This is a genomic window from Paenibacillus sp. FSL H3-0321, assembly GCF_038002865.1.
Taxonomy (GTDB): domain Bacteria; phylum Bacillota; class Bacilli; order Paenibacillales; family Paenibacillaceae; genus Paenibacillus_AQ.
This window is the reverse complement of sequence record NZ_JBBODH010000001.1, coordinates 1095757-1153427: the sequence shown is the minus strand read 5'-3', so window position 1 is coordinate 1153427 and position 57671 is coordinate 1095757. Positions and strand designations below refer to the sequence as shown.

Below are 57671 nucleotides of genomic sequence, written 5' to 3'. Positions count from 1 at the left end.
CAAGGTCTTTATTCCGTAAATCATACTACTCTTGACGATGTTAAAGATGGTACAACGGTGGCGGTTCCCAACGATCCGGTTAACCAGGAGCGTGCACTGCGTATTCTGGAGGAATTGGGCTGGATCAAAATTAAAGAAGGAGCAGGTGTAGCAGACTTCAACATTAACAGCATGGAGCCGGATAAGTATAATATTGATATTAAAATTTTGGACCCGGCGCAAATTCTGGTTTCCCTTCAAGATGTGGATTATGGTGTTGTGAACGGTAATTATATTGCGAATTCACCCGACAGAAAGATTACGGATGCACTCAAGATTGAAAACACGCCAATGCAACACAGAATCATCGTATCGGTTAACAAAAAGGATGAAAATTCGCAGTGGGCCAAGGACTTGAAGGCTGCCTATGAATCCAAAGAGTTTGAAGAATATATCCTTGGAATCGAGAAATATGATGGTTTCATTTTGCCTGAAGCATGGAAAAATAATTAAGTAAGGAGTGAACGAACGTGACCAAGCAAAAGATTCATTTTATTGGCGGAGGACAGATGGCGGAAGCGATCATCCGCGCAAGTATTGCCAATGATACCCTGTCTGCAGAACAAATCAGTGTATCCGATATTAATGAAGCCCGTCTTCAGTTGTTGAATACAAAATACAGCGTAAATACAGATAGTTCGCAGGAGCACGGCCTCTCAACAGCAGAGTTGATTGTAGTTGCAGTTCGTCCACAGGATGATTTGACTGCACTCGGACAAATTGTGCAACAATTCGCTTCACCTGCTGCCGCAGTTGTATCGATTGTGGCGGGGGTAACGATTGCGAAGTTAGGACAATATTTTGGAGCTGAACGCCCAATCATTCGGGTCATTCCCAATACGTTGACCGATACGGGTTACGGCTATAGTGGTGTAGCTTTAAATGCCTACGCCACTCGTGATCAAGTTGAAAAGTTCCTGCTCGGGTTCGGCAAAGTACAATATCTGGAGGAGTCATATATAGATATCTTCACTGGGTTCGGTGTAGCTGGACCTAACTATATCTATTATTTCATTGAATCTCTTGCGGATGCGGGTGTCCTCGCCGGACTGCCACGGGAGCAAGCTTGGAAGGTAGCGCTGGAGAATGTTATGGGAGCGGTTGTGATGCTGCAGCAGACAGGTCTGCACCCAAGACAACTGCTTGATATTAATAATTCGCCTGGCGGTGTTGGCATTCACGGCTTGTACGAGCTGAACAACAGTGATTTCGCGGCCGGACTGCAAAGAAGTGTTCTGGCAGCCGTAAAGCGTACTACTGAGCTGGGAGTGAAGGAATAATGGCAATCCTGAAATGGGATCATTTAGTACACTATGTCAATGATCTGGATAAACCGGTTGAAATCTTCGGCGATCATGGTTTGATTGCTTTCAAGGGAGGTTCTCATAAGGATTGGGGAACCTATAATGCCTTAAGTTACTTTGGGCTAACCTATCTTGAGTTTCTTGGCATCGAGAATCTGGAATTAGCGAAGGCAACAGAGCACAATGTTGTAGTGAGGGATGCGGTTAACCTTCTTCCAGAGAAGGAAGTCTTAAGCAGAGTTGTGATCCGGACGAATGATATTGAAGAAATCGCTGCCTCCTTGAAGGCAGCAGGTCTATCATTATCTCCTATAATCAATGGTAAACGTCTGGATAATAAAGGCAGATTAATAGAGTGGCGGATGATGACCATTGATGGAGACTTTCAAGGGCTGGTCTATCCGTTTATCATTCAATGGAACGGGACGGATGAAGAGCGATTGGAACGGTTAACGGCATCCGGAGTCATTCAATCCCATCCTGCGGGACATGCGGAAATCGTGAAGGCGGTATTCCGTGTCTCAGATCCTGCAGCCGCCGCTGAACATTGGGGAGCGTTATTTGGACTGCCAATTGCACAGTCAGAAGTGAATAACACCTTCACCCTTAAAATTGGAGATAAGTCTTTTGATTTCGTGCAAGGGGATGAGAACCAATTCAAGCAGGTCATTTTTGAAACGGATTCCACTGGATTAAAAGGAAAGACGATTCAAGTTGGTGCTGGTGAGTACGTGTTTGTTTAAAAAATAACTGCATCAACTGATTTCCTTGGTTGAAAATGGGTTGTTATCGCATAGCGCGGTAACAACCCTATCTGCGTTTTGTAGTGAGAATGCGGGTAACCTGCCGACTTTCTCTGCATTAAGGCTCTGTTCTGAATCATTTCTGGCTGTGCTGGAGCAAAAGCCGCTCGGCAGCTTCCAAATTCCGCGCAAAATAGTCAGAGCTATTCCGCTTCCCTGCCGATAAAGCGCATTAGCACTGGCAGCCGCATCCTCGAAATCTCCTCGATCCAGCGCATTTTCAAGATAAGCCAACCAACTTTGAAGCGGTGCATCATGGCATAATTTTAAGCTGCCTTCCTTGAGCGGTCTCGCATATTCATCCGCCGCTTTCCGGTCTCCCATCAGCAAATCCGCCTGATGAATGGCATCCAAATAAGCCGCCATCTGTACTGCCCCTCCAGCATGGATCGGAAAAACTCGTCAAACTGCTAGGGGCGAATAAACAGGAAGCCCAAGCCAGGTGAATAGGCAGGAATACAAGATTAAACTGTCGAAAAATGATGTAATTTTTATTATTGGGGCATTTTGCATCAGATGTTAAAATATATCTTATTCAGAAAGAGGAGGAAGTAATATTTATGAAATGGGTTTGGGGAGTAATAACAGCGGCAGTATCAGTAATTGTGCAATTGCTTATCTTAAGTCTCTTAGGTTTTAACTTTTTTAGCTTTTCTGTGTTATTCATTATTCCGGTAGGGGGGATTATTCTCGGAGGTATAGCCACCTTCGGATATTTTTCTAAAACGGTGAGACAGGGATTAAAGCCGAATAAAAACAACTACTTAATATCGGTTATTTTCATATTACTTTCATTTAGCGGGTTTATGTATGGAGAATATCAAATGGCATATGTCTCATCATCGAATGAAATTAATTATAAGTTTGAGGGGGAGCATATAAGCAATTTTGTGTTTGGAGAATCAGATGAACCTATAACTCTATTGAACTATTATGATTATAAATTTAATAATAGCAGTTTAAGCATATTTTCAAGAGGACATGTAGGCAATGCAATAGATATTGAACCCAACAAGTGGGTAAACATCAGCAAATTCCTCATACAATGTCTTGGCCTATTAATAGGTGGGTTAAGTGCCGGATTGCTGGTGACAAGTGGTAAGACACATTGTTCTTCATGTAACAAAGCGTATTTACAGGAACATAAACTTTTGGACGTAAATGATGAAATGATAGAGCCGGTATTAAGTGAAATCAATCTATACATACAAAATAACAACGGTGAAGGATTAACAAAATATATCACTGAACAAAAGGCGCTTTGTGAGGGTGGAGCTTCAGATACTAATGTTAAATATGGATTTAAGTTTGGTCATTGTCCCAATTGTCAACAGGGCTACCTGATCAAGAGTTGTTATACGCTAGATAAACATGGGAATTTTGAAGAGCAAGAAGATAAAAAGGCAGTAATTCCTATCAGCCAAGAGATTGTAACTAGTGTACAAAAAGCAGAAATAGCATCGTAAGTGAAAATTTGAGAGAAGTGGAGAAACCTGCCACTTCTTTTTCACGTGCTTCCTTAGATGCGCCTGACAAAAGAAAAAGCGCTCCAGGTATGTTTTCCCATACTTTGAGCGCTTATTTAGGCTGTTACTGCGGGATGAGCTGGGTGATCTGGTTCAATAGCTCGTTGACTTGGTTTATAGTCTCGGGAATACCTGTCGATTCGAAGGCGGCTTTTCCTTCTTCCAGGTTGGTTATGGCCTGATCCAGTCCTTGCTGCAGTGTTTCATTGTATCCGACAATAGATTGATGCAGGCCTGCCGCATATTCCGGAACCTGAAGCCCGGCATATTGGACGATCTGTTCCTTGAGGGCAAGCAGCCTATCCTTTAATTCACCCCTGGCCTGCGGGTCTGTGGCAGCATCCGTGGCCCAGGTTCCCATCTCTTGTCCGAACTCCGTCAAAGTTTGCATATAAGAAGCGGTATCGGCGGTGAAATTGACGCTATCTCCTACCTTTTCCGCAATCCCGCAACCCGGTACAACCAGCAAGATGAGTAGCAGCAGACTTAAGCCATATTTCTTCATTTGCTTCACTCCTTTAGAGTATCGTATGTGCCAAGTTTACTGTAGTTCATACGGCCAGAAGGGCGTCAGGTTGCATGAAAGTGATATGCGGCTACGGTTACCGATGAAGACGATTCTGCTCCATACTTCCAGGATTTAAGTGCTCCCAAAAGGTTGTGGGGTTCTGGGGGAACTCGTTATTTATGGGGACTTGTATTTTAGAATTTTCACATGGACTATTAAAAGAGATTTTTTCCCATTTTTGCGGGGATGCTGCCCCAAAACACACCTGTACGCTAATCTCCGTCGTGTCAAAAACCATTGAATGCAAGGTTCCTAAACAATCTTCATAAAATGGGCAACATACGCCCTTTGGCACTTTTTCCTCCAGTATTGTCTTTATTGATTCTACAGAAATAGATCCTTTCTTTTTTGAAAAATAATCTTTTATAGTGTTGTATCGAATAACAGAATGCCTTCTGCGGTTATTATCATAAGGCAACATTTCGTTGCTCTCATAATGATTTGTTGCGACAAGGAAATCTTCACTGTTTCTAAAAGATATTTTTCTATCGTCTCCGAAACTGGCAGTTTCAGCTATTGTGGCATTTCCGTAAGTATCAGCAATCAGCAGGTTTACATTGCTTCGTATAGGCATATTTTTCAAAAGATATATGGCATCCTCAACAGAGGAGCAATTATCCAATAAAGACCTCAGCACAAACGGGAACCAAAGTCCTTCACCAAAAGGGCGTTGTCCAAATTCACAAGATGACATGCTTACTGTTAAGCCATGCTCATTTATTCCGTCAAATCTCCCAAACAATAGCAGTGAAAAACCTATATGTGCAGGTTTTCCGTCTGCCCTTGTTACACACAAACACATCTCATCTTCAGTTGAAAATTCATAACTTCTGCCAATTAAAGTGTGCCCATCAGATGTAATACTTGGCAAAGCTGCGAATTGACTGCATGCTCCAGCTTCTATTACATCATCCGCAAATACAGCCAATTTCCCCAGTGGGATCTTTAAGCTGTCTGAAAGTCCAATGATTTCCTCGTTTACTCCGGGACAAAATTCATCTAAAAGGATTTGTTTCTTTTTTAATAAAAAACTATCCATACAATCACCTTGTATATTGATTCTCATAAGCTCCGGGTTGTTTCGAAGTGTATGAGCCAGCTTAGTGCCAATCTCGTAATGGCTGCCCTCTGAGACGAATTTTGAAAAGCTAACGAACTGGTTTGACATGTTGAGCGCCTTCTTTCAGACTATTTTTCAAATATATCATAAACGGGTGGCTTATACTCACCCCCTCTGCATATTATGATATTGTTTTTCTTTCATATTGTCCTGTCATTACCTGCGCATAGTTGACAGATCGAAGAGGGTAAGTATCAGATCCAGATTATTCAAGAATTAGTTTTTCGGAATTCTGTACATTTCTCGAATACATGATGTTAGGTAACTCTGCCTATAGGATTACCTTTGTTTCTAAATCTGATTTGCAAAAATAAAAGAAATCAGTTATATTCAATGTAATTAGATAATCTAACTATAGGAGTAAGGAGGTATACAAATTGAAAAGAAAGCCTGCCAAGGAATATACGACCGAGCAACAATTACCGAGACTTGGAACATCACCTTATTTGAAGTTGATGGAGCGTACAGCCTCATCCGATACCAATCTAAATTCAGCGCACCTGGGACTAATTATGCTCTGGCTGGGAGATAACACTTTAGACATGGTGGATATTGATTTAGCTGCTTTTGACATCACGGAGAGTAAGCTGGATCTATTACTCCTATTATCCCTTCACGCAGATCAGGAGTTGGTTACACCTTCATCCATAGCAGACCGATTGGGGATTCGTCGATCGTCTGTAACGGCCTTGTTAATATGGCTGGAGAAAAAAAATTTGATTGTTCGTGAACCGTATGCCAAGGATGGTCGCATGACTCACGTTCGTATTAGCGCTGAAGGCAGTACGCTTGTGAATCAAATATTGCCTACGTTCTGGTCTACTTGCGCATCCCTTGTTGATGAATTAGATAAAGAGGAGCAAGCGGTGTTCCAAAAAGTGCTGGTTAAACTAAATGCAAGCTTAGAAAAACGACTTGGATCGGGTAGATAATTTTTTTGGTCATATAGTTAGATAATCTAATTACATGAAATAAGAGATGGATATGATCTGATAACCGTGATGGATATTACAACATGAAGGTATGTGATTCAAAATGAAACAAACTCGGCATTCCGGGGACCAGCAGCAGAGTCGTGAACAGCATTTTATATCGCTGCGCATCATGTTTAAGGAGATGTTCTTGCACACAAGGACGCAATGGGTCTTGCTTATGCTTGGTGCCGTCACAGTGATAGCCATTTCCATTCTTGAATTTATGATCCCTCAGTTAACTAAAGAGATCATAGACCAGATCATCCCTGAAAAAAGGTATTACGCGCTACTAGAAACGGGAGGTCTTATCCTGCTAGCTGCATTGCTACTGGGGATATTTAACTTCAGCAGCAGTTATGTAATGACAATTGTTAGTCAAAAGGCAATTCTCCAGTTGCTGGAGAGATTGTGGAGCTGGGAAATCATGAAAACCTACTCCGCCGAAATGGGCGATACAAGGAACTATACGAGATGCAATTTCCAACAAAATCTAACTTCGAACAAATTTTATAATTGAGGTGTAATATGAACAATCCAATCAATGCAACGGGTACAACTAGAAATTATAAGCTTATGACCATTATCCTTTTCTGGACCGGCCTTGTTGTCATGTCCAGTCTATACGTAACGATTCCGCTAATTACATTGTTTGCACAGCTTTTTGAAATTTCTACGACGAATGCTGCCGCTGCGGGAAGCACCTTTTCGATAGGCTTTGCCATTGGTTGCTTAATCTATGGCGCGCTGTCCGATAAATACGGACGGAAGACTGTTATATTTGCAGGGCTCCTTTTCCTGACATTGATATCATTAATTCTGGGAACCGTTCACAGCTTTGCATGGATTTTAGGATTAAGAGGACTACAGGGAGCAGCAGCAGCAACCTTCTCTCCAGTAGCACTTGCCTATGCGGTTGAGATGTATCCAGCGGAAAAACGGGTAACTACCATTGGTTTTATCAGTACAGGATTTCTGATTGCAGGTATTGTTGGTCAAGTGGTTAGTAGTATACTCAGTGAGCATTATGGCTGGAACGCTGTTTTTTATATTCTTGCCGTTGTTTATGCGGTGACCGCCATATTAGTGTTCTTCTTCCTTCCCAAAGGCGGTATCCAGCAGGCACACACTAATATCTGGGAGCCTATTAAGCAAATTGGCAAAGTGTTTGTTCAAAAACAATTGGTATTATGTTATCTAGTAGCATTCGTTCTGCTTATGTCTTTTGTAAGTATGTATACAGTGCTGGGTAACTATCTAAGTACAGCTCCATATGAGCTAAGCAAGCAAGAAATTCTTTCTGTCCGTATTATCGGCATATTAGGCATGCTCGTTTCTCCATTCGCGGGAAGAATATCCAAGCATGTCGGCGTAGGTAGAACGCTTCGCGGTGGATTGTTGCTAGCGATCATTGGTTTGGCGTCTATGGGGATGATTTCTAATCTGCCACTTCTTATTGTGATGAGCATCCTTTTTGTGGGAGGGATCGCACTAGCCGTTCCTTCACTTGTTTCGCTTGTTGGGCAAGTGGGCGGCAAGATGCGCGGGATAGCTGTATCCGTATATACTTTTATATTGTTTACAGGCACAAGCTTCGGTCCGATTATCTCGCTTCAATTGATGAATAATGCAAGTTATTTAATTACGTTTCTTCTATTGGCATGTATTCTGTGCGTTGGGTTGCTAGCAGCATGTCTTATTCATCATGAGGAGGCAGGGGAGTTAAACAGCCAGTAAATGTGTGATCAATAAACAAAAAACGATGAAATGACATCATAACGATTGTTTATTCAAGGTAACTTCATTTGAAGTTGCCTTTTTTATCCCTTACTGAGATTAACGATTACTAGATCGTGTCTGAAAACTCTTCATTGAGTCAATTTGAAAATGGCAGCTACGTATACAAAAGCCAGGAATGACTTGGCCAACTTGTCGTAACGAGTAGCCACACGGCGAAAGTGTTTGATTTTATTGAAAAAGCACTCCACTAAGTGGCGTTCTTTGTAGCGATACCAATCAACTTTCCATGGGTTTTGACTATTCGTTTTAGGCGGGATGGTGTAGGATGCCTGCTTAGCTGTAATCCAATTCCGAATCGCTTCTGAGCCATAAGCTTTGTCGCCAAGAATATGACTTCCTGTAATATCAAGCTTCTGAAGTAAATCAATCGCTGGAACGGAATCGTAGACTTGACCACCCGTCAGAAGAAAAGCGAGGGGGTTTCCTAATCCATCGACGACGGTATGAAGTTTGGTTGTCTTTCCACCACGACTGACGCCGATGTGCTGATTCACTTCGTGTCCTGGGGCGTTTTTTTAGCACCGGCACTATGTTGATGGGCTTTGACCGATGTAGAATCAATGCTCAAGTTTTCAAAGTCAGGTTCGACCTGAAGAGTTTGGAAGATCGCGACAAGCAGTCCGGTATCTCGCCACTTGCAGAAGCGACTGTAGGTCGTTTTCCATGAACCATAGCGTTCCTCCGGTAGATCGCGCCAGGCAGCACCACTTCGAGCGATCCATAGAAAAGCGTTAAACATGGTTCTTTCACTTAATTTTGACGGACGTCCTGTTTTGTAGGGTGGAAACATGCCCTTAATTTGTTCCCACTGTTCATCGCTTATTTCGTACCGTCTTTGAATCATGCTTGACGCCCCATTCGTTTTCTCAAATCTTACCATGTTTTTTAGTTTTCAGACACATCCTAGTGTATTTTGAAATCATAATATTCTTCCATTTGATAGTATAATTAAAACATGCCTAGATAGGACTGTTACAAACATGATTTGTCTTGAGTTTCGTGAATATAAAGTTAGACGAAATGCACATTTAGTTAATTTGGAGGAGTGTATGAACATATTTACAAAGCAATTGAAACTAGAGGATCTGAGCGATATCCAATATGAAGTACATACTGGCACATCAAGAGTAGTAAATTATCTCGAAATCATGATTTTAAAATTTATCGGGGATTATGGATATGGATCAGCTGGGAACTCGGATGCAACTTATATGAGCGCAATTGGTAAAGCCGTTTTAGAAGCTTGGGAACCTGGGGGACTAATAATTGACTTAAGCGATCTATCATATGAGTGGGGGGATCGAATTGAAAGCATCTTTTTTGTTGGAGAAGAAAAATATTTAGACACACCGTTTCCAGTAGCATTAATTGTAGGGCGCAGATCAGAAGAGGCTATTAGAACTCTAATTGTTGGCTTAGAAAGCAATAAAACAATTGAAGAAATTGGATGGGTGTTTAAAGATCTAAATAGTGCTTGGGAATATATTGAATCCAAATTAAATGAATATGAAATTAAGTAATCCCAATAGAAAACATAATAACGGAGGGTCTTTGCAATGACGACTGATTTATTCTGGGAAATGATAAACAACTCAAAAAAGTATGGTGAAGAACAAATTGAATGGTTAACCAAAGAATTAACAAAGTCCAGTAAAGAAGAGATCCTTCAATTCGAAATAGAATTTAGGAATAAGATGGATCAATCCTATACATCTTCATTATGGGGGGCAGCGTTTGTCGTAATGGGAGGATGTTCAGATGATGGATTTGATTACTTTAGAGGTTGGTTAATCTCCCGCGGAGAAGAAGTTTTCAATCAGGTAATAAAGAATCCTGAATTTCTAGCAGAATATTTATCTGAAGAAAATTTGCAAGAGGATGTTTTTGCACCTCAACTGGAAGAGATGCTGTCAGTTGCTTCAGACGCGTACATTTATCAAAAAACCGGTATGTTCGAGTACAACGATGATATAAACACTGAATTTTATAATGAGCTGGAAGCTCGAGGCTACAATTTTGAAGTAACAGAGATTGAAAATGATTGGGAGGAAGAAGACCTGGAAGAAATGTACCCATTATTATGGGATAGATTTGAAGAGAATCCACTGACGTAAGGAATGTTTTGATGGCGGACAAACCGCCGCGGTCCTCCCGGAATGTAAGGGGTCTTGAAATTCGTGGACTGAGGTAACTGTATGATTTATTAAAAGGTGGTGCTATGGAAAAATTTACGTTAGGTATTGCTGTATTGGTATTTGTGATCCTTGCGGGTTGTTCACAGAAGGAATATCATCCAACAAAAGAATCTATATCCAAAATAGAAGCTTCCGTTGAATCGTCAGAGAAATCAGCAGTAAAGATATTAAGTGATCTGGCTAATCAAGAGTTTTCAATCCAAGCAGATCAGATTAGTGAAGATGATTATACCTTTATGGAGGCCTTCGGAAAAGCATTCATAAATCTTTATACCGGAGCTGTTGCAGAACAGGAAACCGTATCTTTTAAAAACTACATCGCTAATAAAAATCTCCTTCAGTTCACTAATAAAATGTTGGAGTTAGAACAACTGCAGGATTCGAAAGGTGGTAATGGTATAATATTCGGCCTGGACAATGAGTTTAAGAAAGCAGAGCTCAAGAGGCTGGATAACAATCTTTACTATTTAGAGTTACCCTTTTCAAACCAGGGTTCTGGGATGAGCTGCAAGCTGTTAGTTCAATCTGTTAACAAGTCATTAATAATAGTAGATTTGTACTTTGGAAATAAAGATGGTGTAGATACGTTGGCAACAGGTCACCCAGCGGTAAGAAAACTTAATAATCCTAAATTGTGGGATGACCAGGAATGGGTTGACGGTGTAATGGAGAAGCTTGAAAAATATGAAACCGAACTCTTGAGCATGTAATGATCCTATTGATAAATTATTAGAATAGGCGGATTATGATGGAACCCAAATACGGCCTTATTAAGTTTGGTGGTATTACATTGATCCTTTCGGGAATTCTCTTTTTTGTCCAATATCTATTTATGTTGCCTATGCCTAGTCCTCCGCTCTCGGATGTGGTCCTGGTGACGTGGCTGCAGGAATGGCGGTTCAATCTCTCGATGGCAGACGAACTGTTGTTTTTTGCCACATTATTATTAATACCCTCAACCGTCGCATTGTACCGGATATTGGTAAAGGTGGACAAGATCAAAACAATGCTGGGATGCGGTCTGTTGGCTGTTATCATACCGGTTAATATCTTACTGGTCATTATCTTGGGGCGTTTGGTCTATCCCGTCTTTAATATTGAACTCTCACCTGATATCTACAAGCTGGTAATCAGCATATACTATGGAGGCATGCACTCTGTAGCGATTATACTGAGCATGGCAACCATCATATTGTGTCTCGTGATAAGAAAAAGTGTGCTCGGCAAGCCTGCAGCTTATTTTGGATTTGTGGTAGGGATACTGGATCTTATCGGAGCCTATCCGTGGATAGTTGGAACTGCTATGGTATTTGTTTCTCAACTGGCTTTTGCTGCATGGTTTGTTTTTCTCGGCATGAGGATGCTGGGGAGGATGGAGGAAGCAGTGGGATAGGCTACTTAATTACTACTTTCGGATTGTCCTATCAAGCTGACATACTTATTGGTTAACCGATAAACAAGCTCCCGTAGATTGTCACAGGAGCTTGTTTTTGCTGCGTACTATTCTTTTTTGCCGGGATAACGCTTGGGGTTGTCTGTCTGACCCAGAATATAGTCGATGCTTACTTTATGGAAATTGGCCAGAGTAATTAAAACGGCACTCGGGACATCCGAATTTCCATTCTCATAGCGGGAATAAGTGGCTTGTGTGATATGTAATAGCTCAGCCATTTGTTGCTGTGTCAGATCTTTGTCTTCGCGTAAGTCGCGGATTCTTTTGTACAATGTGATCACCTGTGTGTTTAGCGAATAGCTTCCTTTGAGAACTGCGAGACCTACTGATTATTTTAGTTCAACTTTTTGGATAAGAAGCTTTTTGGTTCGTCCTGTTCAGCAAATAGTCAGTGCTCGTCTGATGGAATTCCGCCAGTTTGATTAGAATTGCCGTGGGAATATCTACATCACCACGTTCATAATTGCTATATATCCGCTGGCTGCATTGCAAATATTCGGCCATTTGGGTTTGAGTTAAATCTTTATCTTCACGTAAATCTCGGATACGTTGATACATTTTAAGCACCTCCAAAGCAAGCATATCTTAGCGAATTATTCGCTATTGAAATTTAGCGAAAAATTCGCTAAGATGATTAAAAAGAACATTAGGGAGGGGAGGCAGGTGAGCCTATTGGAGGATTTGTATTACGGAAAAATCTGCCCAAGTGAACGAAGCCATTCTAATGATCCCAAATATGCACTGTACTCCAAGCAAATATCAGAGCTTCTACAAATCCTAAAAGAAAAGCTGACTCCCGATGACTTCACTATGGTTGAAGGAGTCATGGATCTTAATGATATGCTGATTTCTGTCTCTTCCGCTGCTGCGTATATTCTCGGATTTAGAATGGGGGCTGCGATGATAATAGAAGTATTAGGACACAAGGAAGAACTTATACATACGGAGGAAGTGTGCTTTGGAAAAATTAAGTTGGATGGGAGAGAGTCATGAGAGAGCAGGAATCGAGTAGCGGAGAACGGAAAACAAATAAATTCAGTTCCAAACAGCACGTGTTGATTGATGAACTGCTTATGGCAGAAAATTGGGGCGATAATCAAGGGAAGTGGGTACCCGCAATTAAGGAAGCTATCGCTATGGGTGAGATTGAGAAGCTATTGGAACTTAGGGCCAAGTTTCCATATTCTTTTGAGAACTCACTGAAGCATTTAAAGAAGGAGGAGCGAGAGGTTATAAGGCATAAGTGCGAACTTGATTGGAGCAATAACGAGGATTCGGCAAATAGTGGAGGTAATGAATCAAAGTGATAGTTAGAGATGAATACTATTTTTAAAGAGAACCGGGGTGAGATGAATTTGGCTTCGGTTTTTTTGACCAAACCAAGTTTAATGGATTTCAGGAAAGTGCTTGAAATATTAGAGTAAGGTTGTAATAGATGATAGAATTATCCGACTGAGGAGTAGATATATGAACGGCTTGGTCAGTTTAGGGAATTATGGGATGCCGCTGTAACGAGTAGAGTGAAGAATAGGGCAATGAAGAAGTTGGTGGCGTAGATTGTGTATAAGTGGGAATCAGGTGGAGTTGACAGTTTGTTATAAATGAAGATTGCTACGGTGTATCTGTACTTTTGGTGGGAGCTTTTTTGTTCGGAAAGTATAGAATTAGCAATAGCAATATTCTTCCATTTCATTGTATAATTAAAACAGCATCGAAAAAATCTGGTGTCGAAACTTCTACAATGGAAAAAATGCTTTTATCGACTATCTTGGAGTATTCTGCGAAGAGTGGAAAATTTATGTTAGCAGGAGGATTCAGGTTATGGGAGAAAACAAAATTGGAGCAAGCGATTATCTTGCATTAGGTTTATATGCTTTTGCAGGATTCGGTCTTGAAATTGTACTGTCCATGCTATTGCCTTTTATATTCGGTGTTGGAGGTTCTGAATATACCCTCATCCATCATTGTATACACTGGGTGCTTACATGCATTTTGTGGGGGAGTATGGCACTATTTTTGATAAGGCTTTCAAAGAAGAAATATTCCTTTGATATTATGAAGTTAAACGAAGCGCCAGACTCCAAGGGATGGTTACTTGCGGTTGTGATTTCTGTTATAGCAATTACAGTTACCACTATTGCATGGGGTGGCTTTAAGCCAGTTCAAGAATACAATGGTATCGTTAAATTCATTTTTCAAAATATCTATTACTTGTTTGAAGCTGCCTTGATTCTGCTAACGATTGTTTTTGGACAAAAATTCGGTGAAACGCTCATGAAAAGAGGCGGTCTGCCTTATGGAGGGATTTTTCTTGCGCTCACATGGGGACTCATACACATTTTGCTCCAAGGAAGTCTAACAGGTGTTTATGCTTTCTTCATGTCCATTCTATATGGCATTGTATACATATTGTTAAAAAAGAATATCCGATATTCATATATGATGATGGTAATTATATTTATTTTATAAGCAATTTCAGCATACGAAATCACATAAGACTGTGCAATAAAATTGAGGCGCGTATTCAAACTATTGTTACATGACGGAGGAGCGGTACAGACTGAGATCCGCTACCCCTCCCGAATCTTAACCGGGAAAAAATACTCTACCTGCCGGTAGCTCAAGCGTTCGTATGTATGTGGGACAGTAACCTGAAACATCACAGCATGCCAGGGCCGTTCATCAAATGCAAGCCGTCCCCATATCTTATCGAATTTCTCGTGATTATCCCCTTGCTCCAATCCAGAGGTCACCATCCTGCAGGCCGATAATTTAACAAGCCGCACATCCGGTTTTTTTTCAGCTTTTCCGTCACTTCCAGCAACCGGTTCAAGTTGGAAATGCCCTAAAAGTGAAGAAGGTATGTGAGAGGGGAAATCCTCTCTTAGTATACCGGGTGAGGGATGAACGCGCCGGGGATTTGCCTTCATCGTGACATTTTGAGAATCCCCGGAGTTTATCTACTTAGCTTGTGGCGGATACTTGGTGAAAGAAGAGAAGTCAGCAGATAAATTATCGCTGGCCATAAAGATAGTCACTCAGCAGGGAGATTTTGTTCTTCCCTTACGCCCTCCCCCCACCTTATTGGGTAAACTAACCCTAAGCAATACTTTACCTAAACCCAACACGAAACGAGGTGATGCCCCATGACAACTCAAAAAGTACCCAATAGATTAGCCAAGGAGAAGTCGCCGTATCTGCTGCAGCATGCACACAACCCGGTGAACTGGTTCCCTTGGTCGGAAGAGGCTTTTGATAAAGCTAAGCAGGAGAACAAGCCTGTCTTCTTATCTATTGGGTATTCGTAGTGTGGCTTTAACCGACATGTCATTGATGAGATGTTTGTGTGGGTCAATTTCTATAAAAGCTTCAGCTAATAGTATTAGTGGAAGTTATTCATTAGGATACAGGAACAACGTTCGTCATATTCATCCATTTTGTGGTATGATAAGACAGTTAATCTTGTGGCTTATGTTTAGAAAAGAATGCTGTTATTCGGGGTGACCATTACTAAAAATGAGCAATTCATTTTTTATATCCAATACTTCAACTAAATTTAAAATAAGTTTTTCTATTGCTGGCATGATAATATTGTGGGGCTCTATTTTTGCACTAAAAAAGTACACGCCTGATCTGAACCTTCATGAGGAACCCAGAATTCTTTACTATGCGATCCTTGTCACTCTTATTTCGGCTATGGGTTCTTTATTAGGAGTAATAATGATTTTGAGTCATTTAAATTACAAAAATAAAATCAATCAGTTTATATTGTTCTTGTTAATGGGCATCTTAATAGGCGTTAGTGTGTATAACAGCCTTACAAGAATTTTACTTATTACATTAATTGTAGATGCGATTATATTTTTTATAGTAGTTATATTGTTTAAAGTATACTCGACAATTACCACTATGATTGTTACCTCTTTCATATATTTGTTACTTATTCTGGGTAGTAGTGCATTGCTGTTTTTATTTGTCCCCAATTTCACAATTAATCTTAATAGTATACTCTATACTCTGATTACATTATTTCTAATTTTATATCGCTTAGTAGGAGTATGGGTTAATCAGTTTTTTATTTCTGTTGTTATGAGTCAGAAAAAAATTAAACATGAATACACTTCTGAGGTTCTAGTATCACATATCAACTTAATCTATATAGTAATTTTCATATTAATAAATTCTACTGGATTAATTTATAAGCAGGGAGATTACAATTTTTACAATGTACTTAATAATTGCTTTATTACTGCTATTGCGATTAATCAAGTTAATTGGCGAAGTTTTAAATTTTGATTTCATTAACTGTGTACACAGCCACATAACTGGGATGTTCGCGTGAATCAATTGTTAAGAAGCTTCTGCCAAAGGAACTGGCGGAGGCTTTTTGTTTGAAAGTATAAGATTAGTGATCGCCATGTTCTTCCATTTAATAGTATAATAAAAACATGCTTCAAAAAGGCTATTTAAACACGATGATTTCGTTTAATCAATTGTATTCCTTATATTTGAGCATTTTGCATAATTCTTACTTATTTTCAGAGTCATGTTCAGACCACAGCGAAATTCCAGTTTTGTGAGAGCTGAGCTATAAATAGGCAGACGGGCAGAATTTTGGTGAAGCTGAAGTTTTTAAGCGGCGTTGTGAATTTGTTGCTTCGCGATGGCGAGTGCAGAGGCAAGTAACACAATCGCATTCAAATATTGGTGGGTTGTCACTTTTTGAATCCCCCAGACATGGAGATGGTTTGCGGTTAAATAGGTCTTCATTCGAGAATTGCAGCGTTCCACACTGGTTCGTTTATTGTAAAGCTCCTTCCAGCCTCGGCTTTCCCGATGCGGTAACGCATAGCGCCGGAGATCCGTTTGACTGTTGATTTTGATCACCATTCCATAATTGGAGGACGAACAAGCGGCCATGCCTAAAGGACAATCCACTTGACCTGTCGCATGCGGACAACGGAATTTCAAATGTGCCTTTTCTTGTCCCCAATACGTCATGGGACAACCCATCGAACAACAGGGCGTGCCTTTTCGTGTGATCCCTGCTGGCGGTTCCTTTTCATTTCGGGGATTCAGCGGAATAATGGCTTGTGCCTTGGCGCCCTGGGCTGCCTCGTAGTTTTTCATTTGGTCATAGCCCGCATCCAGTATGAAGAATTTCGTTTTGGATTTCGCAGCGATAAGCGCCATAAGCGCATGCCCTTCGTCTCCGTCGTTCACATGGGCAGGGGTCACCTTGAGCGCCATGGGTAGTTCACTCTTGGCATCGACGGCCAGATGCAACTTATAGCCAAACCACTTGACCTTGTTGCTAAAGGTGTCAAACTTTGCACCCCAGTTGGCATTACCGGTGAGTTCGCTTTTTCGCTTGGGTTCTTTTTTCTCGTAAGCGTCAATGGCTGCACTGTCGATGGCGACATGAGTGCCGTCAATAATTCCAGCCTCTTGACACTGAGCCACAAGATCCTCAAACAACCGCTGGGCAAGGCCTTTGTGAGTCAACCCGGCAAAGACTCGGCTTAACGTAGAAATGGAAGGGGCAGGGCGATCCAACCGAAGTCCACATTGGTAACGGAAACGAAGGTCAAACTCCAGTCTGCGCTCTAGGCTGCTAAACGTATTGATGTTCTCTAAGGGAGCCGCGAGTAACGCGCGAAGAATGCCTTGACGACAGTGTCCATCCGCTCCTCGGGGTGAGCGACTTCTCAATTCTCTCGCGTAAGGTCGCAGGTCGAGTGCGCTGAAAAAGATAGGCAGTCGTTCTTTGGATTCGATTTTTTGAAGCTCCTCAAAGGAAAATAGACTTTCTTGGAGAATATACAAAGGGGACTTCCTCCTCTTGAGTGTTTTGGTTTCGTCACCAAAAAACTTCTCCAAGTTGGGGTGAAGTCCTTTTTTATGCCCGAAATTCCTTTGTCTAGCAAGGACTTAGATTAATGCAAAATGCTCACTTACATATTGTCGATTGTTGTATAATGGAAAAGTTACTAGTATTGAAAAAGTGATATTTGTTTTGAATTACTTTAGAAAACGTATTCACCTGATAGGTTTAATAAATAAAATTCAGCTAATCGATATTATTTAATACAAAAATCATTCTTGGAAGTACTATGGAGGGAAAGTATGAAATTTGAAAAAGCGTTTTGTGTAGAGACAAATGATTATATCAATCCATATGAAGCTAGAGATTTATATTTTAGTGAAGATTCCGAATATTATTTGAAAAGACTTACTTTTCAATGTCCTAGTGAAAACTGTAGAGTAACGTTACTTCCAGTTGCGATTTATAGACAAGAAAAAACCAAAACAAAAATTCATTTTAGAACAAAAAGTTCCATAAACCACATTCAGATTCCGAAAAAGTGTAATTATTACTACAATGTCGATTTCGAATCTACTATAGAAGTAAATGCGAAGAAGTCTAATAATAAGAAAAAAAGTATAATTCCTACAGAGTTTTTACTTGTCAAACCGACTCTATCAAAAAATAGTATCCGAAAAACCGATAATAGCAACACTAATGATAGAGATACAGCATTGAATAACACTAGACGGTCCAAAAGTTCTGGATCAAGTACAAATAAGTTTTCAAATGTAAAAACTCATTATTTTGAACAAATAATCGATTGTTATGAAAATAACGATGAACGGACATTGAAAGCAGTATCTCTTACCATTAATGGGAAAAAGAAATCGTATTATTCATTTTTTAAAAAAAGTGAATACTTCCAAGATGGAGAAGGCTATATCTATTGGGGGGGAGTAACCCAATTAAAAAAATATGGTAATAATTACAAGATAAAATTCATAAAGAAAGCTTGGGTAAATGGACAGTCGCTAGAAATGACCATATACCTCAATTCAGATCAGATCAAATCATATAATAAGAAAAATCAACTGCTTGAAGTACTTGAAAAGCTCACAACATTTGAAGGAGAAATCAGATGCTATTTTGTCGGGGTGTATCCTAAAGTTGAAAAAGTGGATGTGAATGGTAAAATATTTGATGCGGTTAGTGTAAAAGTAGAAAATTTGGATCATTTAGTTTTTAGATTTGATATCGAAGAAGAGTAATTGGATGAACACAATGGAGTTACTATCTCAATAAGGTCACACTTCAATGAAGTGAGAAACGCCGCGGTACGGCTAAACTGGAAGAGAAGAATTAGGGCGCTGAAGAAGCTGGTAGAGCGGGTTTGTGTATAACCGGGAAGGGAATCGGGTGGAGTTGACGGTTTATTATAAATGATTTGATTTTGCAAGTCTACTGTGTAGACTTCTGGGAAAAATTCCAGAAGTCTCTTTTTATATGGTACAATATACCTATCATATTTGAGCTTCGACAAAAATCTAATTAATGTATTTATTCGTTTGTCTAATTTTAATTTTCCGGACATATCATTTAAAGTGCTAATTGTGAAAATTCTAGGAAGTTGGGGGATAAAGAAATGATAGAAAAATTTATTGAAATTAAAACATTAAAATCTGACAAGAATAGCTTTTCTTCAGTTTATGAAATAAGAGATGAATCTAATAATAAATCATATGCTCTCAAAATTATTAGAGGTATTAACACACCATTGTATGACGTGATTTTTCAAAGGGAGGTTGGTGCTTTAAATAAACTTAGAATGTGTGAGAATATAGTTAGATTAGAACATTTTGAAATTTATCACGATGAGAAAAATGGAAAATGCGGGAGAATATTCCTCGAGTATATAGAAGGTGAAAATCTAGAACAGTATGATGTAATTGAACTTAGTAATCAGTCAAAGTTTCAACTCATCAGTAGCATGATAAATGCAGTTCAGGTTGCACATGAGAATAATATTATACATAGAGATATAAACCCTAGAAATATAATGATTACATTGGATCAGAATGTTAAACTAATAGATTTTGGTATAAGTAAGATTAAAGATATGGTTAACGTTGATACTTTATATCAATTTGCAACAAATAAATATGCCGCACCAGAAGTTCGTAATCATAGTGAGAATGCGACAGAACAAAGTGATATTTATTCATTGGGAGCTGTAATCTATTATCTCTTTACTGGAGAGGAACCACCATTAGTAGATGAATTTGAGCACACATTAGAAGGTACAGGCGGAATTGACATTGAGTTGAAGCATATTATTGGGAGAATGGTTAGAAAATCTATGAACGAAAGATATGCTAATATTTTTGAGGTGAAAAAATCATTTATAAAGTTATTTAGAAGATTTAACAAATTAGATAGAACATACATATTCTCTCTACACTCTGGCCTAATAGGTCATATGAAAAATTTATCCTTAGTGCCAAGTAATTTAAATGGTAATGATATTTTGAATAATAATTTATATGAAGAATTTATGGAAGCTTATTTTTTTGTTGATAATGAGGAACGAGAAAATGAAATATATAAATTATATGGCACACATTGTTACATGGAGTGTTGTTATGATTTGGATCAAGAACTATTTAAAATAACCAAATTAAATAAGCTGCAACCTTATACCCGTGAAGAAATCAAGAAAAAGGCGATGTTTGTTAATGGAGATATAAGGTTCATTTTTTCAAGTATGAGATCACCTTCAAATAATAATTTTGAATTGACAGTTGATGTAAAAACCCATAAATCATATTATCTATCGTCGGAAAATGTAAATAACGAATACACTAAAAAATTTTACTCGTGGAATAAATTACTTGAAATTATGGAGGGGGAATACAAAAAAAGTGTGTTGAAAGTTAGCTACGAATCATATGAATATAAAGAAGGATCCTATATTTTTACAATAAATGAAGAAGATTATTTTAAATTAGATGAAACGGGAACTGAAATTTCATTTGTATATGAAAATGAAAACAAGAAAATCTTTAAGATTGGGACAAAAGAGAAATTGTTTTATGAAAATAATAAGTATTTTCTAAAAATAGGAAATGAAAACAAGAAAGTAAAAGGAAATTTAACTAAAAGAGGAGTTATTTATGAGGATTTTACACAAAATTTAATTCTTATCAACAGACAGAAAAGAGCATTACACGCCTTTAATTATGAAGATTATATTAGCAGTTCTAATTTAAAAAGTATCTTTTCTGGGATTCAATTAGCGACACACTTTAACTCGTCTCAAAAATTAGATTTTTTCAATACAACATTAGATTCTATTCAAAAAAGAGCAGTAGAAAAAGTTCTGAATTCTCAGGACATTGCTCTTATTCAAGGTCCTCCAGGTACAGGCAAAACAAATGTTATAATAGAGATAATTAGGCAAATATTGAACTTGAATAAATTGGGGAATATTTTTAAACAAAATATCTTGTTAGTCTCACAATCTCATGCAGCAGTTGACAAGATGCTTGAGGATCTAGATAACTCGTCTAATGATAATAGTAAGGTTATAAGAATTGGAAGAGATGAAAATTTAACTGAGATGGTAAAAGAGAAATATGCAGTCGAATATGCCCAATCTAGATGGATAAATAAGATAATTAATAAGAGTAATGATTTTGCAAGAAAACTAATTAAAGATATTGAATTTGATCCAGATAATCTAAATAAATATATCATTGCTAAGAATATAATAAATAATAATGAAAAAAACGAAAATTTATACTCGCAAGAAATGGGAATTATTAATAGATTTGAGTCGAAATACTCCAAGGAACTTATTGATAGTAAAGAATTTAAGTGGTTGTTGATCCAACAGGAGTGGATTAATAGAATTCCTGGGAAAAGTGATATACAACAATACTTTATAAAAAACGCTATTATAGTTTCAGGAACCTGTACTGGTGTTGTATCAAATCGAGCGATAAATGATATGGTATTTGATTATGTAATAATTGATGAAGCTGCAAAAGCAACTTTCCCAGAATTACTCATATCAATCATTAGAGCAAAAAAAATAATAATGGTGGGAGATCATAAACAATTGCCCCCCGTTCTTGATAAAGACTTAATTGATAAAAGTATAGACATTTTCAAAGAAAGCAATCTTGATTCGGGTACCTTATACGACAGTATATTTATGAATCTTTTTGAAAATCTTCCCAATGAAAACAAACAAATTTTAAGTACTCAATATCGTATGCATCCAGTTATTGGCACGATGATAAGTCAAGTTTTCTATGATAATGCCATCTCAAATGGGGTTCCATCATCCTCTAGAACTCACCCTATCGAGTGTTATAGAGATAAAGCTATAATATGGATTGATACATCCAATTGTCCTGAAAGATACGAAGAGTCGGTTTCGACATCATTTAGTAATTTGTTTGAGGCCAATATAGTTAAAGAACAACTTAAAATTATTGACGAAGGGAATAAAGATTCTGATCTAGATGTCGGAGTAATAACAGGATATAGTGCTCAAAAAAATTTGATTCAAAAAGTAATACAGCCAGTGCAATTCAAAAATTTGAGTGAGAAGGTATCAGTAAATACAGTTGATGCTTTTCAAGGGGGACAGAAAGATATTATTATTTATTCTACAGTAAAGAGCAACAAGAAGAAGAAATCTATAGGTCATTTGAAATCAAAAGAAAGATTAAATGTAGCATTTTCAAGGGCTAAAAGACTGTTAATAATAGTTGGAGACTCTAACTTTCTTAATAATATAACAATTCAAGAAAATTTATTTCCTAAAATAATAAAATATGTAAAAGATAATGATCAGTATTGTGAAATAATTGATTATAATAATTTAACTGAAAAACATTGAGGTGAGATAATGTGGGATGTTTCTTATGATGTGAGTAATTATATTCCTCTGGAGAAAAAAGGATATGAATTTATAAAGACTATTGATTTATTCATTCCTCATATTGAAATTGGATTAAATGTGTTAGTAAGAATTGAGCAGCAGATTTCATTTTTTGCAGAGGTAATACTTAAATTAATTGATAGCAAATGCTCTTCGATTGCAAATATTTCTGAAATAACTGGAGTTGAGGAAGAAATTATTAATGATGTAGTAGGTGGAATGTCAAATGCAGACCTAATCTACATTAGAAGTGGAACATTAATTTTAGCGCCACAAGGTAGCGAAGCAATTAAAACTTTGAAAGAAACAAAAATTGAAAAAGACGAAGTGAATAAAATATTTATTAATGCAATAACCGGTGACATTGTGGAGCTTAATAATCCTTTTAAACGCCCAAACTTAGGGAATCCTTGTCTTGATAAAAAAATTAAAATTAATGAAGAATTTTTAAATGAACATTTTATTGCTTTTAACGAATATTATCAAAAGCGGAGGGATGAATTAGAAATTTCTGATTATTCAGGTATAGCAAAAAGTGAAATCTATCAAATTCTATCTGTAGAATACGAAAAATTATGTTACTCATTTAAGAAAGTTTTTATCTACAAAGATCTGAAAGATAATGATTTAATATTTGAATGTGAAAATGATAAAGACAATATTTATGCAAATACCTTAGCGGATCAACTTCATTTTAGTACTGGTGCAAGAAACTTTCTAAAGAATAAATTTGAAATGGAAAAATATAAAAAAAGCTTAACGTCTTTAGATGTTGATAGAAATAAAAACTCTCAACAGTTGATTGATTTTATAAATAGTGAAAATTATAAAAAGGGCATAAGTGCAGAGCCATTTGATAATGTCTATTTCACTAAAAGATACCTGTTTCAAAATGAATTGAATGCTATTCTAAATTCTTTGAAAAATATTAAGCCAATAGAAGTTTGTATATCTTCGTTTAATTGTATGGATATTTTAAATGATACTGTATTAAGTTCTTTGCAGAATGCAATAAATAATATGAATACAAAATTAACTGTCATTATTGAAAAAAATGATAAGCAAAAAAACGGAATGAAAAATAAAGTATTACAGCTCACAAAGAAAGAAAAAATGATTGATTGGATTGAAAGAGATAGTATTAAAAATAATTTAATACTGTTGTTCCCGTATTGTTTAATTGAGATGAATTACATACTGACCAAAATTGGCAATGATTATCTAGTTAAAGAAATATCAAATATTACTTTTGATAAACAAGAAATAGATAAAGCATTCGATTTTGTGAAATCTGAAGCCCTTCTTTCTTAAAATAGATTTTATAGGTTCGGTGGGTTGAGCCTTCCCCCACCAATTTGGGTAAACTAACCCTAAGCAACACTTTACCCAAATCCCACACGAAACGAGGTGATGCCCCATGACAACTCAAAAAGTACCCAATAGATTAGCCAAGGAAAAGTCGCCGTATTTGCTGCAGCATGCACATAATCCTGTGAACTGGTTCCCTTGGTCGGAAGAAGCCTTTGAAATCGCCAAGCGCGACAACAAGCCCGTCTTCTTATCTATTGGGTATAGCTAGTTGTTGATCCACACGTACCTGCCATTGGTGTCACGTAATGGAACGCGAATCCTTCGAAGACGAAGAAGTCGCCCAGCTTCTTAACAACAATTTTGTCGCCATCAAAGTTGACCGCGAGGAGCGGCCGGATATTGATGCGCTGTATATGTCGGTGTGTCAGGCGCTGACCGGGAGCGGGGGGTGGCCGCTGACGGTGCTGCTGACGCCGGAGAAGAAGCCGTTTTATGCGGGGACGTATTTTCCGAAGCGGCAGATGTTCGGGCGTATTGGACTGATGGATGTGCTGGAACAAATTCACCGCAAATGGGAGCAGGATGGTGAAGCGCTGGACAAGCTTGGAGATGAGCTGCTGGCGGACCTTCAGTCGCTGGACCGGAAGAACTCGCAAAGTATCAGCGAAGGCAGCGTAGGAGCAATTCCCGGCGAAGAACTGCTGCACGAAGCCTATGAACTGTACCGCCGCCAATTCGATGAGGAATACGGCGGGTTCGGCAATGCGCCGAAGTTCCCTTCACCGCATAATTTGTCTTTCTTGCTGGCGTACAGTCAGAACTATGATCAGCCGGAAGCGCTACGGATGGTAGAGAAGACACTGGATGCCATGTACCGGGGCGGGATGTACGACCATGTGGGCTTCGGTTTCGCTCGGTATTCTACAGACAGGGAATGGCTGGTGCCGCATTTCGAGAAGATGCTCTACGACAATGCGCTGCTGGCTATTGCCTATCTGGAGGCGTACCAGATCACGAAGAAGCCGCTGTATGCGGAGATTGCGGAGCAGATCTTCACATATGTGCTGCGCGATATGACCTCGCCTGAAGGGGCATTCTACTCAGCGGAAGATGCGGATTCGGAAGGCGTGGAAGGGAAGTTCTATGTCTTCACCCGTGAGCAGATTGAGGAAGCGCTGGGGCTTGAGGATATGCATTCCTATTGCCATGTGTACGGGATCACACCGGAGGGCAATTTCGAAGGGGCCAATATTCCGAATCTGCTGCAGGGCTTGCCGGATGAAATGGCTGAACGGATGGGTATGAATCCGCTTGGACTGCGGACCCGAACGGACGAATGGCGCGAGAAGCTGTTCGAGTATCGGGAGCAGCGTATTCATCCCTCCAAGGATGACAAGGTGCTGACCTCCTGGAACGGGCTGATGATCACGGCGCTGGCGAAAGGAGCGAAGGCGCTGCAGAAGCCGGAGTATGCCAAAGCAGCGGCGGCGGCGGCGGATTTCATCTGGAAGAAGCTGCGGCGTGAAGATGGCAGGCTGCTGGCCCGCTATCGTGACGGGGAGTCGGCAATCCCTGCCTATGTGGATGATTATGCTTTTATGCTCTGGGGGCTGACCGAGCTGTATGAAGCTACGGGCCAAGCTCTCTACCTGGAGCGTGCATTAACGCTCAAGGACGGACTGCTGGAGCTGTTCATTGACGAGGCAGGCGGCGGGTTCTTTTTCACAGGTCATGATGGTGAAGAACTGCCGATCCGCTCCAAGGAATTGTATGACGGAGCAATCCCATCCGGGAATTCCGTGGCGGCGAAGCTGCTGTGGAAGCTGTCAGTGATCTCGCAGGATGTGGAGCTGAAGGCAATCGCTGAGCGGACCGCAGCGGTGCTGTCCTCCGCAGCATCGGAGTACCCGCCGGGTTATGCAATGTATTTGCAGGCCCATCTGGCGATGGCTTCCGGCGGCAGGGAATGGGTGCTCTCCGGCAAGCGGGAGGACCCGGCCCTGCACGGCATGCTCGCCCAGGTGCAGCAGGCTTACTTGCCGGATGCTGCACTGATTGTGAACTGGGAAGGCAGCGGAGAGGATATGCTGCGGAAGCTGCTGCCGCATCTGGCGGACAAGCCGTCGGTCGGTGGGCAGGCGACGGCGTATGAATGCCGGAACTTTGCCTGCCGCCAGCCAGTTAATAACCCTGAGGCCGTCAAGGAGCTGCTGGCTACACGGCAATAGGCAGAATGAAACTTAAACCCGTTATGTAAATCAAGAGGAGCGCAGGAAGAACTGCGTTCCTCTTTTTGTGTTGTAACGGATTGGCCTACTCCATTTTGCGCCAAAGATTTTTTTGCGCGCTGGCAGCGGCTGGACTGAACCTCTACTCGAACTGCTGAACTCTTAATGCGGATTTATTGGATCCCTCTAAACGCCTGACAATCTATATGCGGTACCTTGAAAAAACCGAAGCAGGGGCACCAGATAGACCAAGGTTTATTCCACTGTCTATACCAATGTCTATTTCAATGTCAATTCTAAGGGGTGCACTTCACACCTCTGACTAGACGTTTTTTTGCAACTTTAGACTTTTTAGTGTGGCGATACCAGCGTGATGGTGACTGTGTTACTAACGAGACTAGTCTGACTAACCTAACTTGTGTATCGGCCCTCAGTTCCGGCTCAACTGGCTCAGCTCCGGGGAAGCTTACTGCCGTATCGGGCCCGCAGCTGCTGTAGCTTGTCCAGCTTGCGCAGACTACGCTCCTTGCTCAATAGCCCCACGCCGAGGATCAGATTCTCGATAATGTAGGTCGGGCCAACCATGGAGTGAAACTCCCATACTTCACCGCGTCCCGCGTACAGCACGATATCGGCATCATAGGAACGGGGGAAGACCAGTCTATCGGTAATCAGGATGACCACATACCCCGCTTCGCGCGCGTAATCGAGAATTACCTCCGTTTCCGGCAAAAGCTGGACAAATCCGAACACCAGCACAACATCCTTTTTCCCGGCATGCATCAACGTTTCCAGCAGCTCGTGACCGCTCGGGGCCATCCGTTTGATCGTGATCCCGAAGCGGGCCATCCGGTAGGCCATTAGCTCAGCGAGGCCCGCACAGGGTCCGGGGCTGTAAACATAAATCTGCCTGGCCGCAGACAGGGCTTCTACCGCACGCTGCAGCAGCGCGTCATTCAAATACCGGCTGGTCTCCTCCAGATGATGCGAGCTGATTTCCAGCAGCTTTTGCGGGAGGGAGCCGCTTCCGGTCCGCTGCATCACATCGCGCATTTTCTCGGACGGAGTGGATTCAAAGCGGAAACGGAGGCGGTTTTTGAAGTCCTTGGCATGCTTGAACCCGGCGGCTTTCCAGAACCGGGAGACCGAAGCGATGCTTAAGCCCAGCTCGTTGGCGATCTCCTGCTCGGTCATGTAGAGGACGCGCTGCTCATTTTTGGGGATGAAATCGGCAAGGATCCTTTGATTTGGTGAAAAGGGGCGGCGGTTCCAGTCTTTGTACATAGCGGTAAGGCCTCCTGATTAGAAGATTCTGCTTCCACTATACGGCGCCAGTGTGTTGTAAATATATTTACACCGTTAAAAAAACTGAAAAAAACATTACATTGCATTAACAATCGGGAAAAGCTGTGCTGACACCCACTTTCTATACTTAAGGTAATTTCCTGGAGGGGGCCGAATTGTTCATGAGTACGTTAAAAAACCGTTATACACTGACCCAATCGCAAAAAATGATGATTTTTGTGCTGTCCATGTCCTTGTACGGGTTGTCCAACATGTTCACGGAGCTGATTCCAAGCCTGCAGCTTGGGCCGATTGAGCTGTCTGTCGAGTATTTCGCTTTCATCCCGCTCACGCTCTGCATGCTGTTTCATCCGTTGTATGCCGCCGTGGGTGCTGCTGTCGGAGAAATAATCTTCGGCGAACTGATGCTCGGCCAATTTGGCGGGCTGGGAGAGCTGGAGAAATTCATTACCTTCTCACTGGCGATGTACACGGCTGGCCGCATGGTCTCCGATCCCAAGAACCGCAGGCAGGTTGGGGTGGCGGCGATTAGCGGGGTGGCCATCCACCAGTTCTTCAGCTCGGTCATCGACATCGTCAAGGTATGGGTCGGGGTAGAGGAGCTGGAAGCCGTTAAAGGACTGGCCGAAAGTATTGTAATCATCGAGGGTGTGGGTTTTCTGAATGATGTGCTGTTCTCCGGCATCCTGTTTGCGCTGCTGCCGACGTTATACCTGGTGCCGCGTTTATACGGCAAAATCGAACCCCTGCTTGGAATGAAACCCCGCGAACGGAATATGAAATACGCCAGCGGTGCCTGGCTGTCACCGAAGCTCGTCATTGGCGGAATCATCCTGTCACTACTGGCGCTTGGTGCGGAGCTGCTGTCAGAATCCGGCTGGAGCATCGGTGAGTTCGAGCTGCCTGGGGCCGAATCTCATGAGGGAAGTCTGATCTGGCTGAGCATGCTGGCCGCTGCGGTTGTTGCTGCAGCTGTTATTATTGTGCTGCTGCGCCGCGCTGCCCGCAGGCGTCAGGGGGGAGGCCAATTTGATGCGTAAACCGGTACTTGAACTGAAGGAAGTAACGTTTACGTATCCGGGTGCCGAGCAACCGGTGCTGCGGGAGGTATCGCTCAAGCTTCAGGAAGGTGACTTTATTGCGGTGATGGGCAGCAACGGTTCGGGGAAATCCACGCTCTGCAAATGCTTCAACGGCCTGATCCCGCATTATTACACTGGTGATTTTGAAGGTGAGGTTTTACTGCGCGGAGAATCTGCAACCGGGAAAAGCGTTAGTCAGCTCTCCAGACATATGGGCTATGTTTACCAGGATTTTGAGAATCAGCTGGTCCGTCCGACCGTGCTGGATGATGTATGCTTCACCCCGCTGAATTACGGCCTGGCCGATTACCGGGAGCGGGGAGAACGGGCACTTGCGCTGACCGGACTCAGCGGTATGGGCAGCGAATTCATCTGGCAGCTCAGCGGCGGGCAGAAGCATTTGCTTGCGCTGGCCGGAGCGCTGGCGATGGACCCGGATATTCTCGTTATTGACGAGCCAGTCGCACAGCTTGATCCGCAGCATGCTCGCCAAATCTACGACATTCTGCGCCGCCTGAATGAACAGCACGGCAAAACCATCGTCGTCATCGAGCATCATGCTGAGTTCATTGCGGAATATTGCCATTCGGTTGTGCTGATGGACGGCGGGAGGCTGCGCTGGCACAAGCCGGTGCGCGAAGCGTTGTCTTCGGTGGAGGAACTGCTGGTGCTGGGCATCTATCCGCCCGATGTGACCCGGGCAGCCTGGATGCTGCAGCCCGGACCCCGGAGCGGAACGCTATATCCGCTGAACACCGGAGAGAGCGGCGGCAGCTTCATGCGCCGCTGCGGCAGCGAATGGTCCGCCATTACCGCAGAGCAGCTTCCCGTACCCGTTGAGCGGAAGACGGACGCCATTGTCAAGATGGATAAGGTCCTGCTCTCCTACCGGACCATCCACAAAACGGTCCATCCGGTGCTGAAAGGAATTAACCTGGAGCTGCGCTCCGGGGAATCGGTTGCACTGATCGGCAATAACGGCGCAGGGAAGTCTTCGCTGATGAAGCTGATTGCCGGCATCACCACACCAACCGGAGGAACCGTTCATGTTAAGGGAATGAAGGTGAACGGCTTGCCGCCGGAGCGCCTCTCCGGTATTGCCTCCTATGTGTTCCAGAACCCGGAGGATATGTTCATCGACGACTCCGTACGTGGAGAGATCGCCTATTACTTGAAGGCAAGGCGGCTCGCCAATACGGATGAAACAGTAGAAGCGATGATGGAGGCCTTCCGTCTGCATGAGCTGGCCGAACGTGACGCCCGCCTGCTCAGCGGCGGGCAGCAGCGCCGGGTTTCGCTGGCGATTGGCGCGGCTGTCCGTCCGGCAGTGATGCTGCTGGATGAACCTACCGCCAACCTGGATATTTCAACGAAGCAGGAGATGGTAGAGGTGCTGGAGACGCTGCACAGTCACGTGGAGACTGTGGTTATTGCCACCCATGACATGGCGCTGGTAGCAGAATGGGCCAGCCGGGTGATCGTGATGAACGACGGGATGATTATTGCCGACGGCAGCAAGGATGAAATATTCTCCGACGGAGCGTTGCTGCGCCGCGCCGGGCTGGCTGAAACCCAGCTGATGGAGCTGAGCCGGATGCTGGGGCTGCCCCGCATCTGCTGCAGCCTCGAAGAATTTACCGGGAATGTGGAATGGAGAAAGGAGGCGGTTACGCATGGTGGAAACAGTCAAACGGGCACTTAACCGGATTTCAGTCGAGCAGATCAAGCTGGAGCTGCTTGGCAATGCTTACAACAGCAGCAGTACTTTTCTCGGCAGGCTGGACCCGCGCACGCTGCTGATCTGGTATGTATTCTTCGCTATCGCGCCTTGGTTTGTGTACAACCGGACGATATTGCTTGGTATGTTTGTGCTGATGGTCATCACGACGATCCTGTCCCGGGTGAGTCCCTATATCATATTTATTCTCTGCCTGGGGTTGATCAGCCAGATCGGCTGGATGTTCCTGGTGTCGCTGTTCTTCGGGGGCGGGGCGGAATCGCTGCTGCCCATGTTGACGCTGACGCTCAAGCTCTCTGTTATTTCGCTGGCGAGTATTACCGTCTTCTCCAGTCTGGACCCGGAGCGGTTGAGTGACGGACTGTCCTCTCTAGGGGTACCGGATGCGTTTGCCTTCAGCTTGTCCTACGGTTACCGGATTCTGCCCACACTGCTGGAAGAGTTTCACCAGATCCTGCTCTCGTTCAGATTGAGAGGCCAAAGGCCGCTGAAGCATGGAATTCTGTACTGGCGAACTGCCGCTTATTATTTGCGGATTATCGTGCTGGTCTTCTATCCTCTGATGCTGAATACAGCCAAACGTTCGCGGACAACCGTCGAAGCGCTGGAGACCAGAGGCTATACTTATGCAGTGAAGAATCCGCAGGTGCGAAAGATGAAGCTGTCATATCTGGCTATGAAACGAACCGACTGGGCTTTTATAGCAGGCTCTGCCGTGTATATAGGTTTGCTGTTTCTCGCGGGTTCTGCCTATCCGAATTTGCTCTATTAAACTCACCCTCAAGCACAAAGGAGAGAAATCCATTTATGAATATAGATCTGCACACCCATGGCAAGCTGTCCAAGAAATCAAGCTTCTCCCCGGATTACTTCCGGGAGATGGTCAGGGAAGCTGTAGCAAACGGTTTGGATGCCATCGCCCTGACTGAGCATTTCAACACCTCCAACTTCTTCGCGATGTATGAGACGCTGGACCGTATGTATCCTTACAACGGCCATTATTACGAGGCGGACGGCCTGAAGATTTTTCCGGGAATGGAAGTAGATATTGCCGAGACGGGCCATATTTTGCTGATCGGGCTCAAGGAGAATATTCTGGATGTCCGTTCCAGTCTTGAGGATTACACCAAGGAGGGGCATTTCATACCGTTCCGTCAGCTGCTGGATCAGGCCGATTCCCGGGACTTGTGGAAAATCGGAGGTCACCCGTTCCGGATATCCACTCCGCTGCATCATCTGGACCCGGAGCAGCTGGCCCGGCTGGATGCTTTTGATTTCAATGCCAAGGATATTTACATGCAGGGAGCGGAGGCGTACCGCGCATTGATTACTCCTTTTGCTGCCAAGCTGGGTGTACCGGTCATTGCCGGAAGCGACAGCCATCAATGCCTGCAATATGGTAGCGTGTTGAATAAGCTCGAATACACTTGCTCCACGGTGAAGGAGTTGAGGGAAGCAGTGCGCAAGGGCCATTATTCCATAGAAGTTTCTCCCTGCTTGCACACCAAGGTGAAAGCCTCCGTCATGATGAAAAAGCTGCTGAAGCAAATGTCGGGCGAAGCCCCGTCCAGGGATGAGGCTGAGGAATACTCGGCTTAGCATGTGAAAATCTGAAGCCCGGCACGATCTCGCAGGGTGGTGCTGGGCTGCCGGGATTACTGAAGCAAGCTCAGGATGCGTTTGTCATCTTAAGCTTGTCGGCACGATCAAAGGTCCAGTACTGACTTGTGAAATGCCCAAAAATAAATAAAGGCGAATTTCCGTTCAATTATGAATGAGAATTCGCCTTTGTTTCTCAGTTTCAGATGGATCAGCTCATGTTGTACCCTTTCAGAATACAGAATCAAAATGCTTGTTTTAACGCAGAAAGCTAATTTGAGTTTAATGTCACAATACATAACGCTGTATGGGCGGAAATTCTGATTTCAGTAGTTTCCCCCTCGTTTTTTCTGAAATACAATTAAAAACATCAAAAAGTATCGACAATCTCATTTCAATGTTTTATAATCCTACTAACAAGTCGTCTGATACGTAATATAAACTAACATAATAAAAGAGGGAGAGGACGCTTTAATATTTATAGCAGATACAAATTTTCGGTATTGACACACACGATAATAGCGCTTACAATCCCTTTAGGGAAAGGTCCTCTCACTGTATGAAATGTTCACGGGCATGGAAGGAGGCTTTTATTTTTCGAACGAAAGTTAAAAGGTTTTAATTATAATGATATTTTTTTAGGAAAAAAGTTAAAAGGTTTTAATTTTACAGCACATGGGAGCGAGGGATGTTAATGATTCCAGTCTCAGTCACTAAAGAACATAAGATAAAGCAGGATTCGCTGGCACAAAGGTTTTTCAAGCAATGGGATATTCAACTGATGGTAATTCCCGCATTGTTGTTCGTCTTTGTTTTCAGTTATATTCCGATGTACGGGGTGCTGATGGCATTTCAGGATTACAGCATTTATAAAGGTTTTCTACATAGTCCCTGGGTCGGATTCAAGCATTTTGAGATGTTCTTCAATGCTCCTGAATTCTGGACCGTGATGCGTAATACGCTGGTGATCAGCCTGCTCAAGTTCTTCGTTGGTTTTCCGGCTCCGATCCTTCTGGCGCTCATGCTGAATGAAGTCAAAAAGGCTGCATTCAAGCGGGTCGTTCAGACAATCAGTTATTTGCCGCATTTTCTGTCCTGGGTTATTGTCTCGGGATTTGTCATTTCCCTCCTGTCGACCGATAACGGCAGCATTAACATTCTTCTGCAAAGTGTACATCTGATCGACGAGCCTATTAACTTCCTATCTATACCAGAATACTTCTGGACGATTCTCGTAACGACAGGTGTCTGGAAAGAAATCGGCTTTGCGTCCATCGTGTATCTGGCTGCGATTGCCGGTGTGGACCCTCATATCTACGAGGCAGCCTCCATTGACGGAGCTAGCAGATTCAAGCAAATTTACCGCATTACCATTCCTTCCATTCTTCCTGTCATTACCATATTTATGATCCTGGCTATCGGCAACTTGCTAAGTGCGGGATTTGAGGATATTTTGCTCTTGGGCTCCAACCCGGTCTTGCGGGATGTCTCCGAAGTTCTGGACACGTATGTGTACCGGATAGGGATAGAGAATTCAAGATTCTCCTATGCGACGGCGGCTGGACTGTTCAAGGCGATCATAAGCGTAGGCATGTTGACTATGGCCAATCTCTTCTCACGAAGATCGGGAAACAGCTTATGGTAATCCGGGGATATGACTTGAAGGAGGCGGCTGCATCATGCACAGGATGAGTTTTGGAGATAAGATGTTGAGCTGGAGTATCTATTTTCTGCTATCGATATTGGCGTTTGTGACGTTCTATCCCTTCTGGAATGCGGCGGTTATTTCATTTAACAACGGAATGGATACGGTTATGGGGGGAGTTACCTTCTGGCCCCGCGACTTCACACTAGACAATTATAAAATCGTGTTCGAGGATTCAAGGCTTGTGAACGGCTTTGTGATCACGCTGCTTCGGACAGGAGTCGGAACGTTGCTATCTATACTGGCTACGGCCATTCTGGCATACGGCATGACGAAGCAAGAGTTGATAGGCCGCAAGTATTACATGATTATGTGCATCGTTACGATGTATTTCAGCGGCGGTCTGATTCCTTCGTTCCTGCTGGTTCGGGAACTGGGACTAATGAATACGTTCTGGGTTCTGGTCATTCCGGGGATCATCAGCGTGTGGAACATGATTATCTTCCGAACCTTTTTCCTGGGGCTTCCCGGGGGCTTGGAAGAATCCGCGAAAATAGACGGATGCAGCAACTGGGGAATATTGTTCCGCATCGTGTTTCCTTTATCCGGTCCCGTGCTCGCGACATTGTCACTGTTCACAGCCATTTATCATTGGAACGACTGGTTCATGCCAAGCATTTATATCAACAATGTCGATTTGCTGCCGATTCAGACCAAGCTCCAGCAAATCCTCAATTCCAATATTATGAGCGAGCAGATGAGCCAGATGGATTCAGCGGCCAAAAGCCACATGGAACAAATGAAGACCGTCACGAGCAAATCCTTGTCCATGGCGACCATGATGGTTGCAACCGTCCCGATCATGTGCGTGTATCCCTTCGTTCAGAAGTATTTTGTGAAGGGTGTGCTGGTAGGTTCGTTAAAAGAGTAGTCTGTTGCCCAGTGGCCCTCTGGTCATTCCTTCCGGGTTCCAAGCGTCATGCTTGACCAATAGATAGAATATTGAAGGGAGTTTTTAAGATGGAAAAACTGAGGAGATCCATGTTTATGCTTCTGACCACTGCACTGATGGTCATGCCGATGCTGGCCGCCTGCAGCGGCAACAACACGAACTCAACCAACAAGCCTTCAGGAGAAACGTCTACCGGGAACAACAAGGAAGGGGGATTTGCCCTTGGCGATAAGCCACTGGAGTTCTCATTCTATGGACATTATGATTGGTACTCCATGCCAGCCTGGGGAGAAGATCCGGCTACGAAATGGATAAAGGATACTAAGAAAGTCAATGTCGTTCCCATCAATTCCGGGGGGAATGCCAAGCAGAAGCTCAACACCATGATTGCCTCAGGCGATTTGCCGGATGTGATGTGGATGGAACGAGGCTCCGATATTGAGAAGCTGCGTGCGAACGGCTTGCTGGTGCCCTTGGATGATTATCTGGACAAATACCCTAACTTGAAAAAATGGGCCGGAGAATCGACGCTCAATATGCTGCGCTCCTCGGATGGCAAGCTGTATCAATTCCCGAACTGGTATACCTCGCAGCCTAACGGCAATGCCGGATATATGGTCAACAAGAAAATCTATGAGGAGTTGGGCTCGCCTTCATTAGAGACTACCGAGGATCTATATCAATATTTGAAGCAAGTGAAGGAAAAGTATCCGAACGTCATCCCGCTGGAAGTCGGGCAGGCGGATGGAATTGAGATTTTAACCTCGGCGTTTGCGGAGAACCGTCCTTATCGCTTTAATTCGATTATGGCCGTACCTCAAGGCAATGAGCTGACGTCCATCTTTAAAGATCCGGTATACCGTGAATCCATGCAATATTCGAGTAAATTAATGCGTGAAAGGCTGATGACGCAAGATGCGTTCACACAAAAGCGGGAGCAGGTATCGGAGAAGGTGACCACTGGACGGATTGCCGTATTCGCGTCATCGAGTCCAACAGAATTCGGGGCTGCTGGGGATGCTCTGCTGAAGGCGGCAGATCCGAAGGCAGGGTATATTATGGTCTGGCCTATACATAAAGAGGGTCTGGATCGTAACAAAATCTTCCCGGGCGATTACAATCAGCTGGGCTGGAACGTAAATGTCATTACACAAGCTGCAAAAGATCCTGAGGCGGTCTTTGCCTTCCTGGATTGGATGACAGGACCGGAAGGACAGCGGGTAACGATGTGGGGGCCGGAAGGTTTATATTGGGACGGAACGGATGATGAGGACTCTCCGATTTTCACAGATAAATATACAAGTGATGTTGAAGGCCTAAGCAAATTGATGAACTCCACCGTGGACTTCCAATGGACAGGAAACACAGTCTATGTGGATAAGTCGAAGAGCAAATTTGAACAGACGCTGCCGGAGGACAAACGTAGCTGGGAGACACGCTGGCAGCTCGAAATCACCTGGAAGACGCAGTTTAATACGACGGAATTCGTTAATCTGGACCCGCCAGGCGACAGTGAAGAGGGAATCATTGCTCAGAGTGTGAAGGATGTGTTCGACAAGGCCAAATCCAAAGCCATCCTGAGTGCCAAGAATGATGAAGAAGTGCTGGCAATTCTCGATCAGGCTGAAGTGGATGCCCAGAAGAATGGATATGCCAAGCTGCTGAAGTATAAGACGGAAAGATGGCAGGAAAACCTGAAGAATTTGAACAAATAAAGCAAGCAAACTCCTACATCGAGTCCGGCGACACTCATGATATACTAAAAAGAACCAAATCAGATTAGGAGTTTACCTATGAAAGTTAATATATTCGATGTAGCCAGAAAGTCCGGATTGTCTGTCGTGACAGTCTCCCGTGTGCTTAACAATGTCTCATCGGTGCGGGAGAAAAACAGACAAAAGGTGCTCGAAGCCATTAAAGAATTGAACTATAGCCCGAACTCAGCAGCGCGAACCCTAGTCAGGGGGAAGACGGGTGTGATCGGATTAACGCTGACGGCCCTGAACGATACGGTGTTCGACAGTGTCGTGAAATCGGTCTTTGAAAGTCTCAAGCTAAGCGGCTACTTTCTGGCGCTGTCCATTGATTCCGAGCCTGTGAATGGCTTCTCAGAAGCAAGTAATTTCTTGTTCCAGGAAGATCGTGTAGACGGAATCATCGTACTTTCTTCATTAGAAGAAGAGGCTTATATCGCTGAGCTGGAACGCAAGCGAATCCCCTTTGTGATGATTGACAGTCATGGGGAGCACAGCAATGTTACGACGGTCAACGTTGACAACTATCTGGGCGGGTATGAAGCGACCAAACATCTGATTGCGCTTGGACATACACGTATTGCCCATATCACCGGACAAAGCGTGTTCCTCAGCGCCCGTCAGCGGAAAGAGGGCTTCATGGATGCAATGAACGAAGCCGGACTGTCTCCCTTCATGATTATCGAAGGGGGGTTCGGCACCAATTGTGGCTACGGCCTCATGCAGGATATGATTGCCCGCGGCAACATCCCGTCTGCCATTTTCGCCGCCGATGATGTCATTGCACTTGGCGTCATCCGGGCATTGAAGGAAGCGGGCTACAACGTGCCGGATGATGTATCGGTCATCGGGTATGACGACCAGTCTTTTGCCCAGGAAGTTCATCCTGCACTCACGACCATCCGTCAACCGGCGGATCTGATGGGACAGCATGCAGTGAAGATCCTGCTGGACATGATCAATGGCAGCGAGGTCAGCCATACCAGAGTGCAGCTAAAGCCTGAACTGGTTTACAGGAAATCTACATCAAAATATAAAGGCGACATTAGTCAGGGGTGACTAGGGATTGAACTATTATCTGGGGATAGATGCAGGTGGAAGCAAGACCATTGCTGTAATTACAGATGAGTCAGGAACGATTATAAGCAGTGGAATGAGTGGATGTGGTAATCATCAAGTCAATGTGGAGCTGGCCCGGACCAGTATTACCGAATCGGTTGATCAGGCGCTGCAAGGCGCGCGGCTAAGCCGCAGCGATATTGCGTTCGCGTCATTTGGACTGGCAGGAGCGGACCGGGAAGCAGATTATGTTGTTTTGCGCCCGATGATTAAAGCGCTGGGCTTCGCCAATTATGAGATTGTCTGCGATACCGTTATCGGCCTGCGGGCGGGTACAAGACAGCCGTATGGTGTGGTGTTGATCTGCGGAACGGGAACCAACTGCCTCGGAATTAGTCCTGAGGGACAAGAACTGCAGTGCGGTGGCTTTGGTTATGCATTCGGAGATTTTGGCGGCGGTAGCGAGCTGGCTGTCGAGGTATTCCGTTCAGTGATCCGCTCCTGGGAAGGCAGGGAGGAACGGACACTGCTGACGGAAGCGGTGCTGGGTACGCTCGGGTATGACTCTGTAGAAAGCCTCTTTCATGATTATCTTGATCATGGCAGACATATTCCTGTGGATCTGACCAAGCTTCTCTTTCCAGCGGCGGATCAAGGTGACCGCGTGGCGCTTCGCATCCTTCAGCAGCAAGGGCTTGAGCTGGGTCTTTCGGCGAGAGCCGTCATTGAGAAGCTTGGAATGGAGGAAGCTACACTTGATGTAGTATTGGTCGGCAGTGTCCTGACCCGCAACGGCGGGAAATACATGGCACCGGCCATCACGGGGCAACTGACAAAAGGCTGCACGATACGTGTATTAAGGATTGAGCCTGTGGGGGGTGCGATCCTGCGCGCGATGGAGAAATCGGGATTGACCATAGCGGATAAAGTATATGAAGCGCTTGAACAGCAGCTTTCCATAGAAGGAGTGAATACAGCATGGGTAAAAGCTTAAAGGTCGTTGTGATTGGCGGCGGTTCTTCCTATACGCCGGAGATTATCGAAGGGTTTATTCTCAATTTTGAAAGCTTTCCTGTCCGCGAAATTGTGCTGGTGGATATCCCCGAAGGACATGGGAAGTTAAATATTGTTGGCAATCTGGCGAAGCGGATGATTGAGAAGTCGGGTCTGCCCATTACGGTGGAGCAGACGCTGAACAGACGCGAAGCTTTGGTGGGAGCGGACTTTGTGACCACCCAGATGCGGGTAGGTCTGCTCAAAGCACGGATTTGGGATGAGACCATCCCGCTGAAGTACGGGATCATCGGCCAGGAGACGACCGGACCGGGTGGCATGATGAAGGCACTGCGGACGATTCCGGTGCTGCTGGACATTTGCCGGGATATTGAGGAGATTTGCCCGGAGGCCTGGATGTTGAATTTTACGAATCCGGCAGGGATGGTTACCGAGGCCATTCTGAAGCATACCAAGGTCAAATCCATCGGGCTCTGCAATTCACCGATTGCTGCTTATAAGTGGCTGTCGCAGTTGTATGAGACGCCAGCCAGAGACATTTACTGCGAATTTGTAGGCCTCAACCACCTGCACTGGATTACTCAGGTACACATTAAAGGAGAGGATAAGCTGCAGGAGCTACTGGATAACCGTGACGGTTATTCTGCCAAGAACGTGCCTCAATTCCAATGGAATGCCAGCTTTATCTCATCGCTCCGGGCCATTCCATCCTATTACTTAAAATATTTCTATCTGACCAGGGAACTGCTGGAGGAGCAGCAACATGCCCTTGAGCATGAAGGAACCCGGGCCGAGGTGGTTAAGCGGCTGGAGGATGAATTGTTCGAGCTATATCTGGACCCCAATCTGTCGGAGAAACCTAAGCAGCTGGAGAAAAGGGGCGGGGCTTACTACTCGGAAGCCGCAGTGCTATTGATGAAATCCATTTACAATGATACTCGCGATATTCAGACCCTCAATGTGCGCAATCAGGGAGTATTGGATTTCCTCCCGGCGGATGCATCTATTGAAGTGAACTGCGTCGTCACTAGCCAAGGGCCGATTCCACTGCCTGTATCCCGGGTGCCTGTGGCTGCCAAAGGGCTGATTCATGCGGTGAAAACCTACGAACAGCTCGCGATTGAAGCTGCTGTTACCGGAGACAGAGGACTGGCTCTGCAGGCTTTGGCGAACCATCCTTTGGTAGATTCCGTCAATGTAGCGGAGCAAATGCTTGAAGAAATGCTGCTCAAGAACAAGGACTATTTACCGTTATTCTTTAAAGATTGAGCCCGTAGCAGATTTTTAGCGCATCGGTATTGAAATAGCTAGCTATATTAATTGAATCCCGGTAACTGTAAATAGACTGCTTTCTGTCGCTCTTGGCGGCGGTAAAGCAGTCTTGTTTGTTTTTTATAGCTTGTTAACGCTCCATTCATAATCCTTTGATAATCTCTATAAGTGTTAGGGCGGATGCTTATCCAATCCCAACAAATGATGATACGGAGGATAATGATGTTTACAATGATGAAAAAAAGGCTGGTCACTGGTCTGGCCCTCTTGGCTGTTCTAGGTGCCGGGTTAGGGGGAACCCTGATGTTTTCCGGGAAACTGGCCTCGGCCGAAACGGCTCAAGCCAAGCCAGAGGTGCATCAGAGTGAAGCGCCAGGGAATCTTGATGACACTGCGGGTCTGACTACCTTCGTTGATGGAATCATGGAAGAAGATATGAACAGGCTGCACATTCCGGGAGCGGTCATCTCCATTCTGAAGGACGGCAAGATTATCCTGGCGAAGGGATACGGCAGTTCCAACCTGGAAAAAGCTGCACCGGTTGATCCCGCAACCAGCATGTTCCGGATCGCTTCAACCACCAAGCTGTTCACCTGGACGGCAGTGATGCAACTGATGGAGCAGGGTAAGATTGATCTGGATACCGATATCAATACCTACCTGAAATCAGTGAAGATACCTGCTAACTATCCTGAGCCTATCCCGATGCGTCATTTGATGACACATACAGCCGGGTTCGAAGAAGGCGGCGTCGGCTATCAAATCACCACGGACCCTGCCAAGCTGCCGGGGTCGATCTCCGAAACGCTCGACAAGCATATGCCTGCACGGGTAAGACCGCCAGGCGAGATCAGTTCCTATTCCAACTATGGCGCTACACTCGCGGGCCTGATTGTGGAGGAAGTAAGCGGCATTCCTTACGATGATTACATTAAAAAGTACATTTTCGATCCGCTGGATATGAAACATGCAACCGTAGTGGAGCCTTTGCCGGAGCAGTTCAAACCTTACGAAGTTCTGGGTTACACAAGTAAGAACGGCAGTTTTGTTCCCGGTACACCTACATTCGAAGGTGGCTTTCGTCCCGCCGGCTCAGGTACAGTATCGGCAGAAGACATGGCTCACTTCATGATCGCCCATCTGCAGAACGGGAAGTATGGTGACAAGGAGATTCTGAGAGCGGATACGGCTAAATTAATGCATTCAACGGCATTTCAATTCGACAAACGTATGCCGGGAGTGGATCTTGGATTCGCCGAGAAACGGTATAACGGCCTGAGTGTTATTGCTCATGGCGGTGCGGACCCGATGTTCAACACGGAATTGTATCTTGTGCCTGCTAAGAATGTTGGTATCTTCGTCTCCTACAATGGCGGTCAGGGTAGTGAGTCCGCAGAAGGTCTGGTTCGAGCATTCTTTAACAAATATTATCCTGCTCCTGTAACTCAGCAGCCTGTGATTTCCGCTTCTACGGAATCTCTAGAAAAGTATGCGGGCTCCTATCAATTTACACGCCGCAATTTCAGCGACATTGATAAATTTTTCAGTTTTTTCGCCCAGATTAATGTAACCGTCTCAGACAATAAACTGTCCTTGGGAAGTGGCAGTGAGCAACAATTATATCTCCCTGTGGACACTAATCTGTTCCAGCATGAGGGAGGCACGGAACAAATCGGATTCCGCACCGACGACTCCGGGAAAGTCACACATATGCTCTTGGAAGCTATTCTGGATATGCCGCTGGAACGCACACCGCTCATAGATAAGAACAAGTTCTGGTTTGTCCTGCTCGGCCTCTCGAGCCTGATTTTCCTCACTGCTTTACTGGGACTATTGTTCTCCAGACGCAAGCTCAAAACGATGACGAATCCTGAAAAATGGGCGATTCGACTCTCCGCAGTGACGGCAGGTTGGGGACTAATAAGCTTTTTTACAACATTTGCAGTGCTTATGTCGTTGGACACGCTGGAGAGACTCAGCAGCGTCAGTACCTCATTTTATCTCGTTTTAACCATGCCTGTAATATTCGTTGGAATGACTCTGGCTTTGCTTGTCTCGGCTGTGCTGGCTTGGAAGAACAAGTACTGGACGGCTTTCACGCGTGTGCATTACACGCTTGTCGCACTTTCGGCTGTGGCACTTTTCCTGTTCTTCTACCATTGGAATTTGCTGGGCTGGCAGTTCGGCTAAGGCCATTTCTTGCCAGGAACAAATCATATATAATGTAAGCCTAAGAGAGGAGGATGATCGTGGCTACTATACTTATCGCGGATGATGATGCGAACATCCGAAAGCTGATGTCTTTGTACTTGCGAAAAGAAGGCTTTGAAATCAAAGAGGCCAGCGACGGCGTCAAAGCGCTGTCCATCGTGGAGAACTCGCGGGTGGATCTCGTTATTCTCGATATTATGATGCCAGGATTGGACGGTTGGGATCTGTGCAGAGAAATCAGGCGCTGGGATGCCAACCTCGGCCTCCTGATGGTAACAGCCAAAGCAGAGTCGGCACACAAGGTGAAAGGATTCCGACTGGGAACGGATGATTACCTGACCAAGCCGTTTGATCCCATTGAGCTGGTGATGCGGGTAAAAGCGCTGCTTAAACGCTCGCTGGTCATTTCTTCCCAGACTGTGCAGGTGGGCAATGTTGAGCTCAATCGCCGTACCTTTCAGGTCAACCGTGGAGATGAGCCGGTCACTATTCCTTTGAAGGAGTTCGAGCTTCTGTTTCTGCTGGCCAGCCACCCCGGACAAATCTTCACCAGGGAGCAGCTGATTATGCAGATTTGGGGTTTGAACTATGAAGGGGATGGCCGGACCGTCGATGTCCATATCAGCCGGCTGAGGGAGAAATTCACCGGCAACGACGAGCAATTTCAAATCGAAACGGCCCGCGGTCTGGGCTACCGGCTGATTCCTAAGCCATGATCAAGACCTTGTACGTGCGTGTCATTCTCACGTTTCTCGGCATCATTATTTTTAGCCTAATATGCTCCTTTCTCATTGGTCTATATGTCTTTCAGAAGCAAATAAGTTATGAGGGTCAGAACGAAATGATCGCAGTGGGCAAGGAAGTCATTCATCGCTATGATGACGCCAAACCTAAAGATACGGATGAGTTCCTGAACAGCATGGTTAAGGTATCCGCACACCCGATTCACCTGTACAATCATTCCGGGGAACATATCTTCTATGGGCTTAAAGATAATCCGGCTGTCATCATCACCCCCGAAGCTGTCAAACAAGTGCTGCAAGGAAAGTTCTATCGTTCCAGCTCCGGTGATAAGGATACATTCATCGGAATGCCGTTTCTGCTAAAAGGGGAGTGGCATGCGATGTTCCTGCAGTATTCCGCCGAGAACGAAAATATCGTTAACCGGATGATGCTCTTCGTGCTTCTACTCGTGCTATTGCTCGGCAGTATATGTATTCTCATTGCCGCCAGGTATCTGGTGGAGCCAATCAAAGCACTGACTAATGCGACGAAGAGGCTGGCAAAGGGTGATTTCGAAGTAGAGTTAAAAGTGAACCGCGTGGACGAAATAGGGGATCTGACGCAAAGCTATGTGGAGATGGCCGGGGAGCTCAAGCAGCTGGAGCAGATGAGGCAGGACTTTGTATCCAATGTCTCTCACGAAATTCAGACACCGCTGACGTCTATTTCCGGGTTTGCCAAGGCTTTGCGAAGTGATGATCTGGTAGTGGAGGAAGAACGCAGCGAATACCTTGATATCATTATTGCGGAGAGTGACCGTCTGTCCAGACTCAGCGATAATCTGCTGAAGCTTGCTTCCCTGGACTCCGAGCACCATCCCTTCGAAGCAGGCTCCTTTACTCTTGACGAGCAGATTCGAACCGTCGTTGTGACCTGCGAACCGCAGTGGTCGGCCAAAGGCATCGTCATTGATCTTGAGCTGCCGGTGGCTGTCAAGATCAAGGGAGATGAAGATCAGCTTAAGCAAGTCTGGATGAATCTGCTTAGCAACAGCATCAAGTTTACACCGCAGGGCGGGAACATCCGTATCGGGATAGACGTAGATGCAACAGAAATATCCGTTATCATTAGCGATAACGGGATCGGCATTTCCCCGGAAGAGTTCAGCGCGGTATTCCAAAGGTTCTATAAAGTCGACAAGTCACGGAACGGGATCAATAACGGCAACGGCCTCGGACTGGCGATTGTGAAGAAAATCGTCTCTCTGCATCAGGGGAGTATCGAGGTGGATGGTGCAGTAGGAGGGGGCACGACGATTATCGTCAGACTGCCTTTCTCTCCATCTGCTGCGGCCAGCCGGAAGGGCCATAAGCCCTCTGGTGATGATCTGGTGGAAGGGAATTAAGCTGACTTCTGCAGATTGCATTGCCCCATAAGTATTCTTGAAGCACACTTAAGGGGTTTTGTGATGGTGGGAATGCCGCACGCCCTGCATGATGAAATCTTTGAACTGGCGATCGTTAGCCTTGTCTTCTTCAGTGACTTCTCCGCCGCGCTGGTGGGCAATAATAACGGCTTTTTGCAAATACATGAAATACAGGTGGGTGGACTTCAGCAGAATGTCCATCCACTTTGTTTTTTTTCCGGGAGCTACCGGTACGGTCTCCAATTGCACTAGCCGCGTGTACCACCCCTGCATCGCTTGCTTGAAATCAGGCAGGTCAGCGGGATTCTTGGACAGAGTGCTATAGTAGACTCCAAAAATGGCATCGTAATAGATCAACGACTCTTGATGCTCCCTAAGCGCCAAATACTTGTCCAGAATAATCTCCAGAGATTCTTCGGGCTGCTCGAAACTAAAGTCAAACAGCAGCTGTCCGAACATCCGCTCCAGATTCTCAACATAGATCTGGGCGGCTAATTCTTCCTTGTCCTTATAATGATGATACAAAGTACGCCGGGAGACGCCGGCTTCTTCTGCAATCTGAGCCATATCGGTGCGCTCAATGCCTTGCGCACAGAATAGGTTCAGCGCTGTATCCTTAATCAACTCCCGCGTCATTTGCATCTGCTTTTCACGCAGCTTCATGTATCTTCTCTCCTGCCTCTTGCCATTTTTCCTTGTGCTAAATGTCTTCAAATCTTAATTGTGCTGAGCTTACTCTTACTTCTCAAGGAACTTGCTGCCCACCGAATAGGGCTTCTGATGGTTAACCGCATCTCCCAGCCATTTCAGCAGTGTAACTCCATCCTGCTCTGCTTGAAAAAAAGTTTCTCGCGTTGCAAATGTGTGCGGGGTTGTGCCCTTCTCAGCATCCAGTCCATAGTCAGTCAGATAATAATAATAATTCGGTAACGCGGCGTCTAAAGAACGCACGGATGCCCGCATTTGCTGTGACCATTCGTTGATCTTCTTCTGGTCCTGTGGCCCTTTATAATCGTTGATGTTGTTCTGAAAGTGAATTAGGATCTCGTCAAATAACGAGTAGGATTGTAATAGTATGGCATTGGGCGGCAGGAGATGTCCGTTGGCTTTAAAGGCTGCCCCGATGATATCCGCTTCGGCGGGATACCCAAATGTCTTGGTAAAGTCAGCGTGCCATTCCTGATCCACAACCTTCGGCCATTTGTCCGATTTCAGGAAGGAGCTGTCGGAATATTGATAAATTTCGGAGTCCTTATAATGACTGGCAATCTCCTCCGCCCAGAAGGCGGAGCCGAACCCGCCGGCACTTTCACCTGCGATGAGCAGCTTGTCGGGCTTATCCACATTAGCATAAATCCAGTCGAGGCTGCTCCGCACGTTATTGCTGCCGTTATAGCGCATAGTGAAGGGGGTGCCGTCTGCCTTCTTATATTCCGCATTGTGCTTGCCGATATGGAAGTCACCGGTCGAATAAGGCAGATATACAACATTCCAGCCGTTGAAGGGGTTGTCAGGGTTATCCGTGTCCATCATGCCTCTCAGCAAGGAGAGCATATAGAAGGGGATGTTGGGAAAATAATTGCCTGTATCCCCGCCCTTAATGAAATTCATGATCTTGATCGGATGCTCGGCGCTTTTGGCATCCCAACTGGCCCCGCCTCCGGAAAAGAAGATAATCCAGTTATTGTTTTCCCCTTTTTTATTCCATAGAAAATACTCTGAACCATCACTAGAGATGACATTTCCGTCCAGCTTGACTTTATTCCACTTGTAAGGCTTCACTTCTGCCAGTTCGGAGGTTGTGGTCACCGGTCTCTTGATTACAAAAGCGCTGATCGCAAGAACGGCAATCAAAATAAGACTCAACAATCCAATTCCTGTGAACATCGTGATTTTCCCTATTCTTCTCATATCCATCTCTCCCTTAATGGGAGTATACGTCAAGTCGACTCATTGCACAAGGTGTATACTTTAATGATGGTGAATATAGTTGGTTGCCTCTATAAGGCTTGACGACTAGGCCACCACAAATTGAATTGCTCACTCTGAGATCTTAGGAGGCGTTTGTCATCTTAAGCTTGTCGGCATGTTCAAAGGTTGAGTACTGCGCTTTTTGGACAAATATATTATTACAGCAATTACTGACCAATATCCTGCAATGGCAGCGGCAGAAAGCTCTACGCCGAAATTCCCTCCAGTCAGTAAGGTGGAATCCAAGGTTAATTTGTAAGAGAGAATAACATTCTCAACAGGTTTTGTCCCAATATGTAAAATATCACCAATCATAACTATGTTCCATACAGCATGCACTATCGCACTGCTCCAAATGGAGCCGCTTCGGTACACGATTAAGGAGAACATAATGCCGACACTGGTCCCCCCGACGAAGAGCAGAAGCAAATCAGCGGCATTGAGGCCTGCGCCTATCGCATGGATCAAACCGAAGATGACAGACGGCACCCAGATTGCTACCGTTTTTCCCCACCGCAGTTCAAGCGATTTCATAATGATTCCCCTGAAGATCATTTCTTCAACGATACCTGCACCCAGCCCAGTGCCGACAATTGCTGTTACAATAATGAGGGCAGTCTCTCCTGCATCCATATTGCCGGGAATAAATTCACCGGGCAAGCATAACAGGATTGCTGATACAGCAACAGGCAGTGTAACGGCACACAGCAGCCATCTTGCAGCAGCACGCGGTCTATGTATGCGGCATTCCTGTAAAGATAGCTTCAGTATCCGTTCACTTAACAGCTTAACTCCCAGATAGGCAAGCGCAATATACAGCAAGTAATATAGAACAATGGATACCGGGTGCGGAAAGGGTACCAAGTAGATCAGACTGGCAATAACTTGGGCAAGGACCAGAACCAGGATTCCTCCAACTATAGCCAGTAAGGCTTTGCCAGTAGAGAGGCCGGCCCTCATGCTTTTTTCACTCATAATCAGTCTCCTTCTTGAATGTTGTCCCTTAATAGTATATCTTCATACTAATTCCCGTAACAACGGACCTTAGTCTAGCTTTTTATCGAACAGGATTTCGCCTGCCTGACAGAGAAATACATAGAAACGATCTGCACATTCGGTTGACCGGGAAGGAGATGACATCTTATGCGGAGTGAAAAGTCAGCGATCGGACAGCTGGTGCAGTACAAGGCGATGAACGCAGCTCCTGTCGTTGTGATGATGTGCGGAGTGGCAGGGTCAGGTAAAACAACCTTTGCTCAAAAGCTGGAGAAAGAGGGATTTGTCCGTCTCTCAATAGATGAAGACATTTGGGCTTCTCACGGACGTTATGGAGTAGATTACCCTGAAGTGAATTATGAGCAGTATAAAGAACAATCCGAAATGAAGCTGCGCGGGGAGCTGGTCCGCCTGATCCAGGCGAAGCAGCATGTCGTCATCGATTTCAGCTTTTGGCAGCGTCAAAGACGGAACGATTACAAGCAGCTGATTGAACAGTATGGCGGCGTGTGGGAACTGATTCATTTGAAGGTTGAGCCTGAGGAATTACGGCAGAGGCTGCTAATCCGCAGTGAGCGATTTGATGCCAATGCGGCGTTTCCAATCACTGAGGACACGCTTACACGGTTTTTAAACGGTTTTGAGACCCCTTCTGGGGAAGGGGAAACAGTGGTCGAAGCATAGATCATTCTCATATACCTACCCAAAATGCTAAGTTTATAAAAATATACCCAGTCTAACACTGAATTTTCGTGTTCTGACTGGGTATTTGCTTGTTGTAATGATATAGGTTAAGACTTAGCTTGTTATTCTTTCGTTTCTTTAGGCGTTACCCTAGCCGGTCGAACGACCCAATTGCTGCGGTTCATCGGTTTTACTGTATCAATCCGCGGATTCGGAATCTCAGGAGCGCTCTCGGCTGGGGTTGCCGATTCTGCGGATTCTTTGTCCGTTACATTTTTCTTCGCCAGTCCGCCTCCGTTATGCTTGCCTTTGTTCCATACTCTGTTCTTGCCCATGGTTACACTCCATTTCTATACGCTGATTTATTTACCATATCACAACATCGAAAGGTAAGAAAGTACACTTGAGCCTGCTATTTAAGTTATAGGGAGTCTTTAAACAGCGAAAATAGTCCGGAAAGTGAGATAATGTGCCCCTAAGCATAAAACATATGTTTTGACAAGTTATAAAATGTACTATTGATTCGTGCTGATGGTGACTATAATAATATAGAATTGAAAGGAGAGCACCCTGATGCCCATCAAGATAATTACGGATAGCGGTTCCGATATCCCCCTTGAGTATGTTGACCAATATGATATTACTGTAGTCCAGCTGCCGGTTCATTTCGGACATGAGCTGATGCCGGAAGATACGGAAACGAAGGCTTTTTATGCTAAAATGCGTGAATCGAAGGAACTGCCGACCACAGCAAGTCCCAGTCCGCAAGTCTTCCTGGATAAGTTCAAAGAAGTGGAAGCAGGCACTGACATTATGGTCGTCTGCATGTCCTCCAATATTAGCAGCACCTATCAGGCCGCGATGATCGCCAAGGAAATGTATGAAGAAGAAGGATTTCCGAATGCGATTGAAGTTATAGATACGAAGAGATTTTCCGGTGGACTGTCCCTGATTGTCGCCTTCGCGGCAAAATGGTCGGTGACCTGTTCAAGCCTTGCGGAATTGAAAGAAATGATTCTTCTCAAATCCCGGGAAGTGGAAGCATTCTTCACACTGGATACTTTGGAAAATGTAATCAAGGGCGGACGGCTGAACCGTTTGTCGGGCGCGGTGGCTTCGGTGCTGAACATCAAGCTGCTGCTCAAAATCAGCGAGGAAGGTACAGTTGAGGTGGTGGAGAAAACCCGCGGGCTGCCCAAGGCACTCAACCATCTGCTGGCTAAGCTTGAGGAGAAGCAGCATGATTACGAGAAGGCGGTTATTGCCATTGTGCACAGCAACTGCGAGAAGCTGGCCCTGGAGATTAAAGAACGCATTCTCGAAAAGCACCCCTTTAAAGAGGTCGTATTCTCCAGCATGGGACCGGTTATGGGCACCTATGCCGGCGAGGGCGGAATCGGAGTGGCTTTTTAAAGGGATGTAACCCTAAAAAAAGATAAACAAGCCGTACATGGGAACTAGCCCCGCGTGCGGCTATTTTGTTTTCCGGAGACCTGTCTGGCGCGGCATTCTATACGATATGGGAGGGGAAGACACCTTACTATAGGCATCAGCATAGACTGAAGCAAAACCAATTACGGAGGTCAACCAACATGTCGACATATAATTCCAGCCAGCAAGCGACGGTTATCTATCAAGCCGACCCTGCTGTAGTCCAGCATCTGCACGGAGTCCGTGAATCTCTGCACCACACCTGCAAGCCCTACTTAAACCACAAAGTGAAAGTACAGACGATTGACGGACTCATGCATGAGGGAACTATTGCGGGAATGGACAGTAAAAATCTGTACCTGACAGTTACCGCTACCACACAATCTGTACGCGGATACTATAATCCGTACTACAAACCATTCCCGCCGGGTCCGGGCTACTATCCATATCCCGCGCCGGTTAACAATAATGTGATCTTGCCGCTTGTGCTGTTCGAGCTGCTCGCCATCTCTTTGATCTAATCCCGGGCCTATCACGAATACAAGACATGATCTGGATCATCGGCAGCTCTGCCGTATGTTCTGGTCATGTCTTTTGCCGTTTGTATCTGTATAAGATAAATCCGGGCTTCCGAAGACTTGCTATTCGATGTAGAATCAAAGGTGGATTGCGGGAATTTTTTCAGGAGGTAGAAAATGATTACATACCCTTTATTGAACGACGGGGCAGCGATCGGTGTGACGGCTTCTTCATATGGCGTAAGTCCACTAGACCGTAAGCTGTTCGAGCAAGCCTGTGAGCGGATGAAAGAAAAAGGATACCGGGTGCATTGCGGCGAGACGGTATTTAAACAGAATAAAGCCAAATCAGCTTCAGGCAAAACACGTGCCGAGGAATTTAACTCCATGATGCAGGATGACGCCATCGACCTTATCATTCCGCCATGGGGCGGGGAATTGTTGATTGAAATGCTGGAATATATAGATTTCAGCCTGGTGCAGGAGAAATGGATATTGGGTTTTTCCGATATCAGTCTGCTGCTGCTTGCCATTACGCTGCAGACGGGTCTGGCAACAGCGCACGGTCCAAGCCTGGCAGATCTGAGAGGGAAGCAAACCGATAACACTACAGCCATGTGGCAAAAGGTAATGTCCACGATCCGTGGAGGCTCGATTATGCAGAAATCTTCGGCAAAATATCAACAGGAGGGGGGAGTGGACGTCAATTCCCCTTTTATCTTTCATTTGGATGAGCCGACGGTTTGGAAATCGGTGACTGCTGGTGAAGTAACACTGTCCGGGCGTTTGCTTGGCGGATGCATAGATGTGATCCGGCATATTATCGGGACACCTTTCGGAAATGTGCAGTATTTTCAGCAGAATATGATTCACAACGAACCAATCCTGTGGTATTTGGAGAATTGTGAATTGAACACGGTGGATTTGCGCCGGTCTTTGGTGCAGATGAAACTGGCTGGCTGGTTCGAGCATTGCTCCGGTATTATGTTCGGGAGAAGCGGTGCCAATCGTCCGGTGGACAGCTATACGGTGGAGGATTGTTACAAAGAGTTGTCCGAGGAGCTTCAATTGCCGGTAATCTATGATGTTGACTTCGGCCATGTTCCGCCGCAGCTCACTTTAATCAACGGGGCGTATGCGGAGGTAAAGGTACAGAACGGTGCAGGGAGAATTACTCAGTACTTTAAAGATTAGCGGAAAATGATTAAGGGACAGCCCGGCGGCTGCCCCTTTTTTGTTCAGACTGCTGAATCCACTTCGCCGCTATTCTCAAAGCTGATATTGTCAATCATGACAGAGATTTTCCCTGAAGGGACTTCAAGCTCATACTCATGATTGCGCTGGGCCATCAGCAGCTGCATGCCCAGTGGCGACAGCCAGGAAATCTTCCCTTCGGCCGGGTCGGTGTATGCAGGGAACACAATGGTATAGGTGTCTATATAACCATCAGCCAAATAGCGCAGGTCCAGCCGGCTTCCAATCAATACACTCGAGCATAGTTTCTCTTCGCTATAGTCCGAGAGAAGCTGCTCTAGAACAGAGCAGTAGCTGTTAATCAGTTCCTCCGCCTGTTTTCTCTGAGGATGTTTGCCAGGGTAATAATGATTGAGAAATCCATTTCTCTCTTCATCAAAATATAACAGCTGCTTTACCAGTTGAGTCCGGGAGGTTTGCAGTAGAAGACTATGGTTCATAGTAGATTTCACCCCCTCTAAGAAAAACATCCCCTGCTGCCATCTTGTAATTCGTAATCATGTCCAGCCCTCCTCAAAATTTGGTGTACCGCCCTTAAAAAAGGGTGTGCAAATAGAGATCTCCTTAAATGGAAACCTTCACAACAGTATATCAGCTTCTCAGCAGAGAGCCAAACGATTGTTACACAGGGCTATCATGGATTTTTCATAATTATGGAGTGAAAACATTTGACCCTTCTCCCATTGGATGTTAAGCTTGACTGATATTAAGGCATTTCGCAGTTTACTGCGAAGTGCCTTGCTGTATGTTTAGAGGTTTCTTACATTAAATGTTACCAGAGGAGTGATGCGCCATGAGCACTTCATTGTTTTCTTATATAGAATTCGAATTAATAAATAATTACATCTATTAAAGGAGAATATTATGATTCAAGTTAAAGAGTTTGTAGATGCGGATAATTCCTATGCTGAAAATAAAGCAAATGAATTTCTGATGGGATTGCAGGAAGAACAAGTGGTGAAGGTGTGCTACGGTTCCGTAGTCAAATCTTCGCGGGACGGGGCGGAGCATCAACGGAGCACCATTCTGATTGTGTATAAGACGAATGAAAAGCTATAACTGGAGTTTGTTTTTTACGTGGTTGTCCGCCCTTTCCACGTTATGTATAGTGATCATCTTACTTTATCATGCGTTCAGCATTTAGCCGTTCACATTAACGGAAGAACAATAAAGGGACAGCCCGGAGGCTGTCCCTTTAGTTGTTGCAATGTAGTAATAGAATCAAGTGCTGACAATTGCCGTTATTTCTTCATCCAGCTCCAGTCTGAGATCTTCGCGGTAAGCCCGGATGCCATACTCACTGTGCATATAGCGGAGGATCGCTTCAGTTATATTGGATTCAACCAGGTATTGGCTTCGGCCTTGAATCCACACCTCTGCGCTGTACCCGGTATCTTCCTCCCAACTGAGCTCTACCTGAACATCTTCCACACGGACTGCCTTGCGTTCAGCCATATGCAGGCAGAGGGCGTTAATAATTTCATCCATGCTTAGAACAGTTGTTGGCATTAGTAACGGCCATCCCTTTCCTCGAGCCTGCGTCTTTCTTTTCTGCGGCGGAAGAAGGACATGATCAGTACCACTACTAGATAGATGGCAAGCATATTAATCATTAGGCCAAGGAAATTCCCGAAAGCGCCCATTCCGCCGAACATGCCCCCGAAGAGGAAGCCGGCGATTCCGCCGATCATCAGGCCTTTCATCAAGCTGCCTCCGCTGAAGAATCCGCGTTTTGCAGTGCCGGCTGTTGTTCCTTTGGTGCTATCGCTTTGTTTCACATTATTGGTTGTAGATTTCTTTGGAGTGGTGGTGAATCCGCGGGTTCCGGATTTAAAGCCGCCTCCACGTCGTGCATCCGCAAAGTCAGGAGCGGTTACGGCAAAAAACAGGGTGAAGGCCATTACAATCATCATTACGCGTTTCATGGGTTTCATTGAGTACAAGTACCCTCCTAAAGGTTGTCTTGGATTTGTAGTGTCTGTCCGGTAATACGTAGTATGCCCTAGGAGGTTTCAATTTTAATATAATAATTTAGAGATTAAATGCGAATACAAATTATGGCCAAAAAAAAGTGCGTGGATCCAGGATCCACGCAAACAGCAGTTTCAGAGAGTTGCCTTGTTCTCCACATACCCGTCCGAGACAAGCTCAAGCGCTCCGGTTGCCGGATCGATGATCATGCCGTGCACAGGCACGTTTGGGGGGAGTAAGGGGTGGCGCTTGATCAGCTCCACAGTCTGAATTACCCCTTCCTCCACATTGTCAAACCCGCGCAGCCACTTGGTTAATTTAATCCCTGAGTTCTCCAGGGTCGAAAGGACCTGTTCGGAAACGCCGCGCTCTTTGATCGAGTTGATCATCTTGTCTGCATTCAGCGAAGCCATGCCGCATTCGTAATGGCCGACCACAATAACTTCGTCCGCATCCAGCTCGTATAACGCGACCATTACGCTCCGCATTACGCTGCCAAAGGGCTGGGAAATGATTGCACCGGCATTTTTAATGATTTTGACATCACCGTTTTTGAAATTCATCGCTTTGGGGAGCAGCTCTACGAGCCGGGTGTCCATGCAGGTGATGATCAGCATTTTTTTATCAGGGAAGCGGCTGGTCAGATAGGCTTCGTATTCTTTTTTCTCGACAAACTGTTTGTTGAACTCCAGGATATTTGTAATTTGAGTCATGACCATGCTTCCTCCTAAAAGTTTTGTGAGCATAGCTTCCTAGGTTTACTTCGTGCAAAACTTGCCTCGGAAGCATACACTGTGTTTTGTGAGCATAGCTTCCTAGGTTTAGGAATATATGCTTAAGGATTAACGGGGAGTTACTTCGCAAGCAATTCCAGCCCCTGGCTGGGGTACTTCGGTATTGCGCAAATCTCTTACAAGAATATTCTTGCCATAAATCTGTGAATGACTGTCCAGTTTGAACGAAGAGAAGCGCTCCTCGGCATCAAGCCGCATTTGCTCTTCATAAAAGATCTCCTGCTGGCGGCTGATGATAAAAGGCAACTCGTGTGCATCAATGGAAACATCGCCGGATTGTGCTTCACTAACGATCAGCAGAACATTGATTCCGTCGCAGCCGCAACCCTCCGTATCATAAAAGAGTTTAAAAAGCCCCGGCTGATCCCCAAGCCTTTCCTTCAGCTTCCTCTCGGCCAGAGGTGTAATCTGAATCTTCATGTTCTGCTCACACTCCTATCGGCTTAATGATAAAGTATTTCAAATTAGAGATGTAAGGCTCTGAAGTTGATTATACTTATTTAAAAAAGTATCATCAAGAGGAGACGCTAAAACAGAGAAAGCAGGTGCTCGGATATGGAACAGACGGTTAAAGAAGAGTGGGAGAAATTTGAAGAGCTATTGTTAAAAATCAGCGGGTATTCTGAAACAATCGGACTTTTGCATTGGGATCTGCGTACAGGTGCACCTCGTAAAGGGGTGGAGATCCGTTCGGGTACGATCGGTATGCTTAGCGGTGAACTGTTCAGACTGCAGACCTCGCCGGAAATGGGAGAGTTCACTGAATTTTTCAGCCGCCCGGCAGTCAGCAGCCAGCTAAGCGACAACCAGAACAAAATCGTGAAAGATTGCCGCAAGGAGTTCGAGCGCAGCAAGAGCATTCCATCCAAGAGATTTGAAGAATATTCTGTTCTGTCGGCTCATTCACAAACCGTGTGGGAAGAAGCCAAGGAAAGCAATGATTTTGCCTCCTTTGAGCCGTTCTTAAGCCAGATTGTTGCCTTTAAGCAGGAGTTCATTGATTACTGGGGTGTCAAAGGCACCCGATACGATACGCTGCTGGATATGTACGAACCAGATCTGACCACCGAAAAAGTCGATGGAATCTTCGATCGTCTGCGCAGCCGCCTTGTTCCGCTGGTGGAAGCCATCAATGCTTCGCCTAACAAGCCGGACACGGAATTCCTGAGTGAAATCTACGCCAAAGAGCAACAGGAGAAATTCGGCCTCTTTGTTCTGGGGCAGATGGGCTATGACTTTGAAGCGGGCCGGCTGGATGAAAGTGTACATCCTTTTGCAACCGGGCTGAATCCAGGCGATGTGCGTATCACTACCAACTATTTGCTGGACAACGTTACTAGTGCTATTTTCAGCTCGCTCCATGAGGGCGGACATGCTCTGTATGAGCAAAACATCAGCAAGGATCTGGTCGGCACACCGCTGGCTCAAGGGGCATCTATGGGCATCCATGAATCCCAGTCGAGACTGTGGGAGAATATGATCGGCCGCAGCCGGGCCTTCTGGCAGCGTTATTACGGCGATCTGCAGCAGCATTTCCCTGAGCAGCTGACAAATGTGGAAGTAGAAGATTTCTACCGTGCGATCAACAGTGTGGCGAATTCCTTCATCCGCATCGAAGCCGATGAGCTGACTTATAACCTGCATATTATCGTCCGTTATGAAATCGAGAAGCTGATCTTTAATGAAGGTCTGGAAGTGAAGGATCTGCCAAAAGTATGGAATGCCAAATATCAGGAATACCTCGGCATTACGCCGCCGACCGATGCGCTTGGCGTACTGCAGGATGTCCATTGGTCCGGCGGCGACTTTGGTTATTTTGCCTCATACTCCCTTGGTAATATGTATGCTGCGCAAATTTTGAACACTCTGCGTAAAGAACTGCCGGAATTTGACGCTCTGATCGCCGAAGGCAATCTGCTGCCGGTTAAGGAATGGCTTACAGACAAGATCTACCGGTACGGCTCGGCGCTGACGCCTTCACAAATTATCGAACAAGTGACCGGCGAACCGCTGAACCCGGATTATCTGGCTGATTATCTCGAAGCGAAATATACGGAGCTTTACAAGCTGTAAAACCCAAATGAGGCTATAGGCTGGAATGAGTTCCGGGAAAACGATATAATAGAAGGAAACCGCAAACGGAAGGATTTTATTATGGCAAACACGCATACTTACAGCCGCAGGGAAGAGGTAGCCAATGCAATTACTCATGGTATAGGTACGGTACTGAGTGTAGCTGCACTTGTCCTGCTTGTTGTATTTGCCAGTCTGAAGGGGACGGCTTGGCATGTAGTCAGCTTTTCCATTTATGGAACGACGATGCTGCTTCTCTATCTGAATTCCACACTGGTTCATAGTCTCAGGGAGGGCAAAGCGAAGGATCTGTTCGAATTCTTTGACCACTCCTCAATTTATCTGTTTATTGCCGGTACCTATACACCATTTTTGCTGGTAGCCATTCGTGGCACGCTTGGATGGAGCCTGTTCGGCATTATCTGGGGAGTGGCATTCTTCGGAGTATTGTTCAAGGCCTACTTCGTCAAAAGGTTTCTGTTCATGTCCACTGTCTTCTACATTGCCATGGGCTGGCTGATTGTGATCGCCTGGAATCCTTTGTCGGCTGTAGTGGCCGGAGGAGGCATGACCCTGCTGATGGCAGGTGGAATATTGTACACGCTGGGGACCATCTTTTATGTATGGAGAGGTTTCCCGTTCCACCACGCCATCTGGCATGTGTTTGTACTGGCGGGAAGTGTAACCCACTTTTTCGCAGTGCTGATTTACCTGCTTCCCATCCGTTAATTCTGAGCATTTTGGGACAGAAATTAGGGTTTGGGCACAAAGAATAAGATGACAAGCAAAAAGGCTTGACATCTTTCTTTGTTTTCGGTATCATAAGGGACGTTGTGAAGCTGTAAAGTGTTTTTCCTTGACGAAGGGAGTGCCCTTAATGAGTCAGGAGAATAGGCTCGAGAAAACTAACCGGATTAACTTGTTATTTGCTTTCTATGAACGCCTGCTTACTGACAAGCAGCAAACGTTTCTTAAATATTATTTCCACGATGATTTCTCACTCGGAGAGATCGCCGCGGAATTTGAAATCAGCCGCCAAGCCGTTTATGAACATATTAAACGTGCCGAGCAAGTGCTGGACAATTATGAAGAGAAGCTTGGGCTGCTTGCCAAGCATGAAGACCGCAACCGATATTTAGAAGAACTGCGCAGACTGCCGGACAATGGGATGCTGCCTGAGCAATATAAACAGCGGTTCACGGATATCCTGGATCGTTTGCAGAGGTTAGAGTAGCATGAAGGGAGACAGCCGCATATGGCGTTTGAAGGTTTAACCGGAAGATTGCAGAATGTGTTCAGCAAGCTGCGCGGCAAAGGAAAAGTAACTGAAGATGACGTCAACGAAGCGATGCGTGAAGTGCGGCTGGCGCTTCTGGAAGCCGATGTTAACTTCAAAGTAGTCAAGGACTTCGTGTCCAAGGTGAAGGAGAAGTCAATCGGCAAGGAAGTGATGGACAGCTTTACTCCCGGCATGGTCATCATTGATATCGTTAACAAGGAATTAACAGACCTGATGGGTGGAAGCCAAGCGAAGCTGGCCAAGTCTAATAAGCCGCCGACAGTCATTATGATGGCGGGTCTGCAAGGGGCCGGTAAGACGACCACTTCAGGCAAGCTGGCCAAGCTGCTGCAGAAGGGCAATCACCGTCCTTTGCTTGTAGCGGGCGATATTTACCGGCCTGCTGCGATCAAGCAGCTGCAGGTGCTGGGCGAACAAATTAAGGTTCCAGTATTCTCCCTGGGAGATCAGACGAGCCCGGTGGAGATTGCCAGACAAGCGGTCCAGCACGCGAAGGACAACGGACTGGATTATGTGATCATCGATACTGCAGGCCGCCTGCATATTGATGAAGAGCTGATGGAAGAGCTGAAGCAGATCCATAACGTCGTGAATCCTGACGAGGTACTGCTTGTAGTGGATGCCATGACAGGTCAGGATGCCGTAAATGTAGCCGACAGCTTCAACAAGCAGCTTGAGCTTACCGGCGTAGTGCTGACGAAGCTCGACGGTGACAGCCGCGGTGGTGCGGCATTGTCCGTCAAAGCCGTAACCGGCACTCCGATCAAATTCGCCGCACTGGGCGAGAAGATCGATGCGCTGGAGCCGTTCCACCCGGAACGGAT

The 57671-nt window shown here is 44.8% G+C and carries 59 protein-coding genes (2 of these 59 only partly in view); 42 read left to right on the top strand and 17 right to left on the bottom strand.

What is annotated here, in order from left to right:
- The 3 genes in view from MHI45_RS05000 to MHI45_RS04990 are tightly spaced (at most 17 nt apart) and all read left to right on the top strand, a layout consistent with a single transcriptional unit that may run on beyond the window.
- Positions 1 to 492, top strand: the 3' portion of a protein-coding gene (locus tag MHI45_RS05000; RefSeq protein ID WP_038593800.1) for a MetQ/NlpA family ABC transporter substrate-binding protein. Its footprint begins 339 nt before the window's first position; only the last 492 of its 831 coding nucleotides appear in the window; its start codon lies off the left edge, out of view; it ends in the stop codon at positions 490 to 492.
- A gap of 17 nt (positions 493 to 509) precedes the next feature.
- Complete coding sequence (proC, locus tag MHI45_RS04995; RefSeq protein WP_038593797.1) at positions 510 to 1319, top strand: pyrroline-5-carboxylate reductase; 810 nt, start codon at positions 510 to 512, stop codon at positions 1317 to 1319.
- Entirely contained in the window at positions 1319 to 2086 is a 768-nt protein-coding gene (locus MHI45_RS04990; RefSeq protein WP_076114501.1) for a VOC family protein, read from the top strand. Before proC ends, MHI45_RS04990 begins: the two co-directional genes overlap by 1 nt.
- Before the next feature lie 12 nt (positions 2087 to 2098).
- On the opposite strand, the gene MHI45_RS04985 is transcribed toward MHI45_RS04990, so the two are convergent.
- Entirely contained in the window at positions 2099 to 2512 is a 414-nt protein-coding gene (locus MHI45_RS04985; protein WP_076114502.1) for a hypothetical protein, read from the bottom strand.
- A gap of 194 nt (positions 2513 to 2706) precedes the next feature.
- Here MHI45_RS04985 and MHI45_RS04980 point away from each other — a divergent pair, with 194 nt between their 5' ends.
- A complete protein-coding gene (locus MHI45_RS04980) occupies positions 2707 to 3612 on the top strand; it encodes a hypothetical protein (RefSeq protein ID WP_076114503.1) in 906 nt (301 codons plus the stop codon).
- A 124-nt stretch (positions 3613 to 3736) separates the two neighbouring features.
- On the opposite strand, the gene MHI45_RS04975 is transcribed toward MHI45_RS04980, so the two are convergent.
- Together MHI45_RS04975 and MHI45_RS04970 are read right to left on the bottom strand one after the other, a co-directional pair.
- Entirely contained in the window at positions 3737 to 4177 is a 441-nt protein-coding gene (locus tag MHI45_RS04975; protein WP_076114504.1) for a DUF6376 family protein, read from the bottom strand.
- 97 nt (positions 4178 to 4274) lie between these two features.
- The gene (locus MHI45_RS04970; RefSeq protein ID WP_076114505.1) at positions 4275 to 5408 is read right to left on the bottom strand and encodes a C45 family autoproteolytic acyltransferase/hydolase; all 1134 of its coding nucleotides are present in this window, start codon (positions 5406 to 5408) and stop codon (positions 4275 to 4277) included.
- 329 nt (positions 5409 to 5737) lie between these two features.
- On the opposite strand from MHI45_RS04970, the gene MHI45_RS04965 reads away from it, so the two are divergent.
- From MHI45_RS04965 to MHI45_RS04955, 3 genes are all read left to right on the top strand, one after another.
- Positions 5738 to 6292, top strand: coding sequence for a MarR family winged helix-turn-helix transcriptional regulator (locus tag MHI45_RS04965; protein ID WP_076114506.1), 555 nt, complete (start codon positions 5738 to 5740; stop codon positions 6290 to 6292).
- A gap of 103 nt (positions 6293 to 6395) precedes the next feature.
- Positions 6396 to 6851 (top strand): hypothetical protein, encoded by a 456-nt coding sequence (locus tag MHI45_RS04960; RefSeq protein ID WP_076114507.1) that lies wholly within the window; start codon positions 6396 to 6398, stop codon positions 6849 to 6851.
- An 8-nt stretch (positions 6852 to 6859) separates the two neighbouring features.
- Positions 6860 to 8068, top strand: coding sequence for an MFS transporter (locus MHI45_RS04955; protein WP_076114508.1), 1209 nt, complete (start codon positions 6860 to 6862; stop codon positions 8066 to 8068).
- 131 nt (positions 8069 to 8199) lie between these two features.
- Here MHI45_RS04955 and MHI45_RS04950 read toward each other — a convergent pair.
- A protein-coding gene (locus MHI45_RS04950) for an IS5 family transposase (RefSeq protein ID WP_341118863.1) occupies positions 8200 to 8975 on the bottom strand; the annotation gives its coding sequence in 2 pieces (ribosomal slippage) (positions 8200 to 8648 and positions 8648 to 8975; 777 coding nt in all).
- 205 nt (positions 8976 to 9180) lie between these two features.
- Between MHI45_RS04950 and MHI45_RS04945 the strand changes: the two genes are divergently transcribed.
- The 4 genes from MHI45_RS04945 (at position 9181) to MHI45_RS04930 (ending at position 11719) form a co-directional block, all read left to right on the top strand.
- Positions 9181 to 9651, top strand: a complete 471-nt coding sequence (locus MHI45_RS04945) for a hypothetical protein (protein ID WP_076114607.1) — start codon at positions 9181 to 9183, stop codon at positions 9649 to 9651.
- A gap of 36 nt (positions 9652 to 9687) precedes the next feature.
- Complete coding sequence (locus tag MHI45_RS04940) at positions 9688 to 10245, top strand: DUF4240 domain-containing protein (protein WP_076114606.1); 558 nt, start codon at positions 9688 to 9690, stop codon at positions 10243 to 10245.
- A gap of 104 nt (positions 10246 to 10349) precedes the next feature.
- Complete coding sequence (locus MHI45_RS04935) at positions 10350 to 11036, top strand: hypothetical protein (protein ID WP_076114605.1); 687 nt, start codon at positions 10350 to 10352, stop codon at positions 11034 to 11036.
- Between the two features lie 35 nt (positions 11037 to 11071).
- Positions 11072 to 11719: a hypothetical protein gene (locus tag MHI45_RS04930; RefSeq protein WP_179091894.1), complete on the top strand. Its 648-nt coding sequence runs from the start codon at positions 11072 to 11074 to the stop codon at positions 11717 to 11719.
- 107 nt (positions 11720 to 11826) lie between these two features.
- On the opposite strand, the gene MHI45_RS04925 is transcribed toward MHI45_RS04930, so the two are convergent.
- Together MHI45_RS04925 and MHI45_RS04920 are read right to left on the bottom strand one after the other, a co-directional pair.
- Complete coding sequence (locus MHI45_RS04925) at positions 11827 to 12051, bottom strand: helix-turn-helix domain-containing protein (RefSeq protein WP_076114603.1); 225 nt, start codon at positions 12049 to 12051, stop codon at positions 11827 to 11829.
- A 67-nt stretch (positions 12052 to 12118) separates the two neighbouring features.
- Positions 12119 to 12337 carry a helix-turn-helix domain-containing protein gene (locus MHI45_RS04920; RefSeq protein ID WP_038593724.1) on the bottom strand — a complete coding sequence of 73 codons (219 nt, stop codon included), beginning with the start codon at positions 12335 to 12337 and terminating at the stop codon, positions 12119 to 12121.
- Between the two features lie 105 nt (positions 12338 to 12442).
- Between MHI45_RS04920 and MHI45_RS04915 the strand changes: the two genes are divergently transcribed.
- From MHI45_RS04915 to MHI45_RS04900, 4 genes are all read left to right on the top strand, one after another.
- Entirely contained in the window at positions 12443 to 12772 is a 330-nt protein-coding gene (locus MHI45_RS04915; protein WP_083675976.1) for a DUF6809 family protein, read from the top strand.
- Complete coding sequence (locus MHI45_RS04910; protein WP_076114602.1) at positions 12769 to 13086, top strand: hypothetical protein; 318 nt, start codon at positions 12769 to 12771, stop codon at positions 13084 to 13086. Before MHI45_RS04915 ends, MHI45_RS04910 begins: the two co-directional genes overlap by 4 nt.
- Positions 13087 to 13600: 514 nt before the next feature.
- On the top strand, positions 13601 to 14248 hold the full coding sequence (locus MHI45_RS04905) for a hypothetical protein (RefSeq protein ID WP_076114601.1): 648 nt from the start codon (positions 13601 to 13603) through the stop codon (positions 14246 to 14248).
- Positions 14249 to 14925: 677 nt separating this feature from the next.
- Complete coding sequence (locus MHI45_RS04900; protein WP_076114599.1) at positions 14926 to 15087, top strand: DUF255 domain-containing protein; 162 nt, start codon at positions 14926 to 14928, stop codon at positions 15085 to 15087.
- A gap of 1324 nt (positions 15088 to 16411) precedes the next feature.
- On the opposite strand, the gene MHI45_RS04895 is transcribed toward MHI45_RS04900, so the two are convergent.
- Entirely contained in the window at positions 16412 to 17605 is a 1194-nt protein-coding gene (locus MHI45_RS04895; RefSeq protein ID WP_341159855.1) for a transposase, read from the bottom strand.
- A 300-nt stretch (positions 17606 to 17905) separates the two neighbouring features.
- Here MHI45_RS04895 and MHI45_RS04890 point away from each other — a divergent pair, with 300 nt between their 5' ends.
- The 5 genes from MHI45_RS04890 (at position 17906) to MHI45_RS04870 (ending at position 26075) form a co-directional block, all read left to right on the top strand.
- Positions 17906 to 18856 (top strand): hypothetical protein, encoded by a 951-nt coding sequence (locus MHI45_RS04890; protein WP_076114662.1) that lies wholly within the window; start codon positions 17906 to 17908, stop codon positions 18854 to 18856.
- Positions 18857 to 19230: 374 nt separating this feature from the next.
- Positions 19231 to 22494 carry an AAA domain-containing protein gene (locus tag MHI45_RS04885; RefSeq protein ID WP_341118913.1) on the top strand — a complete coding sequence of 1088 codons (3264 nt, stop codon included), beginning with the start codon at positions 19231 to 19233 and terminating at the stop codon, positions 22492 to 22494.
- 30 nt (positions 22495 to 22524) lie between these two features.
- On the top strand, positions 22525 to 23847 hold the full coding sequence (locus MHI45_RS04880; RefSeq protein WP_341118912.1) for a hypothetical protein: 1323 nt from the start codon (positions 22525 to 22527) through the stop codon (positions 23845 to 23847).
- Positions 23848 to 23953: 106 nt separating this feature from the next.
- Positions 23954 to 24115 (top strand): DUF255 domain-containing protein, encoded by a 162-nt coding sequence (locus MHI45_RS04875; protein ID WP_076110153.1) that lies wholly within the window; start codon positions 23954 to 23956, stop codon positions 24113 to 24115.
- A 37-nt stretch (positions 24116 to 24152) separates the two neighbouring features.
- The gene (locus MHI45_RS04870) at positions 24153 to 26075 is read left to right on the top strand and encodes a thioredoxin domain-containing protein (RefSeq protein ID WP_076110152.1); all 1923 of its coding nucleotides are present in this window, start codon (positions 24153 to 24155) and stop codon (positions 26073 to 26075) included.
- A 450-nt stretch (positions 26076 to 26525) separates the two neighbouring features.
- Here MHI45_RS04870 and MHI45_RS04865 read toward each other — a convergent pair whose 3' ends face one another.
- Positions 26526 to 27359 carry a MurR/RpiR family transcriptional regulator gene (locus tag MHI45_RS04865; RefSeq protein ID WP_076110151.1) on the bottom strand — a complete coding sequence of 278 codons (834 nt, stop codon included), beginning with the start codon at positions 27357 to 27359 and terminating at the stop codon, positions 26526 to 26528.
- A gap of 182 nt (positions 27360 to 27541) precedes the next feature.
- Here MHI45_RS04865 and MHI45_RS04860 point away from each other — a divergent pair, with 182 nt between their 5' ends.
- From MHI45_RS04860 to MHI45_RS04800, 13 genes are all read left to right on the top strand, one after another.
- Positions 27542 to 28420: a cell division protein FtsQ gene (locus MHI45_RS04860; protein WP_076110150.1), complete on the top strand. Its 879-nt coding sequence runs from the start codon at positions 27542 to 27544 to the stop codon at positions 28418 to 28420.
- Positions 28413 to 30164, top strand: a complete 1752-nt coding sequence (locus MHI45_RS04855) for an ABC transporter ATP-binding protein (protein ID WP_076110149.1) — start codon at positions 28413 to 28415, stop codon at positions 30162 to 30164. Before MHI45_RS04860 ends, MHI45_RS04855 begins: the two co-directional genes overlap by 8 nt.
- Positions 30136 to 30972, top strand: coding sequence for an energy-coupling factor transporter transmembrane component T family protein (locus MHI45_RS04850; RefSeq protein WP_306080818.1), 837 nt, complete (start codon positions 30136 to 30138; stop codon positions 30970 to 30972). Before MHI45_RS04855 ends, MHI45_RS04850 begins: the two co-directional genes overlap by 29 nt.
- Before the next feature lie 35 nt (positions 30973 to 31007).
- Positions 31008 to 31799, top strand: coding sequence for a PHP domain-containing protein (locus MHI45_RS04845; protein WP_076110148.1), 792 nt, complete (start codon positions 31008 to 31010; stop codon positions 31797 to 31799).
- A 694-nt stretch (positions 31800 to 32493) separates the two neighbouring features.
- A complete protein-coding gene (locus tag MHI45_RS04840) occupies positions 32494 to 33444 on the top strand; it encodes an ABC transporter permease (protein WP_144024284.1) in 951 nt (316 codons plus the stop codon).
- Between the two features lie 34 nt (positions 33445 to 33478).
- Positions 33479 to 34375, top strand: a complete 897-nt coding sequence (locus tag MHI45_RS04835; RefSeq protein ID WP_076110145.1) for a carbohydrate ABC transporter permease — start codon at positions 33479 to 33481, stop codon at positions 34373 to 34375.
- 89 nt (positions 34376 to 34464) lie between these two features.
- Complete coding sequence (locus tag MHI45_RS04830; RefSeq protein WP_076110144.1) at positions 34465 to 36111, top strand: extracellular solute-binding protein; 1647 nt, start codon at positions 34465 to 34467, stop codon at positions 36109 to 36111.
- A gap of 78 nt (positions 36112 to 36189) precedes the next feature.
- Positions 36190 to 37209: a LacI family DNA-binding transcriptional regulator gene (locus MHI45_RS04825; protein WP_076110143.1), complete on the top strand. Its 1020-nt coding sequence runs from the start codon at positions 36190 to 36192 to the stop codon at positions 37207 to 37209.
- 7 nt (positions 37210 to 37216) lie between these two features.
- Positions 37217 to 38203: an N-acetylglucosamine kinase gene (locus MHI45_RS04820; protein WP_076110142.1), complete on the top strand. Its 987-nt coding sequence runs from the start codon at positions 37217 to 37219 to the stop codon at positions 38201 to 38203.
- Positions 38188 to 39492: a 6-phospho-beta-glucosidase gene (locus MHI45_RS04815; RefSeq protein ID WP_076110141.1), complete on the top strand. Its 1305-nt coding sequence runs from the start codon at positions 38188 to 38190 to the stop codon at positions 39490 to 39492. The genes MHI45_RS04820 and MHI45_RS04815 overlap by 16 nt, the downstream gene beginning before the upstream one ends.
- Positions 39493 to 39717: 225 nt before the next feature.
- Positions 39718 to 41685 (top strand): serine hydrolase domain-containing protein, encoded by a 1968-nt coding sequence (locus MHI45_RS04810; protein WP_341159854.1) that lies wholly within the window; start codon positions 39718 to 39720, stop codon positions 41683 to 41685.
- Positions 41686 to 41744: 59 nt separating this feature from the next.
- Positions 41745 to 42422, top strand: coding sequence for a response regulator transcription factor (locus MHI45_RS04805; RefSeq protein WP_076110139.1), 678 nt, complete (start codon positions 41745 to 41747; stop codon positions 42420 to 42422).
- 125 nt (positions 42423 to 42547) lie between these two features.
- Positions 42548 to 43834: a HAMP domain-containing sensor histidine kinase gene (locus MHI45_RS04800; protein ID WP_076110138.1), complete on the top strand. Its 1287-nt coding sequence runs from the start codon at positions 42548 to 42550 to the stop codon at positions 43832 to 43834.
- A gap of 48 nt (positions 43835 to 43882) precedes the next feature.
- Here the strand turns inward: MHI45_RS04800 and MHI45_RS04795 are convergent, their stop codons facing one another.
- The 3 genes from MHI45_RS04795 to MHI45_RS04785 all read right to left on the bottom strand — a co-directional run bounded on the left by MHI45_RS04795 (position 43883) and on the right by MHI45_RS04785 (position 46801).
- Positions 43883 to 44518: a TetR/AcrR family transcriptional regulator gene (locus MHI45_RS04795; protein ID WP_076110137.1), complete on the bottom strand. Its 636-nt coding sequence runs from the start codon at positions 44516 to 44518 to the stop codon at positions 43883 to 43885.
- Positions 44519 to 44593: 75 nt separating this feature from the next.
- Entirely contained in the window at positions 44594 to 45766 is a 1173-nt protein-coding gene (locus MHI45_RS04790; protein ID WP_256718081.1) for a pectinacetylesterase family protein, read from the bottom strand.
- 156 nt (positions 45767 to 45922) lie between these two features.
- Positions 45923 to 46801: a CPBP family intramembrane glutamic endopeptidase gene (locus MHI45_RS04785; RefSeq protein WP_083675555.1), complete on the bottom strand. Its 879-nt coding sequence runs from the start codon at positions 46799 to 46801 to the stop codon at positions 45923 to 45925.
- Positions 46802 to 46969: 168 nt separating this feature from the next.
- Here MHI45_RS04785 and MHI45_RS04780 point away from each other — a divergent pair, with 168 nt between their 5' ends.
- A complete protein-coding gene (locus tag MHI45_RS04780; protein ID WP_076110135.1) occupies positions 46970 to 47506 on the top strand; it encodes an AAA family ATPase in 537 nt (178 codons plus the stop codon).
- 122 nt (positions 47507 to 47628) lie between these two features.
- Here MHI45_RS04780 and MHI45_RS04775 read toward each other — a convergent pair whose 3' ends face one another.
- The gene (locus MHI45_RS04775) at positions 47629 to 47841 is read right to left on the bottom strand and encodes a hypothetical protein (RefSeq protein ID WP_038593656.1); all 213 of its coding nucleotides are present in this window, start codon (positions 47839 to 47841) and stop codon (positions 47629 to 47631) included.
- A gap of 238 nt (positions 47842 to 48079) precedes the next feature.
- Here MHI45_RS04775 and MHI45_RS04770 point away from each other — a divergent pair, with 238 nt between their 5' ends.
- The 3 genes from MHI45_RS04770 to MHI45_RS04760 all read left to right on the top strand — a co-directional run bounded on the left by MHI45_RS04770 (position 48080) and on the right by MHI45_RS04760 (position 50649).
- On the top strand, positions 48080 to 48919 hold the full coding sequence (locus tag MHI45_RS04770) for a DegV family protein (protein WP_038593654.1): 840 nt from the start codon (positions 48080 to 48082) through the stop codon (positions 48917 to 48919).
- 179 nt (positions 48920 to 49098) lie between these two features.
- Positions 49099 to 49458 carry a hypothetical protein gene (locus MHI45_RS04765; protein WP_076110134.1) on the top strand — a complete coding sequence of 120 codons (360 nt, stop codon included), beginning with the start codon at positions 49099 to 49101 and terminating at the stop codon, positions 49456 to 49458.
- A 174-nt stretch (positions 49459 to 49632) separates the two neighbouring features.
- On the top strand, positions 49633 to 50649 hold the full coding sequence (locus MHI45_RS04760; protein ID WP_076110133.1) for a S66 family peptidase: 1017 nt from the start codon (positions 49633 to 49635) through the stop codon (positions 50647 to 50649).
- A gap of 44 nt (positions 50650 to 50693) precedes the next feature.
- Here the strand turns inward: MHI45_RS04760 and MHI45_RS04755 are convergent, their stop codons facing one another.
- Positions 50694 to 51149, bottom strand: a complete 456-nt coding sequence (locus tag MHI45_RS04755; protein WP_076110132.1) for a GreA/GreB family elongation factor — start codon at positions 51147 to 51149, stop codon at positions 50694 to 50696.
- 424 nt (positions 51150 to 51573) lie between these two features.
- Between MHI45_RS04755 and MHI45_RS04750 the strand changes: the two genes are divergently transcribed.
- Positions 51574 to 51768, top strand: coding sequence for a sporulation protein Cse60 (locus MHI45_RS04750; protein WP_038593642.1), 195 nt, complete (start codon positions 51574 to 51576; stop codon positions 51766 to 51768).
- 162 nt (positions 51769 to 51930) lie between these two features.
- Here the strand turns inward: MHI45_RS04750 and MHI45_RS04745 are convergent, their stop codons facing one another.
- The 4 genes from MHI45_RS04745 to MHI45_RS04730 form a co-directional block, all read right to left on the bottom strand.
- Positions 51931 to 52218, bottom strand: a complete 288-nt coding sequence (locus tag MHI45_RS04745) for a YxcD family protein (protein ID WP_038593639.1) — start codon at positions 52216 to 52218, stop codon at positions 51931 to 51933.
- Positions 52218 to 52634 (bottom strand): hypothetical protein, encoded by a 417-nt coding sequence (locus tag MHI45_RS04740; protein ID WP_076110160.1) that lies wholly within the window; start codon positions 52632 to 52634, stop codon positions 52218 to 52220. The genes MHI45_RS04745 and MHI45_RS04740 overlap by 1 nt, the downstream gene beginning before the upstream one ends.
- 180 nt (positions 52635 to 52814) lie before the next feature.
- The gene (locus MHI45_RS04735) at positions 52815 to 53393 is read right to left on the bottom strand and encodes a beta-class carbonic anhydrase (protein ID WP_038593636.1); all 579 of its coding nucleotides are present in this window, start codon (positions 53391 to 53393) and stop codon (positions 52815 to 52817) included.
- A gap of 129 nt (positions 53394 to 53522) precedes the next feature.
- Positions 53523 to 53894, bottom strand: a complete 372-nt coding sequence (locus MHI45_RS04730) for an iron-sulfur cluster biosynthesis family protein (protein ID WP_076110131.1) — start codon at positions 53892 to 53894, stop codon at positions 53523 to 53525.
- A 135-nt stretch (positions 53895 to 54029) separates the two neighbouring features.
- Here MHI45_RS04730 and MHI45_RS04725 point away from each other — a divergent pair, with 135 nt between their 5' ends.
- The 4 genes from MHI45_RS04725 to ffh all read left to right on the top strand — a co-directional run.
- Positions 54030 to 55547 (top strand): carboxypeptidase M32, encoded by a 1518-nt coding sequence (locus tag MHI45_RS04725; RefSeq protein ID WP_076110130.1) that lies wholly within the window; start codon positions 54030 to 54032, stop codon positions 55545 to 55547.
- A gap of 81 nt (positions 55548 to 55628) precedes the next feature.
- A complete protein-coding gene (gene trhA / locus MHI45_RS04720; RefSeq protein WP_076110129.1) occupies positions 55629 to 56276 on the top strand; it encodes a PAQR family membrane homeostasis protein TrhA in 648 nt (215 codons plus the stop codon).
- Positions 56277 to 56424: 148 nt separating this feature from the next.
- Positions 56425 to 56781, top strand: coding sequence for a YlxM family DNA-binding protein (ylxM, locus tag MHI45_RS04715; RefSeq protein WP_076110128.1), 357 nt, complete (start codon positions 56425 to 56427; stop codon positions 56779 to 56781).
- Between the two features lie 21 nt (positions 56782 to 56802).
- Positions 56803 to 57671: the 5' portion of a signal recognition particle protein gene (ffh, locus tag MHI45_RS04710; RefSeq protein ID WP_076110127.1), read on the top strand. Its footprint extends 526 nt past the window's final position; only the first 869 of its 1395 coding nucleotides appear in the window; it begins with the start codon at positions 56803 to 56805; the stop codon falls past the right edge of the window.

Excerpts from the sequence above, each read along its gene's own strand:
- MHI45_RS04975 (WP_076114504.1), bottom strand. The coding sequence starts at position 4,177 with ATGAAGAAATATGGCTTAAGTCTGCTGCTACTCATCTTGCTGGTTGTA.
- MHI45_RS04840 (WP_144024284.1), top strand. The coding sequence starts at position 32,494 with ATGATTCCAGTCTCAGTCACTAAAGAACATAAGATAAAGCAGGATTCG.
- MHI45_RS04780 (WP_076110135.1), top strand. The coding sequence starts at position 46,970 with ATGCGGAGTGAAAAGTCAGCGATCGGACAGCTGGTGCAGTACAAGGCG.
- MHI45_RS04860 (WP_076110150.1), top strand. The coding sequence starts at position 27,542 with ATGAGTACGTTAAAAAACCGTTATACACTGACCCAATCGCAAAAAATG.
- MHI45_RS04985 (WP_076114502.1), bottom strand. The coding sequence starts at position 2,512 with ATGGCGGCTTATTTGGATGCCATTCATCAGGCGGATTTGCTGATGGGA.
- MHI45_RS04795 (WP_076110137.1), bottom strand. The coding sequence starts at position 44,518 with ATGAAGCTGCGTGAAAAGCAGATGCAAATGACGCGGGAGTTGATTAAG.
- MHI45_RS04745 (WP_038593639.1), bottom strand. The coding sequence starts at position 52,218 with ATGCCAACAACTGTTCTAAGCATGGATGAAATTATTAACGCCCTCTGC.
- MHI45_RS04890 (WP_076114662.1), top strand. The coding sequence starts at position 17,906 with ATGAAATTTGAAAAAGCGTTTTGTGTAGAGACAAATGATTATATCAAT.
- MHI45_RS04870 (WP_076110152.1), top strand. The coding sequence starts at position 24,153 with ATGGAACGCGAATCCTTCGAAGACGAAGAAGTCGCCCAGCTTCTTAAC.
- MHI45_RS04775 (WP_038593656.1), bottom strand. The coding sequence starts at position 47,841 with ATGGGCAAGAACAGAGTATGGAACAAAGGCAAGCATAACGGAGGCGGA.
- MHI45_RS04830 (WP_076110144.1), top strand. The coding sequence starts at position 34,465 with ATGGAAAAACTGAGGAGATCCATGTTTATGCTTCTGACCACTGCACTG.
- MHI45_RS04910 (WP_076114602.1), top strand. The coding sequence starts at position 12,769 with ATGAGAGAGCAGGAATCGAGTAGCGGAGAACGGAAAACAAATAAATTC.
- MHI45_RS04735 (WP_038593636.1), bottom strand. The coding sequence starts at position 53,393 with ATGACTCAAATTACAAATATCCTGGAGTTCAACAAACAGTTTGTCGAG.
- MHI45_RS04945 (WP_076114607.1), top strand. The coding sequence starts at position 9,181 with ATGAACATATTTACAAAGCAATTGAAACTAGAGGATCTGAGCGATATC.
- MHI45_RS04810 (WP_341159854.1), top strand. The coding sequence starts at position 39,718 with ATGTTTACAATGATGAAAAAAAGGCTGGTCACTGGTCTGGCCCTCTTG.
- MHI45_RS04865 (WP_076110151.1), bottom strand. The coding sequence starts at position 27,359 with ATGTACAAAGACTGGAACCGCCGCCCCTTTTCACCAAATCAAAGGATC.
- MHI45_RS04845 (WP_076110148.1), top strand. The coding sequence starts at position 31,008 with ATGAATATAGATCTGCACACCCATGGCAAGCTGTCCAAGAAATCAAGC.
- MHI45_RS04850 (WP_306080818.1), top strand. The coding sequence starts at position 30,136 with ATGGTGGAAACAGTCAAACGGGCACTTAACCGGATTTCAGTCGAGCAG.
- MHI45_RS04940 (WP_076114606.1), top strand. The coding sequence starts at position 9,688 with ATGACGACTGATTTATTCTGGGAAATGATAAACAACTCAAAAAAGTAT.
- MHI45_RS04785 (WP_083675555.1), bottom strand. The coding sequence starts at position 46,801 with ATGAGTGAAAAAAGCATGAGGGCCGGCCTCTCTACTGGCAAAGCCTTA.
- MHI45_RS04930 (WP_179091894.1), top strand. The coding sequence starts at position 11,072 with ATGATGGAACCCAAATACGGCCTTATTAAGTTTGGTGGTATTACATTG.
- MHI45_RS04835 (WP_076110145.1), top strand. The coding sequence starts at position 33,479 with ATGCACAGGATGAGTTTTGGAGATAAGATGTTGAGCTGGAGTATCTAT.
- MHI45_RS04855 (WP_076110149.1), top strand. The coding sequence starts at position 28,413 with ATGCGTAAACCGGTACTTGAACTGAAGGAAGTAACGTTTACGTATCCG.
- MHI45_RS04935 (WP_076114605.1), top strand. The coding sequence starts at position 10,350 with ATGGAAAAATTTACGTTAGGTATTGCTGTATTGGTATTTGTGATCCTT.
- MHI45_RS04980 (WP_076114503.1), top strand. The coding sequence starts at position 2,707 with ATGAAATGGGTTTGGGGAGTAATAACAGCGGCAGTATCAGTAATTGTG.
- MHI45_RS04970 (WP_076114505.1), bottom strand. The coding sequence starts at position 5,408 with ATGTCAAACCAGTTCGTTAGCTTTTCAAAATTCGTCTCAGAGGGCAGC.
- MHI45_RS04770 (WP_038593654.1), top strand. The coding sequence starts at position 48,080 with ATGCCCATCAAGATAATTACGGATAGCGGTTCCGATATCCCCCTTGAG.
- ylxM (WP_076110128.1), top strand. The coding sequence starts at position 56,425 with ATGAGTCAGGAGAATAGGCTCGAGAAAACTAACCGGATTAACTTGTTA.
- MHI45_RS04885 (WP_341118913.1), top strand. The coding sequence starts at position 19,231 with ATGATAGAAAAATTTATTGAAATTAAAACATTAAAATCTGACAAGAAT.
- MHI45_RS04905 (WP_076114601.1), top strand. The coding sequence starts at position 13,601 with ATGGGAGAAAACAAAATTGGAGCAAGCGATTATCTTGCATTAGGTTTA.
- MHI45_RS04790 (WP_256718081.1), bottom strand. The coding sequence starts at position 45,766 with ATGAGAAGAATAGGGAAAATCACGATGTTCACAGGAATTGGATTGTTG.
- MHI45_RS04875 (WP_076110153.1), top strand. The coding sequence starts at position 23,954 with ATGACAACTCAAAAAGTACCCAATAGATTAGCCAAGGAAAAGTCGCCG.
- MHI45_RS04765 (WP_076110134.1), top strand. The coding sequence starts at position 49,099 with ATGTCGACATATAATTCCAGCCAGCAAGCGACGGTTATCTATCAAGCC.
- MHI45_RS04990 (WP_076114501.1), top strand. The coding sequence starts at position 1,319 with ATGGCAATCCTGAAATGGGATCATTTAGTACACTATGTCAATGATCTG.
- MHI45_RS04730 (WP_076110131.1), bottom strand. The coding sequence starts at position 53,894 with ATGAAGATTCAGATTACACCTCTGGCCGAGAGGAAGCTGAAGGAAAGG.
- MHI45_RS04960 (WP_076114507.1), top strand. The coding sequence starts at position 6,396 with ATGAAACAAACTCGGCATTCCGGGGACCAGCAGCAGAGTCGTGAACAG.
- MHI45_RS04900 (WP_076114599.1), top strand. The coding sequence starts at position 14,926 with ATGACAACTCAAAAAGTACCCAATAGATTAGCCAAGGAGAAGTCGCCG.
- MHI45_RS04955 (WP_076114508.1), top strand. The coding sequence starts at position 6,860 with ATGAACAATCCAATCAATGCAACGGGTACAACTAGAAATTATAAGCTT.
- MHI45_RS04740 (WP_076110160.1), bottom strand. The coding sequence starts at position 52,634 with ATGAAACGCGTAATGATGATTGTAATGGCCTTCACCCTGTTTTTTGCC.
- MHI45_RS04760 (WP_076110133.1), top strand. The coding sequence starts at position 49,633 with ATGATTACATACCCTTTATTGAACGACGGGGCAGCGATCGGTGTGACG.
- MHI45_RS04815 (WP_076110141.1), top strand. The coding sequence starts at position 38,188 with ATGGGTAAAAGCTTAAAGGTCGTTGTGATTGGCGGCGGTTCTTCCTAT.
- MHI45_RS04725 (WP_076110130.1), top strand. The coding sequence starts at position 54,030 with ATGGAACAGACGGTTAAAGAAGAGTGGGAGAAATTTGAAGAGCTATTG.
- trhA (WP_076110129.1), top strand. The coding sequence starts at position 55,629 with ATGGCAAACACGCATACTTACAGCCGCAGGGAAGAGGTAGCCAATGCA.
- MHI45_RS04920 (WP_038593724.1), bottom strand. The coding sequence starts at position 12,337 with ATGTATCAACGTATCCGAGATTTACGTGAAGATAAAGATTTAACTCAA.
- MHI45_RS04750 (WP_038593642.1), top strand. The coding sequence starts at position 51,574 with ATGATTCAAGTTAAAGAGTTTGTAGATGCGGATAATTCCTATGCTGAA.
- MHI45_RS04755 (WP_076110132.1), bottom strand. The coding sequence starts at position 51,149 with ATGAACCATAGTCTTCTACTGCAAACCTCCCGGACTCAACTGGTAAAG.
- MHI45_RS04800 (WP_076110138.1), top strand. The coding sequence starts at position 42,548 with ATGATCGCAGTGGGCAAGGAAGTCATTCATCGCTATGATGACGCCAAA.
- MHI45_RS04825 (WP_076110143.1), top strand. The coding sequence starts at position 36,190 with ATGAAAGTTAATATATTCGATGTAGCCAGAAAGTCCGGATTGTCTGTC.